This window comes from Nakamurella multipartita DSM 44233, from assembly GCF_000024365.1.
Taxonomy (GTDB): domain Bacteria; phylum Actinomycetota; class Actinomycetes; order Mycobacteriales; family Nakamurellaceae; genus Nakamurella; species Nakamurella multipartita.
In genome coordinates, this window is the sequence record NC_013235.1 from 4,699,398 (window position 1) to 4,757,068 (window position 57,671).

At 73.6% G+C, this 57,671-nt stretch carries 39 protein-coding genes (2 of these 39 cut by a window edge); 16 read left to right on the forward strand and 23 right to left on the reverse strand.

The window, feature by feature from the left end; translation table 11 throughout:
- From NAMU_RS21025 to NAMU_RS21035, 3 genes are all read right to left on the reverse strand, one after another.
- Positions 1-7,375, reverse strand: the 5' portion of a protein-coding gene (locus tag NAMU_RS21025) for a type I polyketide synthase (protein ID WP_015749351.1). The gene continues 1,274 nt to the left of window position 1, outside the view; the window shows 7,375 of its 8,649 coding nt (coding positions 1-7,375); its start codon is at positions 7,373-7,375; its stop codon lies beyond the left edge, outside the window.
- Positions 7,372-12,909 (reverse strand): type I polyketide synthase, encoded by a 5,538-nt coding sequence (locus NAMU_RS30110; RefSeq protein ID WP_015749352.1) that lies wholly within the window; start codon positions 12,907-12,909, stop codon positions 7,372-7,374. Before NAMU_RS30110 ends, NAMU_RS21025 begins: the two co-directional genes overlap by 4 nt.
- A 67-nt stretch (positions 12,910-12,976) precedes the next feature.
- The gene (locus NAMU_RS21035; protein WP_015749353.1) at positions 12,977-14,596 is read right to left on the reverse strand and encodes a PfaD family polyunsaturated fatty acid/polyketide biosynthesis protein; all 1,620 of its coding nucleotides are present in this window, start codon (positions 14,594-14,596) and stop codon (positions 12,977-12,979) included.
- Positions 14,597-14,666: 70 nt separating this feature from the next.
- Here NAMU_RS21035 and NAMU_RS21040 point away from each other — a divergent pair, with 70 nt between their 5' ends.
- The 3 genes from NAMU_RS21040 to NAMU_RS21050 are packed head-to-tail and all read left to right on the forward strand — an operon-like array spanning position 14,667 to position 19,281.
- Positions 14,667-15,689: a 3-oxoacyl-ACP synthase III gene (locus NAMU_RS21040; RefSeq protein ID WP_015749354.1), complete on the forward strand. Its 1,023-nt coding sequence runs from the start codon at positions 14,667-14,669 to the stop codon at positions 15,687-15,689.
- Complete coding sequence (locus tag NAMU_RS21045) at positions 15,683-18,310, forward strand: alpha/beta fold hydrolase (protein WP_015749355.1); 2,628 nt, start codon at positions 15,683-15,685, stop codon at positions 18,308-18,310. Before NAMU_RS21040 ends, NAMU_RS21045 begins: the two co-directional genes overlap by 7 nt.
- Complete coding sequence (locus tag NAMU_RS21050; protein WP_015749356.1) at positions 18,307-19,281, forward strand: NAD-dependent epimerase/dehydratase family protein; 975 nt, start codon at positions 18,307-18,309, stop codon at positions 19,279-19,281. Before NAMU_RS21045 ends, NAMU_RS21050 begins: the two co-directional genes overlap by 4 nt.
- Positions 19,282-19,346: 65 nt before the next feature.
- On the opposite strand, the gene NAMU_RS21055 is transcribed toward NAMU_RS21050, so the two are convergent.
- Positions 19,347-19,715 carry a winged helix-turn-helix transcriptional regulator gene (locus tag NAMU_RS21055; RefSeq protein ID WP_015749357.1) on the reverse strand — a complete coding sequence of 123 codons (369 nt, stop codon included), beginning with the start codon at positions 19,713-19,715 and terminating at the stop codon, positions 19,347-19,349.
- Positions 19,716-19,839: 124 nt separating this feature from the next.
- Between NAMU_RS21055 and NAMU_RS21060 the strand changes: the two genes are divergently transcribed.
- Both NAMU_RS21060 and NAMU_RS21065 read left to right on the forward strand, forming a co-directional pair.
- Entirely contained in the window at positions 19,840-20,703 is an 864-nt protein-coding gene (locus tag NAMU_RS21060; RefSeq protein ID WP_015749358.1) for an NAD-dependent epimerase/dehydratase family protein, read from the forward strand.
- Between the two features lie 47 nt (positions 20,704-20,750).
- A complete protein-coding gene (locus tag NAMU_RS21065) occupies positions 20,751-21,203 on the forward strand; it encodes a DUF1707 SHOCT-like domain-containing protein (protein WP_083786058.1) in 453 nt (150 codons plus the stop codon).
- A gap of 18 nt (positions 21,204-21,221) precedes the next feature.
- On the opposite strand, the gene NAMU_RS21070 is transcribed toward NAMU_RS21065, so the two are convergent.
- From NAMU_RS21070 to mtrA, 4 genes are all read right to left on the reverse strand, one after another.
- Complete coding sequence (locus NAMU_RS21070) at positions 21,222-21,632, reverse strand: hypothetical protein (RefSeq protein ID WP_015749360.1); 411 nt, start codon at positions 21,630-21,632, stop codon at positions 21,222-21,224.
- A 58-nt stretch (positions 21,633-21,690) separates the two neighbouring features.
- Complete coding sequence (locus NAMU_RS21075) at positions 21,691-23,535, reverse strand: LpqB family beta-propeller domain-containing protein (protein ID WP_015749361.1); 1,845 nt, start codon at positions 23,533-23,535, stop codon at positions 21,691-21,693.
- Positions 23,532-25,376 carry an MtrAB system histidine kinase MtrB gene (gene mtrB, locus NAMU_RS21080; protein ID WP_407669258.1) on the reverse strand — a complete coding sequence of 615 codons (1,845 nt, stop codon included), beginning with the start codon at positions 25,374-25,376 and terminating at the stop codon, positions 23,532-23,534. Before mtrB ends, NAMU_RS21075 begins: the two co-directional genes overlap by 4 nt.
- A 118-nt stretch (positions 25,377-25,494) precedes the next feature.
- Positions 25,495-26,172, reverse strand: a complete 678-nt coding sequence (gene mtrA / locus NAMU_RS21085) for an MtrAB system response regulator MtrA (RefSeq protein ID WP_015749363.1) — start codon at positions 26,170-26,172, stop codon at positions 25,495-25,497.
- Between the two features lie 133 nt (positions 26,173-26,305).
- Between mtrA and NAMU_RS21090 the strand changes: the two genes are divergently transcribed.
- On the forward strand, positions 26,306-27,286 hold the full coding sequence (locus NAMU_RS21090; RefSeq protein WP_138180382.1) for a hypothetical protein: 981 nt from the start codon (positions 26,306-26,308) through the stop codon (positions 27,284-27,286).
- Here the strand turns inward: NAMU_RS21090 and NAMU_RS21095 are convergent.
- Positions 27,258-27,899 carry a dTMP kinase gene (locus NAMU_RS21095; protein ID WP_015749365.1) on the reverse strand — a complete coding sequence of 214 codons (642 nt, stop codon included), beginning with the start codon at positions 27,897-27,899 and terminating at the stop codon, positions 27,258-27,260. The two genes, NAMU_RS21090 and NAMU_RS21095, sit on opposite strands and share 29 nt — an antisense overlap.
- Positions 27,900-27,973: 74 nt before the next feature.
- On the opposite strand from NAMU_RS21095, the gene NAMU_RS21100 reads away from it, so the two are divergent.
- The 5 genes from NAMU_RS21100 (at position 27,974) to NAMU_RS21120 (ending at position 31,896) form a co-directional block, all read left to right on the forward strand.
- Positions 27,974-29,434 carry a peptide MFS transporter gene (locus NAMU_RS21100; protein WP_015749366.1) on the forward strand — a complete coding sequence of 487 codons (1,461 nt, stop codon included), beginning with the start codon at positions 27,974-27,976 and terminating at the stop codon, positions 29,432-29,434.
- A gap of 92 nt (positions 29,435-29,526) precedes the next feature.
- Entirely contained in the window at positions 29,527-30,678 is a 1,152-nt protein-coding gene (locus NAMU_RS21105; protein ID WP_015749367.1) for a nitric oxide synthase oxygenase, read from the forward strand.
- A gap of 20 nt (positions 30,679-30,698) precedes the next feature.
- Complete coding sequence (locus NAMU_RS21110; protein WP_015749368.1) at positions 30,699-31,073, forward strand: FKBP-type peptidyl-prolyl cis-trans isomerase; 375 nt, start codon at positions 30,699-30,701, stop codon at positions 31,071-31,073.
- On the forward strand, positions 31,070-31,525 hold the full coding sequence (locus NAMU_RS21115; RefSeq protein ID WP_217180550.1) for a DUF6325 family protein: 456 nt from the start codon (positions 31,070-31,072) through the stop codon (positions 31,523-31,525). The genes NAMU_RS21110 and NAMU_RS21115 overlap by 4 nt, the downstream gene beginning before the upstream one ends.
- Positions 31,525-31,896, forward strand: a complete 372-nt coding sequence (locus NAMU_RS21120; protein WP_015749370.1) for an SHOCT domain-containing protein — start codon at positions 31,525-31,527, stop codon at positions 31,894-31,896. Before NAMU_RS21115 ends, NAMU_RS21120 begins: the two co-directional genes overlap by 1 nt.
- Before the next feature lie 97 nt (positions 31,897-31,993).
- On the opposite strand, the gene ahcY is transcribed toward NAMU_RS21120, so the two are convergent.
- Positions 31,994-33,469, reverse strand: coding sequence for an adenosylhomocysteinase (gene ahcY / locus NAMU_RS21125; protein ID WP_041371214.1), 1,476 nt, complete (start codon positions 33,467-33,469; stop codon positions 31,994-31,996).
- A 218-nt stretch (positions 33,470-33,687) separates the two neighbouring features.
- Here ahcY and NAMU_RS21130 point away from each other — a divergent pair, with 218 nt between their 5' ends.
- Complete coding sequence (locus NAMU_RS21130; RefSeq protein ID WP_041369248.1) at positions 33,688-34,287, forward strand: hypothetical protein; 600 nt, start codon at positions 33,688-33,690, stop codon at positions 34,285-34,287.
- An 18-nt stretch (positions 34,288-34,305) separates the two neighbouring features.
- Here NAMU_RS21130 and NAMU_RS21135 read toward each other — a convergent pair whose 3' ends face one another.
- The 4 genes from NAMU_RS21135 to NAMU_RS21150 all read right to left on the reverse strand — a co-directional run bounded on the left by NAMU_RS21135 (position 34,306) and on the right by NAMU_RS21150 (position 38,837).
- Positions 34,306-34,563, reverse strand: coding sequence for a hypothetical protein (locus NAMU_RS21135; protein WP_015749373.1), 258 nt, complete (start codon positions 34,561-34,563; stop codon positions 34,306-34,308).
- Between the two features lie 76 nt (positions 34,564-34,639).
- Entirely contained in the window at positions 34,640-34,831 is a 192-nt protein-coding gene (locus NAMU_RS21140; protein ID WP_015749374.1) for a hypothetical protein, read from the reverse strand.
- 73 nt (positions 34,832-34,904) lie between these two features.
- Positions 34,905-36,188 (reverse strand): MFS transporter, encoded by a 1,284-nt coding sequence (locus NAMU_RS21145; protein ID WP_015749375.1) that lies wholly within the window; start codon positions 36,186-36,188, stop codon positions 34,905-34,907.
- A 168-nt stretch (positions 36,189-36,356) separates the two neighbouring features.
- A complete protein-coding gene (locus NAMU_RS21150; RefSeq protein ID WP_015749376.1) occupies positions 36,357-38,837 on the reverse strand; it encodes a bifunctional FO biosynthesis protein CofGH in 2,481 nt (826 codons plus the stop codon).
- 236 nt (positions 38,838-39,073) lie between these two features.
- Between NAMU_RS21150 and NAMU_RS21155 the strand changes: the two genes are divergently transcribed.
- The gene (locus NAMU_RS21155) at positions 39,074-41,449 is read left to right on the forward strand and encodes a heavy metal translocating P-type ATPase (RefSeq protein WP_015749377.1); all 2,376 of its coding nucleotides are present in this window, start codon (positions 39,074-39,076) and stop codon (positions 41,447-41,449) included.
- On the opposite strand, the gene NAMU_RS21160 is transcribed toward NAMU_RS21155, so the two are convergent.
- From NAMU_RS21160 to ilvD, 5 genes are all read right to left on the reverse strand, one after another.
- Positions 41,373-44,873, reverse strand: a complete 3,501-nt coding sequence (locus NAMU_RS21160; protein ID WP_041369252.1) for a P-loop NTPase fold protein — start codon at positions 44,871-44,873, stop codon at positions 41,373-41,375. The two genes, NAMU_RS21155 and NAMU_RS21160, sit on opposite strands and share 77 nt — an antisense overlap.
- A gap of 46 nt (positions 44,874-44,919) precedes the next feature.
- Positions 44,920-45,567 (reverse strand): class I SAM-dependent DNA methyltransferase, encoded by a 648-nt coding sequence (locus NAMU_RS21165; RefSeq protein WP_015749378.1) that lies wholly within the window; start codon positions 45,565-45,567, stop codon positions 44,920-44,922.
- A 38-nt stretch (positions 45,568-45,605) separates the two neighbouring features.
- Positions 45,606-46,559, reverse strand: coding sequence for a hydroxymethylglutaryl-CoA lyase (locus NAMU_RS21170; protein ID WP_015749379.1), 954 nt, complete (start codon positions 46,557-46,559; stop codon positions 45,606-45,608).
- Between the two features lie 10 nt (positions 46,560-46,569).
- Entirely contained in the window at positions 46,570-47,553 is a 984-nt protein-coding gene (locus NAMU_RS21175; RefSeq protein WP_015749380.1) for an EamA family transporter, read from the reverse strand.
- A gap of 97 nt (positions 47,554-47,650) precedes the next feature.
- The gene (ilvD, locus tag NAMU_RS21180) at positions 47,651-49,501 is read right to left on the reverse strand and encodes a dihydroxy-acid dehydratase (RefSeq protein ID WP_015749381.1); all 1,851 of its coding nucleotides are present in this window, start codon (positions 49,499-49,501) and stop codon (positions 47,651-47,653) included.
- A gap of 77 nt (positions 49,502-49,578) precedes the next feature.
- Between ilvD and NAMU_RS21185 the strand changes: the two genes are divergently transcribed.
- Genes NAMU_RS21185 through NAMU_RS21195 form a run of 3 tightly spaced genes read left to right on the forward strand, consistent with a single transcriptional unit; the run spans position 49,579 to position 52,524 of the window.
- Complete coding sequence (locus NAMU_RS21185; protein WP_015749382.1) at positions 49,579-50,418, forward strand: helix-turn-helix transcriptional regulator; 840 nt, start codon at positions 49,579-49,581, stop codon at positions 50,416-50,418.
- Between the two features lie 40 nt (positions 50,419-50,458).
- Positions 50,459-51,424, forward strand: coding sequence for a LysR family transcriptional regulator (locus NAMU_RS21190; RefSeq protein ID WP_015749383.1), 966 nt, complete (start codon positions 50,459-50,461; stop codon positions 51,422-51,424).
- A gap of 50 nt (positions 51,425-51,474) precedes the next feature.
- On the forward strand, positions 51,475-52,524 hold the full coding sequence (locus NAMU_RS21195) for a LacI family DNA-binding transcriptional regulator (RefSeq protein ID WP_015749384.1): 1,050 nt from the start codon (positions 51,475-51,477) through the stop codon (positions 52,522-52,524).
- Positions 52,525-52,677: 153 nt separating this feature from the next.
- Here NAMU_RS21195 and pyrF read toward each other — a convergent pair whose 3' ends face one another.
- The 4 genes in view from pyrF to carB are tightly spaced (at most 40 nt apart) and all read right to left on the reverse strand, a layout consistent with a single transcriptional unit that may run on beyond the window.
- Positions 52,678-53,517 carry an orotidine-5'-phosphate decarboxylase gene (pyrF, locus tag NAMU_RS21200; RefSeq protein WP_015749385.1) on the reverse strand — a complete coding sequence of 280 codons (840 nt, stop codon included), beginning with the start codon at positions 53,515-53,517 and terminating at the stop codon, positions 52,678-52,680.
- Between the two features lie 24 nt (positions 53,518-53,541).
- Entirely contained in the window at positions 53,542-54,471 is a 930-nt protein-coding gene (locus NAMU_RS21205; protein WP_015749386.1) for an LLM class F420-dependent oxidoreductase, read from the reverse strand.
- Between the two features lie 39 nt (positions 54,472-54,510).
- A complete protein-coding gene (locus tag NAMU_RS21210) occupies positions 54,511-55,563 on the reverse strand; it encodes a quinone-dependent dihydroorotate dehydrogenase (protein ID WP_041371221.1) in 1,053 nt (350 codons plus the stop codon).
- Positions 55,564-55,603: 40 nt separating this feature from the next.
- Positions 55,604-57,671 carry the 3' portion of a carbamoyl-phosphate synthase large subunit gene (gene carB / locus NAMU_RS21215; protein ID WP_015749388.1) on the reverse strand. Its footprint extends 1,307 nt past the window's final position, so the window shows 2,068 of its 3,375 coding nt (coding positions 1,308-3,375); its start codon lies off the right edge, out of view; the stop codon is at positions 55,604-55,606.

Consider the following 57,671-nt stretch of genomic DNA (forward strand, 5'->3'; position numbering starts at 1 on the left):
TGAACCGCACCGGGACCACCGCCACGTCCAGGTCCAGGGCCAGGTCCAGCAGCACCGAGCTGCACCGGGTCACCGGTTCGCCCGCCTGCCGCGCCCGGGTGCCCTCGACGTGCAGGAACAACGCGTGCGGGCCGGCCGACATCCGCGCTCGGGCGTCGTCGACGATCTCCAGCAGGGCGGCCGGCCGGGTCTGGTCGTAGTAGGCGATGCCGCTGTCCGCACTGGCCCCCGGGTAGCCCTGGATCAGGTCGACCAGTTGGCCGACCCAGCCGTGCTCGTGCTTGGCGTTGGCCACCGTCGTCATCGCCACCCCGGTCAGGGCCGGCAGCAGGACGCCGATGATGATCGACTCGATCTGCACCTGATGGTTGGCCACGAAGATCACCGAGCGCCCGCGCAGCCGCTCCCGCGTCGCGTCGCTGAGCACCACCCGGTTGACGTACGTCTCGATCAACCCGATCACCAGATCGCGGCCGGGGACCAGCCGGGTGCGTTCCCAGTGGTCGCGGGCGGCAGAGATCAGATCGGTCGCGGACAGCTCGGCAACCGTTGCCGGAGCGGACTTCTCGTCCGGCGGACCGGGAACCAGACGCATCCCCATCTGCGTCACCTGGTAGATCCGCAGCCCGTCGCACCACAGTGAACCGGCCCCGACCACGTACGGGCCGCGTTCGTCGGTGCCGACCTCGGTGATCTCCATGACCGTGGTGATCCGGCGCTGGGCGGGGGTGACCTGCCCGCGGTACTTCCAGGTCATCGGCCGGTCCAGCATCATCGGCTCGAACCGGGGATGGGGCAGGTCGGCGCCGGCACCGGTGTCCAGCAGGAAGAACTGGAGCAGTTGCAGCAGCGCCTCGATGCCCAGCGATCCCGGCTGGACCGGGTCCTGGAAGAAGTGGGCCTTGAAGAACCACTCCGCCGGGTCGACATCCTTTTCCCCGCGGACGATGCCGAGACCGGCGGCGCCGGTCCCGGGCAGGTGCACGGCCCGGTCCAGCATCAGCAGCATCGGATCGGCCAGCCGGGCCGAGCCGGCGCAGTACCGCTCCGGGCGGGCGGTCAGATCGACCATCGGGACGCCGGTGTCGGCGAGCTGCCGGCGATGCTCGTCGGAGATCGGCAGGCCGACCTGGTTCTCGAACGCGGCCGGCGGGAAGAAGCCGAACACGGTCTCCATCCGATAGACCGGCCGCTCCCCGAGCAGGCACTGCACCTCGAAGCTCTCGATGGTGGTGCCGCCCGACCGGGAGACCGAGGTCAACCGCACCCGGGTGCGCAGGGTGTCGGCGGTGCGGGTGAGTTCAGCGCTCAGCGTGCCGGTGCCGTCCAGGTTGCGGAACAGCTGATCGTCCGCCTCGCCCAGGGTCGAACCCACCGCGGTGGCCACCCACCCGCAGGGTTGCAGCGCAGCCTCCAGCAGCACCGCGAACGGCATGACCTGCGCCCCGTTGGCGTCGAAATACCACGCATCGTCGGGGATGTCGTAGTCGGCGACGATCTCCAGACCCGGCTCGCAGTGGCCCAGCCGGCCCTGGATCTCGGCGATCCGGCTGATGAAGTGATACGGCGGCCCAGGCAACCGCGGTGGGCGCCGGGTGGTGTCGAAGTCGGCGAACAGCGATCCGAAGGCCTCGGTGGGCCGGCCCCACGCGCAGGCCAGCATGGCCGGGTAGTCGAAGGCGAACCCGTCGGCGTCGGTGGCCACGACCGGCCCGGTCCCCTCACGCTCGCCTTCCCGGGCGCCCCGGTGCGCGTCGGGCAGCGTGTCCAGCGGCCAGCCCGGGGTCAGCTCGACGCCGATCCGGTGGGCGTGGAACGCCATCTTCCCGTCGACGAAGCCGATGACGTCGCCGATGACGGTCGGTCGCGGCCCCGACCAGACCTGGCTGACGTGCAGTTCGTAGGCGACGGACCGGGTCTCCCGGTTGACCTCGCCCCGGCACTGGAGCGCGAACGGTTGCTCGGGCAGCGGTTGGAACCGCCAGCCGTCCCGCCGGGTGGTGAAGCCCAGGGCGGCCAGGTAGAACGAGAGCGCCTGGATGCACGCCTCGACCATGAAGTTGCCGGGCATGCACGGGTCGTTCTTGAAATGCCCGTCGAAGAACCACTCGTCACCGGTGATCGTGGTCTCGCAGCGCAGGAACCCCCGCCCCCAGGGTCCGCCGGACGGGTCGAACCGGGTGACCCGGTCCAGGAACAGCTGGTCGCCGGACTGGATCGTCGGGGTGCGGGTGTGGGTGTGCGCCCACTCGAAGCCGGGGCCGAAGCAGTCCACCACCCGACCCTGGCTGAATGCCTGCACCTCGTCGCGGTCGAAGGCGTTCTTGGTGCCGACGACGGCCGGCGGGTCGACCCGGTCGTCGGGTGCGAGTCCGGCCGCGCCGTCCTCGGGGGTCCAGAGCACCCCGGCCGCGTCCCGCAGCTCGGCCGGACTGAAGAAGCCGGCCTGCCCGCCGCGCACGGTGAGCCGGCGCTGCCCGGCGCTGCGGCAGTCGTACTCGAAGAAGAACAGCCGCACCGCCCCGTACTGGGCGTGCCCGGTGATCCGGATCTCGTACTCCAGCCGCTCCCCCGGCACCGGCAGGTCGGCGTGGTAGGTCAGGGTGCAGCCCAGCAGCCGGTAGGCCCGTTCGCCGCGGTTGAGCAGGTCGATGCCCATGTAGCTGATCAGCATCAGGTCGGCCTGGCCGGACTCGATCATGAACCCGGCCGGCATCACGCCGCCGTTGAGATACCAGGAATCGGCGCGCACATCGGTGTACGTCCAGATCACGCCCTCACCGAGAACCCCGATGGTCGCGTCAATCCCGTCGACCGCGTCGGCCAGCAGCAGCGGCGGTTCGGGCATCCGGCACTGGATCCGGTACCCGTCCTGGGCTTCGAACAGTGGCCCGAACAGCTCCGAGATCCGGCCCGAGGAATGGGTGGTCAGCTGGGCCCGGTCGAAGACCGGCCCGGACGGCCGGAATTCGCTTGAGGTCGGCGCGGGCGGGGTCACCGGCGGTGGGGCGGCGGGCGGCGCGACGGGCGGCGGGGTGATCGGCGGCGGGGCAACGGGCGGCGCGACGGGCGGCGCGACGGGCGGCGGAGTGACGGCCGGGGCGGCGAGGGCGGGTGGGGCCGGCACCGGCGGCATCGCCACCGTCGCCCGAGCGAGCGGGGCGCGGGGCCCGCCGGGACCCGGGACCCGGGTGGCCAGGAACTGGGTGTGCAGCGTGGCCTGCTGGCGCAGGAAGTCGTCGTGCACGGCGGTGAGCTGGGCCATCAGGCCGCGAATGGTGGCGGCGGCAGCGTTCTCGCCGGCTGAGTTCTCGCCGGCAGCGTTCTCGCCGGCGGCGGGGACCGCGACGGCGGCCGGCGCCGCAGTGGCCCGCGCCGGGGCCGGTTCAGGCGCGGCCGCCGGCGGGATCGGTTCCGGCGCGGCCGGCATCGGCCCGGTGGTCGCGTGGACCGGGGGCAGCGCGGGAGCGGGCGCCATCCACTGGGCCGCCCCTTCGTTTGCGGGGCCACCACTGGTGAGGTCAGCGCTGGCGGGGTGAGCGCTGATGGGGTGAGCGCTGATGGCCTCGGCCGCGCGGACCGCGGGTGGGGCCGGCAGCCGGACCGGCGGTCGATGGGTCGGCACGCTCAGCATCGGCCCGGCCGGGGCCGTCCTCGACGCGGGAGCCGCCGGCGGGGTCAGCCGCGCGGCCAGCGCCTCGTGATCGACCGGGACACCGGCCGCGACCAGGGCCGCGGCGGCCTCGAACAGCTGCCCGACGCCACGGTCCCGCCGGTCCAGCGCGACGGCGAGAATGTCCTGCCCGGAGAGGATCTCGCGGATGAACTGGGTGCAGGCGCCGCCCGGCCCGTGTTCGAGGAAGATGCGGACCCCGTCGGCGTAGGCGGCCCGGACCGTGGCCGGGAAGTCCAGCGTCGTCTCGGCCTGCCGGGTGATCATCTCCGCGCACGCCTCGGTGGACACCGGGTAGGCCCCACCGGCGCCGTTGGAGTAGTAGCGCACTCCGGGCATCGGGGTCACGGCCCGGGTGTGGATGTCGCGCCACGGCTGGTGGAACGCGGTCGCGACCTCGGGCACGTGGCAGGCCAGGTTGTAGTCCACCGGGCGGCAGCGGGCGCGGCCGATCGTCGCGACCACCTGCTCGCAGGCGGCGGCGTCACCGCCGATCACCACGTCGTCGGCGCCGTTGACGATGGCCAGATGGACCCGGTCCACACCGGCGATGGCCGCCCGCACCGCCGCGATCGGGGCGAGCACGTTCCACATCGCCCACCGCGCCGACCCGGTTCCCCAGGCCCGGGCGACGGCGCGGAACTCGACGCCGAGTTCGGGGTCCATCAGCCCGCTCTCGGCGATCTCGCGGCGCATGGCGTCCATGTCGGTCCACACGTCGAACGCGAACAGGCTGTTGCTCTCCCCCGACGAGTAGCCGATGGCCGCGGCCGGGGCCAGCCCCCACACCTGCCTGGTGAGTCGGGCGTGCGCCTGGCTGAGCATCGCGGTGCCCCACAGGTACTCGGTCGGGCTGGGGTCCGGCGCGGCCGGCTCGAAGACCCACCCGGCGGTGTCCCGCAGCGGGAACCGGGCGCCGATCGGGTCGAGCAGTTCGGGCACCGCCCGGAGCAGGTCGGCGCCCATCCCGGGGTAGGCGGCGCCGGCCGCGGTGAACACGAAGGCCAGCTCACCGGCGAGCGGGGCGGCGCGAAAGTGCACGCCCTCGCCGGGCGGATAGCCCTCGGCCAGGTGCCGCCGAGCCCGCGCCGCCCGGTCGGCCAGCTGCTCATCGTCGGCGGCGACCAGGACCAGCCGGGCCGGGCCGTCGGTCGAGGGGCGGCCCGCGGCCAACTGGGCCAGCACCTCCGCGCGGTCGGCCCCGGAGAACACGTGCAGCCGCGGCGGGACGGTGCGCGGCGGCGCCGGATGGCTGGCCGCGTCGGTGAGAATGACGGTGCGGCGGGCGATCCCGTCCATCGCATCGACGGCGACGGACGCCGTCCGCGGCCCGCGCCCGTCGTCGGCCACCGGGTTCCGATCGCTGCCGTTGGGCAGCAACGGCCGTCCGCCGGGGGCCACCCGCAGATGCAGGGCGAGCGCGGCGGCGGCCACGTGCAGCAGTCCGGCGGCGACATGCGCGTGCCCGAACAGCGGGGCCAGATTGGTCCCGGACCCGCCCACCTGACCACTGACCGGCCCGTTGACCGGCCCACTGACCGCCCCGCCGACCGTGAACTGCAGGTCGGCGTCCGGCGCGAGGCCGGGCGGCGTCCCGGGCAGCAGCGCGAGCACCTGGTCGCCGTCCCGTTCGGCGTCGGCGAGCCGTTTGAGCACCAGCGCGACGGCGGCGTCAACGGGCACCGGCCGGTCCCCGACCCCGGTGACCGCGCCGGCGATCGCAGCCTGGTGCACGGGGTCGCAGGACATGTCGACCGCGGCCACCACGGCGGTGTCGATCTCGTGCGCCCGCAGCGCGCGGGCGGCCAGGTCGAGCGCGTCCAGCCCGCTGCGTTCCTCGGAGCTGACCGTCAGGCTCGCCCCGCCCAGGTCGAACTGGCTGTTGAGCCGGTTGGCCACGATGTTGGGCATGGTGCCCAGCACGGCGGCCGCGTCCAGCGGCGGCCCGATGTCCGCGCGGGCGGCCGCCACCCACTCGGCCGGGTACCCCCGTTCCCGAGCCAGCGTGGCGATGCGCCAGCGCACGCCGAAGCGGGCGGCCTCGGGATCCACGCCCATCCCGACGTAGACGCCGGTGCCCGGACCGGGCCGGACCGTGCACGAGTCGATCGCCTCGGTGGCCACCTGGACCACGGCCAGCTGCTGCGGCAGGGCCGCCTTCAGATCGTTGGGGGGGAACCGCTGGCGGCCCAGCTCCAGCTCGATGGGCGGCATCCGGCCGGCCCCGGTCTCGTCCAGGCCCGGGTGCTGGCCGAGCAGGGCGGCGGTGAAGGCCTCCCGGCCGACCGCCGAGGCCGCGCTGACGCCGAGGCCGACCACCGCCAGCGTGGTCGGGACCGGGGGCGTGGCCAGGGCCGCCGGAGCCGCCATGGCGGCTCCCGGTTCCTCGACGATGAGGTGGGCGTTGTTGCCGCCGAATCCGAAGGCCGACACCGCGGCCCGCCGGACCCCGTCGGAGGTGCCCGCGCGGTCCCAGGTTTCGGCCTGGGTCAGCAACCGCAGCGGGGAACCGGCCAGGGCGTCGAGCGGTTGGTCGGCGTGCAGGGTCGGCGGTCGCACCTCGTGCCGCATCGCCTCCAGCACCTTGATCAGCCCGGCGATGCCAGCCGCGGCGATCAGGTGCCCGGTATTGGATTTGAGCGAACCAATGGGCAGATCGGCGGCGGCGCCGTAGATCTCGGCGGTGGACCGGATCTCGGTGGCGTCGCCGGCCTGGGTGCCGGTGGCGTGGCATTCCAGCAGCGAGACATCGCCCGGTTGCAGTCCGGCCAGGTCGAGCGCCGCGCGCATGGCCCGGGCCTGGCCGGTGGCGGCCGGCACCAGCATCCCGCGGCCCCGGCCGTCGTTGGACAGGCCGACCCCGCGGATGACGCCGTGGATGACGTCACCGTCGCGCTGGGCGTCGGCCAGCCGGCGCAGCGCGACGAAGCCGCAGCCCTCGGCCGGCACCAGGCCGTCCGCGTCGCGGTGGAAGGGACGGGACCGTCCGGTCCGGCTCAGCGCCTGCAGCGCGGTGAAACCCAGGTGGATGCACAGGTCGTCGGCGCAGTTGACCGCCCCGGCCAGCATCAGGTCGGCGGTGCCGTCGTGCAGCCGGTCGCAGGCCAGCTTGACCGCGTACAGGCTGCTGGCGCAGGCCGCGTCGAGCGCGAACGCCCCCGCCCCCAGCCCGAGTGCGCGTTCGAGGACCAACGCCGGCAGCCCGGAGGAGAACCGGTTGCGCGGATCGGGCGGCGCCTGGTCGGTCTCGAAGCCGGGCACCGCGGCCAACGCGGTGGCCTGGGTGTAGGCGGCCATGCCGGCCGACGGGAACGACAAGTTGCCGAACACGGCGCCGAACCGGGCCGGGTCGTCGCCGGTCCGCCCGGCGTCGCGCAGGGCCTGCCGGGCGGTGTGCAGGGTCCATCGGAAAACCGGGTCCAGCGCGGCCACCTCGGCGGCCGGGACGGCGAACCCGTGGGGATCGAACAGCTCGTCGAAGCCGCGCACGTACCCACCACGGTCGGACCAGGTGCGGTCCACGCTGTCCGCGGGTCCCGCACACAGCACGTCCGCCGGGGCGATCCCCCACCGGCCGGCCGGCACCGAGCTGATCAGGTCCCGCCCGGCGACCACCGCCTGCCACAGCTCCTCGGGGCCGGACGCGCCCGGCAGCAGGCAGGCCCGGCCGACGATGGCGATCGGCGAGAACGCCGCCGTCATGCGCCTCGGCTCGCTGCCGCCGGCGCGCCTAGGGTCGCGCTACCGATCATCACCTCGACCTGGTCGACCTGCGGGCTGGCGATCTCGGCGACGAACATCGCGGCGCCCACGTCCAGCGGCAGCAACGCAACCCCCATCGACCGGAACCGCTGGGCCAGCGCGTCGTCGACCATGCCGCCGGACCACGGCCCCCAGGCGAAGGACTTGACGATGCAACCCGGTCCGCGGCGGGTCCGTTCGGCCACCGCGACCTTGTTGAGCACCTCGTTGGCCATCGCGTAGTCGGCCTGGCCCTCGTTCCCGGTCCGGGCGGCCACCGAGGAGAAGACACAGAGCAGTCGCAACTCGTCGGCGGCGGTCGCGGCCAGCAGCGAGCGCAGGCCCTGCACCTTGGTCCGGAACACGGCGTCGAACTGCGCGTCGGTCTTGTCCACGATGCGCCGGTCGGCCAGCACACCGGCGCCGTGCACCACGCCGGTGATCGGTCCGACCTCCTGCCGGACCCGTTGCAGCGCCTGGGCGACGGCGTCCGCGTCGGTGACGTCGACGGCCAGGTAACGGGCCTGGCCGCCGGCGGCCTCGATCTGCTCGAGGGTCTGCCGGATCTCGCGGTTGGCCAGGATGGCCCGGACCTGCCGGCCTAGCTCGGCGGGGGTGACGGTGCGGCCGTGGGCGGTCGCGTCGTCCAGCAGCGCCCGCTTGAGCGCGACGTCGTCGGCGGCGCCGGCGCAGACCGCCGGTTCCGGGTCCAGCGGCGAGCGGCCGAGCAGGACGAAACGGGCCCGGGTGGCCCGGGCCAGCTCGACCATGGTGGCTGCGGTGACGCCGCGCCCGCCGCCGGAGGCGACGATGACGTCGTCGGGGCCCAGCGGCATCGCTCCGCCGTCGACCCGCGCGGGCACGCTGCTCAGGGTCAGCCGGGTGCCGTCGGCCCGGATGCCGACCTCGATCTCCTGACCGCCGCGCAGCAGCTCGTCGCCGATGGCCCGGGCCACGTCCTGCGGGCCGCGGGCGGCCCGTTGGATGTCGATCGCCTGCACCCGAGTGGCCGGCCATTCCAGCGCGGCGGTGCGCACCAGACCGGTCAGACCGGACGTCCAGGCCCGGGTCGGGTCCAGATCGTCCCGGCCGAAGGAACCGCCGAGATCGCTGACGGTGACGAAGGACTCGCTGGTCGAGCCGGCCGCGCGGGCGGCCCGGAAGGCCTCGGTGTTGACCGCGGCGGCGTCGGTGACGTCGGTCAGCGCGCGCAGCCCGCCGAGGAAGACCACCCCCGCGTAGCCGTTGCCGGTCAGCTCGCCGACGAGTTCGGCGTCCAGCCCGTGGCCGGTGAGCACGTCGACCAGGGCGGCGCCGACGCCGCCGCCGTCGTCGGTCACGGCGACGCGGCCGCCGAGCCCGGCCAGGGCACCGGCGCCGGACCCGGACGATTCGACCGCTTCGGTGACCAGCCGGCCGAGTTCGGGACCGGGGCCCTGGTCGATCCGGGCCGGCTCGGCGGAAACAGCCTGTGCAACGGGTTCGCCGAGCTCCTCGGCCAGGTGATCCACGATCTGCCGCAACGTCAACAACCGCGCCATCGCCGACGCATCCACCACCGGCAACTGCGGCATCCGATCCTGCATCGCACTCAGAATCTGCACCCGCTTGATCGAATCAATCCCCAGATCCGACTCCAGCTCCATCTCCAACGACAACATCTCCGCCGGATACCCCGTCTTCTCCGCCACCACCGCGACCAACGCCGACGTCACCTCCGCCAACGACGGACCCGCCCCCGCAACCACCTCGACCGGGCCCGGCGCCACCGGCACCGCCGGCTCGCCCAGCTCCTCGGCCAAGCGGTCCACGATCTGCCGCAACGTCAACAACCGCGCCATCGCCGACGCATCCACCACCGGCAACTGCGGCATCCGATCCTGCATCGCACTCAGAATCTGCACCCGCTTGATCGAATCAATCCCCAGATCCGACTCCAGCTCCATCTCCAACGACAACATCTCCGCCGGATACCCCGTCTTGTCCGCCACCACCGCGACCAACGCCGACGTCACCTCCGCCAACGACGGACCCGCCCCCGCAACCACCTCGATCGAGGCCGGCGCCGGCGCCGCGCTGGGCACAGACGGGGCCGGCGGGGTCGGCGGCGGCACCGCGACGACCGGCGCCGGGGGCGGCACGGGAGCGGACGGCGCCGCACTGGGAGCCGGCGGCGCCGGAACGGCCGGGGCGGCGATCACCGGCGCCGGGGCGTCAGCGGCCACACCGGCGGCCACGGGGGCGGCCGGAAGCAGTCCGGTCTCGGCACCGGCCAGCCAGCCGACCGCGGCCAGACTCTGCTGCGCGGTCTGCAGGAACGCGCCGTGGGCCTGGGCGACGGTGTTCAGGTACGCGGTGTGCGCCTGCGCGGTCTGCAGCTGCACGGCCTGGTAGACGGCCAACACCTCGTCCGACGGCCCGCCGGCCGGGCTCGGCGGCGCCGACGGCAACGGGGACGGCACAGCGGGCGGGGTCGCGGACACGACAGGCTCCGATCGGGGTGGGGCGGCGGGCATCGCGGCAGCGGGGACGGCCGGCGGTGGAGCCGGGACCGGGGCAACCGGGACGGGCGCCACCGGCACCGATGGCGGCGCGGGCGGCGTGACCGGGACGGACCCCGAGTCCGGGTTCGGGCCGACCAGCTCGGCCAGGTCGCCGGGGTACGGCTTGCCGTAATTGGCCCCGTTGATCGGGATCGTGAAACCGGGCTTGACCGCGGCCGGTTCGTCGGCCGGTGAGCCGTACTCGGCCCACAGCGGGGCGAAGTCGATGGCCACCCCGGCGGCGGCGAGTTGGCCCAGGCCGCCGAGGAAGGCGCCGAGCCCGCCCTTGGTCCGGTTGTCCAGAGCGATGGCCCGGTGGTCGCGCTCGCCCAGGATGGCGTCGACCAGCCCGGTGAGCACCGAGGACGGGCCGACCTCCAGGAAGGTCCGCACGCCGCGGGCGTACATGCCCTCGATCAGCTCCACGAACCGCACCGGCCGGGTGAGCTGACGCCCCAGCTGGGCGCGCACGGCGTCGGCCTCGGTCGGGTAGGGCGCGGCCGTCTCGTTGGCGTGCACCACGGCGACCGGCGGGCGCACGTCGACCGTGGCCAGGTACTCGGTGAAGGCGGCGCCGGCCCCGTCGACGACCGACGAGTGGAAGGCGGTCGCGACCGGCAGCCGGCGGAAGGTCAGGCCCAGCCGGCCCAGCTCGCCCTCGACCCGTTCGATCGCGCTGGTCGGGCCGGACAGCACCACCTGGGTCGGGCTGTTGTGGTTGGCGATCACCACGTCGGCCGACGCGTCGACCAGCTCCCGCAGCTGGTCGAGGCCGGCGACGACCGCGGTCATCGCGCCCGGGATCTGCGCGGCCTGGGCCATCAGTTCGCCCCGGCGGCGGGCCACCCGCACCGCGTCGGCCGCGGACAGCGCCCCGGCCGCGTGCAGCGCGGTGATCTCGCCGAAGCTGTGCCCGGCGACGTGGTCGGCCCGGACCCCGATCGCGTCCAGCACCCGCAGCATCGACAGGCTGGTCGCGGCGATCGCCGGTTGCGCCCACTGCGTCGCGGTCAGCCGTTCCCGCTGCGCAACCGGCTCGTCGTCGGCGAAGGTGCGGACGGGAAAGACCAGGCCGGGCAACGGCTCCGGTCCGTCACAGGCGTCGGCGGCGGCGTCCCAGGCGGCGATGGCCGCCCCGAACTGCATGGCCAGGTCGGCCCCCATGAACGGGTACTGGCTGCCCTGCCCGGGGAACAGGAAGGCCAGCTCGCCGGCGGGGGCGCCGGTGCCGTAGGCGATGCCGGTCGGGGTCTGGAACGCGGCGGCCGGACTGCGGCGCAGCAGCCCGATCGCCTGGTCCAGTTTGGCCCGCAGGTCCGCGGCCCCGGCGGTCACGGTGACCAGCACGGACAGCCGGCTGGCCGCCCCGGAATCGAAGCGGCGCTGGCTGTCCCACGCGAGGCGGGCCAGATCAGCGGGACCGTCGGCATTCTCCAGTCCCTGCCGGACCTGTTCGAGCTCGGCCGCGATCGCCGCCGCATCGGCACGGCTGAACACCAGCAGTTCGACGTCGCTGGTGCGCCGGCGGGGCGCCCGGTTGCCCGAGCCGGTGTACTCGGACAGGGCGATGTGGAAGTTGGAGCCGCCGAACCCGAAGGAGCTGACCGATCCTCGGCGCGGATGCGCCGAATCCCGCACCCAGGGCAGCGCTCTGGTGGTCAGGTGGAACGGGGAGGCGCCCAGGTCCAACTTTGGGTTGGGCCGCTGCACCTTGGCCGTCGGCGGCAGCACGCGGTGCTGCAAGGCCATGATCGTCTTGATCAGCCCGGCCGCACCGGCCGCCGCCTTGGTGTGGCCGATCTGGCTCTTGACCGTACCCAGCGCGCACCACTGCCGGTCGGCGCGCCCGGTGGCGTTGAAAACTGTTTCCAGGCCGGCGAACTCGGCCGCGTCGCCGGCGACGGTGCCGGTGCCGTGGGCCTCGACCAGCTCGACCGTGTCGGCACCGTAGCCGGCCTTGGCGTAGGCCGCCTCGATCGCCCGGGCCTGCCCGGCCGGGACCGGTGCGTACACGCTCTTGGCCCGGCCGTCCGAGCTGGCGCCGACCCCGTTGATCACGCAGTAGATCCGGTTGCCGTCGCGTTCGGCGTCGGCCAGCCGCTTGAGCGCGACCATGCCGATGCCCTCGCCGAGCATGGTTCCGTCGGCCTGATCGGAGAACGGCCGGATGTCCTCGGTCCGCGACAGCGCCGGCGTCTTGGAAAAGCACATGTACATCAGGATGTCGTTCATGGTGTCGACGCCACCGGAGATGACCAGGTCGCTGTCACCCAGGTACAGCTCGTTGATGCCCATGGAGATCGCCGAGAACGAGGACGCGCAGGCGGCGTCGGTGACGCAGTTGGTGCCGCCCAGGTTGAGCCGGTTGGCCACCCGGCCGGCGACCACGTTGCCCAGCAGACCCGGGAAGGTGCTCTCGGCCCAGGCCGGGTGCAGGTCGGCGATCTGCTCGCAGGCCCGCTGGGCGACATCCTCGGGGACCCCGGCCCGGCGCATCCCCTGCAGCCACATCGGCCGGTTCATCCGGCTGGCCATCGCCCCCAGCAGCTCCTGCCCGGAGGTGACGCCCAGGATGACCGAGACCCGGGAGCGGTCCAGCTCGGTGAACTGGCCGCGAACGGCGTCGTCGAGCACCTGCTGGGCCACGATCAGGGCCAGCAGCTGCGCGGTGTCGGTGGCCGGGACCACGCTGGGCGGCACCCCGAAGGCGATCGGATCCAGATCGACCGGGTCCAGGAAGCCGCCCCGGCGGCCATAGGTCTTGTCGATCGCCGCCGGGTCGGCGTCGAAGTAGTCGTCGACCAGCCAGTGGGTCGGCGGGACCGGCGTCATCCGATCGGTCCCGGCCAGGATGTCCCGCCAGAAACCGGTGACGTCGGACGAGCCCGGGAACAGCGCCGACACCCCGACCACGGCGATCGGCGGTCTGGTGGTGGTGCCCGGTTGACTCATCGTCGACGTCCTTGTGAAGTAGCTGCGGATGGCCCTGGCTGCCGGCCCGGTCCGGGCCGCCGGGCGGTCACCGCAAGAGCCGGGGACGGTAGGTGAAGGCCTCGGGCGGCACTGCCACCCCGAAGGTGCGCAGCTGCTGGGCCCGGGTCAGCACCGCCGCCCCTTCCATCAGGTTATGCGCGACCTGGCTAACGGTCCGGTTCCCCGGTTCGGCCAGGAACGATCCGGCCGTCCACGCGTTGAACGCACCCATCGCCGGGCCGCACCAGATCTGGTAGTCCAGCCGGCGCTCGGCGCGGCCCTCGATCGACCAGCGGCTGGACAGGCCCAGGTAGCTGCGGAACACCAGCGCCATCCGGTGCCGCGGGTCGGCCTCGGCCCGGCTGACCTGCTCGGGGTCCCGCTCCAGCCAGAACGCGCGGGTCTGCGTCCAGCAGTCGGCGACGGACTGGCCCAGGATCTGCTTCTCCAGGGCGGCCAGCTCCGCCGGGGCGATCGCCTCCAGGCTGGGATGCGCGCGATAGAGCGCGGAGAGCTTGCGGGCGCGGCTCGCGAACATGGTCCCCCGCCGCAGCACCTGCAGGGACACCCCGAGCTCGAACATGTCGGCGGCCGGTGCCATCGTGACGTCGGCGATGTCCGCGGCGGCCAGCATGGCTTTGGCGTCGGCCGCGATCCCGGCCTCGACGCAGGCCTGGTTGACCGACCCGGTCAGCACGTAGGACGCGCCCAGGGCGAAGGCCGCGGCCACCGCCTGCGGGGTGCCGATCCCGCCGGCGGCGCCCAACCGAACCGGACGCCGGTACCCGCGGGCCGCCACCACCTCGTCGCGGACGGCGGCGATGGCGGCGAACAGCGGCGCCAGCGGCCGGTTGTCGGTGTGGCCGCCACTGTCGCTCTCCACGGTGATGTCCTCGGCGACCGGCAGCCCGGCGGCCAGCCGCGCCTCGTCCGGGGTGAGCCGGCCGGCGTCGACCAGCCCGGCCAGCATCGCCGCCGGTGCCGGTTCCAGGAATTGCCGGGCCACCTCGGGCCGGGACACCTTGGCGAAGACCATGTTCGGCCGGTGGATGGTGCCGGAAGCGTCGACCCGGACGCCGGTGTAGGCGTACCGCACGATCGCCGGGGTGAGCGACATGTACGCGCTGGCCGATACTTTGCGCACCCCACGGGTCAGATACAGCTCGGCCACGGCCTCTTCGAGGGCCGGTTCGTTCGGCGAGTGGATCAGGTTGCTCCCCCACGCCGTGGACTCGCGGCCCAGGGCGGCGTGCAACTCGTCGATCGCGGCGCCGACCCGGCCGGCGTCCAACCCGGCCGCCCCGAAGAAGCCCAGGTAGCCGTGGCGGGCCATCTCGATGACCATCGTCGTGGTGGCGATGCCGTTGGCCATCTCCCCGGCGACGTAGGGGAAACGGACCCCGTGGGTCTGGGTGAAGTTCCGGTCACCGAGCCACTCCGGGTACAGCGGCGGCAGCACCCCGACCAGTCGCAGCGCACCCGGCGTCTCCGCCGGCACCGCAGCACCCTGCGTGACGACGCCGTGCGCGCCGGTCGCCGGGTTGACGACGACGAACGCGGTGTCCCGGATACGGTGCGTGAGCGCGGCGACCTCGTTCGGCCCAAAAGCCGGCGTTATCGGCCCGGTCCAGCCGCCCAGTGGCACGGCCGGAGCCTTGTCGAGCACTCAGTTACCCTAAACCAATGGTTGCGCGGACCCACGATGGCGCGGTTGCCCTCACCGAGCGCAGCCGGGGATGACGGGGAATTCCGACTTCCGCTTTCATGACGTCGCGATCCTGTCCCTCGACGCCGGTCCGGCCCCGCTGGTGGTCACCTCGGCCGATGTCGACCGGCGGCTGGCCCCGTTCTACGCCCGCACCCGCAGCATGTCCGGCCTGGTCACCTCGCTGGCCGGCGACTTCGAGCGGCGGCAGTGGCCGGCCGAGGTGTCCTTCATCCAGGCGGCCGCCCGGGCCGGCGAGGCCGCGATCGCGGCGGCCGGCATCGACCGCGCCCGGATCGGCGTCGTCATCGACACCAGCGTCTCCCGGGCCCGGCTGGAGCCCTCCAGCGCGGTGAGCGTGCACCACCTGCTCGATCTGCCCCCGAACTGCCTGAACTTCGACGTGTCCAACGCCTGCCTGGGCTTCGTCACCGGGCTGCACCTGGCCGGCGCGCTGATCGACTCCGGGCAGATCGACTACGCGCTGATCGTCGACGGCGAGGGCACCCGCGAGATCTACGACCGCACCATCGACCGGCTCAACGAACGCGGCGAGGGCCTGCCCGATCTGCTGGCCAACTTCGCCACCTTCACCCTCGGCTCGGGTGCGGCCGCGATGGTGCTCGGTCGCCACTCGGCCCATCCGGAGGGACACCAGCTGCTCGACGGCTTCTTCCGCGCCGAGACCCGCCACCACGAGCTGTGCATCGGCACCATCGACGGGGGCGTCACCGACTCCCGGGCGCTGCTGGAGGCCGGCATCGAGCTGGCCGGCGCGGCCTGGGCGCAGGCCGGGGCGACCGCCGCGTGGGGCAGCCGGGACCGGTACATCTTTCATCAGGTCTCCGAGGTGCACACCAAGGCGATGATCCGCACCCTGGGCGTCGATCCGGCCAAGGTGCCGACGACGTTCGCCCGGTACGGCAACATCGGTCCGGCGGCCATCCCGATCACGCTGGCCACCGTGGCCGACGAGCTGAGCCCGGGCGATATCGTCCTGTGCATGGGGATCGGCTCGGGCCTGAACGTCGGGGTCATCGAACTCCGGTGGTAGCCCCCACCGTCCCCCCGGCCCCCGCCCGTCGGCCGCCGGCCGATCTCGACGGCCTCGATCCGGCCTGGTCCCGGCTGGTCCGGGTGCCGGGCACCGACGGCGTCGGCCGCACCTGGCACCTGCTGGACAACCGGACGGCGGATCCGGCGCTGACCCTGCTGTGCGTGCACGGCAACCCGTCCTGGTCCTACCTGTTCCGCTCGCTGCTGCGGCAGGCCCCGCCGCGGGTCCGGGTGATCGCGGTCGACCAGCTGGACATGGGCTTTTCCGAGCGCACCGGCCGGTTGCGGCGGGCCGGCGATCGGATCGACGAGCTGACCGAACTGACCGACGAGCTGCGCCTGACCGGCCCGGTGGTCACCGTCGGGCACGACTGGGGCGGCGCGATCTCGCTCGGCTGGGCGTTGCGGCACCGGGACCGGCTGGCCGGCGTGGTGCTGACCAACACCGCGGTCAGCGGCACCCGGGGGCCCGCGGTCATCCGGCTGGTCCGGTCCCGCTGGCTGCTGCCGACCCTGACCGTGCGCTCGACCGCGTTCATCGACGGCGCGCTGGCCATGTCGCACCCGCGGCTGCGCGGCCCGGTCCGGCGGGCGTTCCGCGCCCCCTACCGGTCGGCCGACCGGCGGGCCGCGATCGAGGACTTCGTCGCCGACATCCCGATCGAGACCGACCATCCCAGCGCGGCCGTGCTCGACGGCATCGCCGGCGGCCTGGACGCCCTGAGCCGGGTGCCGGTGCTGATGATGTGGGGCGCGGCCGACCCGGTGTTCTCCGACACCTACCTGCACGACCTGGAGCGGCGGCTGCCGCACGCCGACGTGCACCGGTACGCCCGGGCCGGGCACCTGCTGCCCGAGGACGCCGACGTGGCCGGCGTGGTCGTGGACTGGATCTCCACCCTGGGCCGGCGGCGGCCGGACCGGGCCGCCGCCGAACCGGTCCACGCGGCGGTCACCCACGAACCGGCTACCGACGAACTGATCACCGACGAACCGTCCACCCTGCCCGACCCGCACGGCGAGCTGGGCGACCGGCCGGCGATCCTCGAGCTGGGGGCGCCGGGCCGGCCGGCCGGCGCCCGCTCCGTGACCTTCGGCGAATTCGCCGACCTGGTCGGGCGGACCGCGGCCGGCCTGGGGCACACCGGGGTGCGCCCCGGCGATCGGGTCGCGCTGATGATCCCGCCGGGCATCGATCTGGCCGTGACCCTGTACGCGTGCTGGCGGATCGGTGCGGTCGCCGTGCTGATCGATTCCGGTCTCGGCCCGGCCGGCATGAGCGCGGCGATCCGGGCCGCCGCCCCGGCGTATCTGGTCGGCATCCCGAAGGCGCTGGTCGCGGCGCGCGCGCTGCGCTGGCCCGGCCGCCGGATCAGCACCCGCACCCTGCGGGCCCCCGGGCTGCTCGACGTCGTCGGCGACCTGCCGACCCTGCGGACCGCGACCGCCCCGCTGCCCCCGCCCCCGACCACCGCGGACGAGGCCGCCGTCGTCTTCACCTCCGGGGCCACCGGACCGTCCAAGGGCGTGCGGTACACCCACGGCCGGCTGACCGCGCAGCGCGACGTGCTCGCCGGCCTGTACGACGTGACCCCCGACGACCGGCTGGTCGCCGCGTTCGCGCCGTTCGCGCTCTACGGCCCGGCGGCCGGCATCCCGTCGGTGGTACCCGACATGGACGTCGCCCGGCCGGGCACGCTGACCGCCACCGCCCTGGGCGACGCCGCAGTCGCGGTCGACGCGACGCTGGTGTTCGCCTCCCCCGCCGCGCTGGCGAACGTGGTGGCCACCCGCGACGCGCTGACCGAGGCGCACCGGGCCGCCTTCGCCCGGGTGCGGCTGCTGCTGTCGGCCGGGGCCCCGGTCCGCCCGTCCCTGCTGGCCGCCGCGGCCGAGCTGTTTCCCAACGCGGCCGCGCACACGCCGTACGGGATGACCGAGTGCCTGCCGGTGGCCACCATCAGCCTGGCCGAGATCCGGGCGGCGACCGGCGGCGACGGGGTGTGCGTCGGCTCGCCCGCGCCCGGGGTCGCCGTGCGGATCCGTCGGCTGGACGAGCGAGGCCGGCCCACCGGGGACCTGCTCGAGCAGCCCGACGTGCTCGGCGAGGTGGTGGTGCGGGCCGCGCACGCCCGCGCCGGGTACGACCGGCTCTGGCACACCGAGTTCCTCGCCTCGCAGCCGGCCGGCTGGCACGCCACCGGCGACGTCGGCCGGCTCGACCGGGCCGGGCGGCTGTGGATCGGCGGCCGGCTGGGGCACGTCATCACCACCCCGGACGGCCCGGTCGCGCCGGTCGGGCTGGAGCAGGCCGTCGAGGACCTGCCCGGCGTCCGGGCCGCGGCCGTGGTCGGGGTCGGGCCGGTCGGCGCCCAGCAGCTCGTGGTGCTGCTCACCGTGGACCCCGATGGCCGGTTCGATCCGCCGAGCCGGCCCCGGTTGGCCGGGCTGGACCGGCTCGACCAGGTCCGCGCGGTGGCCGGCGACCGGGACGTCGTTGCCGTGTTCGAGCTGCCCCGGCTGCCGGTCGATCGGCGGCACAACTCCAAGATCGACCGCACCCGGCTGGCCGGCTGGGCCGCGCGCGCCCTGCAGGGCCGCCGGCCCCGCACGCCGTGAAGGTCCTGGTCACCGGGGCCACCAGCCTGGTCGGGCGGGTGACCGTCCGGCGCCTGGTGGACCGGGGCGACGAGGTCACCACCCTGCAGCGCGGGACCACCGACCTGCCCGGACGCGCGCTCCGCGGCTCGCTCACCGACCCGGATGCCGTGGAACGGGCCTGCGCCGGGCAGGACGCCGTCATTCACCTGGCCGCCCGGGTCGGCGCGGCCGGCCCGTGGTCCGAGTTCGAACGGGTCAACGTCACCGGCACCGCCAATCTGCTGGCCGCCGCCCGCCGGGCCGGGGCCGGGGCGTTCGTGCACGTCTCGTCGCCGTCGGTGGCCCATGCCGGGCGCTCCCTGGTCGGCGCCGAGGCCGATCCGGCGAACCCGGCGACCGCCCGCGGCGCCTACGCCCGGAGCAAGGCGCTGGGCGAGCGGGCCGCCCTGGCGGCCTCGTCGCCGGCGATGCCGGTGGTGGTGCTGCGTCCGCACCTGATCTGGGGACCGGGCGACACCCAGCTGGTCGGCCGGGTGGTGGACCGGGCCCGGCGCGGCCGCCTGGCCCTCGTCGGCCCCGGCACCGCCCTGGTCGACACCCTGTACGTGGACAACGCCGCGGACGCGCTGGTGGCCGCGCTGGATCAGGCCCCCCGGCTGGGTGGGCGGGTGTTCGTCCTGTCCAACGGGCAGCCGCGCACGGCGGCCGAACTGACCGCCCGGGTGCTGGCCGCGGCCGGCCTGACCGTGACCCCCCGGCACGTCCCGAGGTGGCTGGCCGTCGCGGGCGGGTCGCTGGTCGAGCAGGTCTGGGCGCGCACCGGCCGCACCGACGATCCGCCGATGACCCGGTTCCTGGCCGAGCAGCTGGCCACCGCGCACTGGTTCCGCCAGGCCCCCGCCCAGGCCGCCCTGCACTGGCGGCCGGCGGTCGGCCTGGACGAGGGCTTCGCCCGGTTGGCCGACTGGTTCCGGTCCGGACGGGTCTGAGCCCACCCGAGCCCACCCGAGCCGGCCCGACCCGCCTGAACCCGACCCGATCCCGGCCGGCGCCCTCAGCCGCCGGCCCGGGCCCGGGCGGCCAGCACCTGCGCAACGTTGCGCTCGGCCCAGGCCCGGACGGCGTTGATCGGTTCGAGCAACGACAGGCCGAGCGGGGTGAGCCGGTACTCCACCCGGGGCGGCATCTCGGCGAAGGCCCGGCGCGCGACCAGTCCGTCGGTCTCCAATGCCCGCAGGGTCTCGGTGAGCACCTTCGGGGTGATACCGCCGATGTGGTTCTTGAGTTGGGTGAACCGCAGCGGACGCGCGCTCAGGGCGGCGATCACGAACATCGACCAGCGGTCGCCGATCCGCTGCAGGATGACCCGGCTCGGGCAGTCGACGGCGAACACGTCGAAGCTCGCATCGGTGGTCGGGTCCATGGTTGATTCGGACGTGGTCGGTCCGGGCGTGGTCGATTCGGGCGTGATGACCTCGCGCATGGTTACCTCGGGGTGATCGGGTTCCGTTGAAGTAATTGGTATCCAATTCATACCATCAGGTTCCATGAAGATCATCATCACCGGCGGGACCGGTTTCATCGGCAGTGCTGTGCTGGATCGTCTCCTCGCCCGCGACCACGACGTCATCGCCCTCGTCCGCAGCGATCAGGCGGCCGCCGCCGTGGCCGGCCGCGGGGCCACTGCGGTCATCGGCGACCTCACCGACCCGGATTGGCTGACCGGGCACCTCGCGCACGGCGACGGGGCCATCCATGCCGCCGCGGCCGGCGACGGCACCGACGCCGACCTCGACGCCGGCGTCGTCAAGGCGGTCGGCCATGCGTTCGGCGGCACCGGCCGCCCCTACCTGCACACCGGCGGCATCTGGCTCTACGGCGCCAACCGGCACATCACCGAGCAGTCCCCGGTCGACCCGCCGGCCATCGTGGCCTGGCGGGTGCCGGTCGAGCAGTCCCTGCTCGGCGCGGACGTGGCTGCCACGGTGGTCGTCCCCGGGATCGTCTACGGCCACGGCCGCGGCATCCCGGCCCTGGTCGCCGGCGGTCCGCGCACTGAGGACGGCGCCCTGACCCTGATCGGCGACGGCCGGCAGCACTGGGTGACCGTGCACGTCGACGACCTGGCCGAGCTGTATGTGCAGCTGCTTGAGCAGGGCTCGGGCTTCGGTCACGTCGTCGCCGCCGCGCCGGGCAATCCGACCGTGCGTGAGCTGGCCGCGGCGGTGGCCGGCCCGGCCGGGGTGGCGGCCCAGGACGTCGCCGGCACCCGGGCCCGGTTGGGCGCTTCGTTCGCCGACGCGTTGCTGATCGACCAGGGCGCGGACGCGGCCCGGGCCCGGGCGCTGGGCTGGGCGCCGCGACGACCCAGCCTGCTGGACGAGTTCACCCGGGGGTCCTACGCCGGGTGATCGGGTTCGGCGGCGGCCCGGTCGCCGGTGCGCCTAGAGTCGACGACGTGAGCGCGCCATCATCGGGACCCGATCCGTCGCAGATCCGGATCGGCGACGCCGAACGCAACTCGGCCCTGGACGCGCTCAGCGAGCACCTGGGCAAGGGCCGGATCGACCTGGACGAGTTCGGCACCCGCAGCGCGCAGGTCACCCAGGCCCGCACGGTGGCCGACCTGCGGGCGCTGTTCACCGACCTGCCGCTGCCGCACCCCACCCTGCCGGGTCCGGCCACGGTGAGCGCGCCGCCGCCGGCGATGCGTCCGGCCGCGTCCCCGGCCCGGCCGGACGATGCGCGGACGCCGGCGCAACGCGGCGCGGCGGTGCTGCTGGCCGCCTCCGGCATCCTGAGCCTGGTGCTGTTCTTCGTCACCAAGACCTGGCTGGTGTTCCTGATCCCGGCGCTGATCGCCGTCGTGACCAGCGCCATGTGGGGCGGCGACTGGCGCAACCGGAGCTGAGCGGCCCGTCCGGCCCGCTCAGTCGGTGGCCCGGCGGATCAGCTCGAGCAGCGCGGCCCCGTAGGCCTGCGCCGGGTCGGCCGCGCCGTGCTCGGTGGCGGGCGCGCCCGGCAATGCGGTGCGCACCACGTACCGCTCGTCCTGCCGGATCAGCGTCCGGAACGCCCCGCCCAGCAGCTCACGGAGCTGGTCCTCCCGCGGCAGCCACAGCGCGTCGTCGGCCGAGGTTGAGTCCAACGCCCACTCGGTCGTCCCGTTGAAGGCCAGCACCGCGCCGCTGGCCGCCTCGTGCGCCTGCACCACCATGTCCGACAGGGTGAACACCTCCCCGTCGAAGGTGCCACGGGTCAGCACGAACCGGTCACCGGACTGCGGGTGCCAGACCAGGCCCGCGGCGCGCAGGGCGGTGGCGAGTTCGACCGAGATCACCGCTGCATTGTGCCCGCCCGGCCCGCATCACCACCGCTCACTCCGGGACCGGCCCGGCTCAGCTCGGGTAGAACGGCGAGGACCCGTTGAGGAAGGGTTGGCCGGACACCGGTGACTGCCACTTGCCGTCGGCCTGGCTTCCCTCCAGCTGCCACACCCGGCCACCGAAGGTGATCAGCATCGGCTCGCTGGCCGCGGCGGCCAGCCCGTCGATGTTGCCGAAGATGCCGTTGTCGCTGATCTTGCGCGCGTCGTAGCCGTCGATGCTGACGTTCCACAGGCTGCGGAAGCCGTCCGCGGTGGTCGCGGCGGCCACCACCAGCTCCAGCGAGTTGACGAAGGTGACCGGCCCGACGTCCTGCAGCGAGGTCCGCAGCGGGGTCAGGCCGGAGATCTCCAGGGGCGTCTGCCCGCTCGACTCGTTGCGGCCGGCCGCCGGGGTCGTGGTCGGCGCCGTGGCCCCCTCGGCCGGGGCCGGGGTCAGCACCCCGACGTAGAGCTGTCCGCCGGCCACGATCGCGATCCGCACCCCGTCCGGGGACAGAGCCAACGCGGTCACCGATCCCTTGCCGGTGAGCTCGTCGGCCCGCACCCGTTCCCGGCTCGGCGTGCCGGAGGTCGACACCCGGTACACCTCGGGCTTGCTCGCCCCGTTCTGGACCACCCACGCCTCATCCCCGGCCCGGGTCAGGCTGGGCTGGGTGAGCGTGTCCGCCTTGAGCGCCGGATCGGCCCGCCCGACCTGGTCGGGCGAGCTGAGCAGCAGTTGCTCCCCGCCGGCCGGGTCGATGGCCACCGCGGCGGTCACCCCGGTGGTCGCCGAGGCCGCCGCCGAGATCACCGTCGGGCTGCCGGTGCCCAGCGGACCGGCCACCGCCTTGCCGTCCAGCAGCCCGGTGATCGCCCCGGCGGGGCTGACGTAGAACGGATCGGAGGCCACCTGTCCGGTGCCGGGCAGCCGGTCCGGGTCGAACGAGGACACCGAGTTGATCGTGTACACCGGCTGCGCCGGGTCCAGCGGTATCCCGTCCACGCTGATCGAGATCCGCGGCGTGGTCGGCGACAGGGTCCACACCACCTGCGCGGCCAGGGCCCGCCGGGCCTCGGTGGTCGAGGTGTCCACGCCGGTGAAGTCGACCTGCAGCACCCCGTCCGGGTCGACCGACGGGTTCGAGCGCAGGCCGGAGCGGGCGGTGAAGCTGCTGGTCACCGCATTGTTGATGGCATCGGCCGGGCCGTCCAGCAGCATCGCCAGCAGCCGGCTGGCCCGGTTGGCGGTGGTCTGACCGATCACGATGTGCCGGATGTCGGGGACGACCACCGACCCCGACTGGTCCAGGAAGTACAGCACCCGCTGGCGGTAGGCGGTCGGGAAGTCCGCGCTGGTCAGCAGCAGGTCCGGTGGCGGATCGCTGATCCGCCACTGGTCGTCGACCTTGACCAGGTGCAGGGCCCGCGCGTAAGCACTCGAGGCCGAGTGGAACGAGCGCTGGGCATCCAGGCCGCCGGGCGAGTTGCCGGCCACGGTGACCACCCCGGACGCGGCCTGGTCCACCTCGGTGCGGTAGTTGTCGTCCAGGATCACCACCGGCTGGGTGCTGGGCTGCCAGGCCGCCTGCGCCTCCGGGGTGAGGTACTGGCGGGCGGCGGCGAAACTCGACCCGGTGCCGCCGTCGGCGTCCGGCCGGGCGCTGGCCGCGATGAAGCCACGGACCACCTGATCGGGTTGGGCCCCCGGGGTGGGCGCGTCCGGCACCACCGGATCCACCTGGTCGGCGATCCGGGTGACGTCGACGGCCGCGCTCGATCCGGGGATCGCCGTGCAGCCGGCGACCAGGACACCGCAGAGCAGCAGGAGCAGAACGGCGAGCCGGCGACGACGGTCCGGCGACGGGCCGATCACCGGGCCACCGGGCTGGCCGCGTCGGTGCTGGCCGCGCCCGCTCCCCCAGCGGGGCCGGGGGCGCCGGGTGCGGCCGGCTGGTCCTCGGCCGCGGCGACCTCGGGGCTGATCAACGCGGCGGTGGCCCCGCCGACCGGGACCGAGGCCGGGTGCAGTTCGTCCTCGCGCGGGGCCGGCTTGAGCGCTCCGTCGTCGACCATCATCCGCACCGGAGCGGCCTCGTCCGGGGTGGCGCCGGAGCCGGCCGCCGACCCGTCCGCGCGCAGGGCCAACGGCGAGTGGGTGATCAGGCCGCCGTGCTGGCGGGGCAGCGTGAGCCGGAAGCGGGCCCCCTCCCCGGGCGTGCCGGAGGCCTGCAGCCAGCCGCCGTGCAGCCGGGCGTCCTCCAGCGAGATGGCCAGCCCCAGGCCGGTGCCGCCGGTGTGTCGTTGCCGGGACGGGTCGGCCCGCCAGAACCGGTTGAACACCAGCCCGGCCTCGCCCGGCCGCAGCCCGACGCCGTGGTCGGTCACGGTGATGGCCAGCACGTCCGGGTCGGCGGCCAGCTCGACCTCGACCGGCTTGCCGTCGGCGTGGTCGATGGCGTTGTTGAGCAGGTTGCGCAGGATCCGGTCGACCCGTCGGGTGTCGAGCTCGGCGACCACCGCGTGCTCGGGCAACACGGTGACGATCTGGACGTCGAACTGGTCGGCCAGCGGCGCGGCCGCGGCGATGCTCGCGTGGATGCAGGACCGGATGTCGATCGTCTCCGCGCTCAGCTCGGCCATCCCGGCGTCGTACCGGCTGATCTCCAGCAGGTCGGTGAGCAGCGACTCGAACCGGTCCAGCTCGTCGACCAGCAGCTCGGTGGACCGGCCCAGGTACTCGGGGAAGTCCGACCGCCCGTCGTAGAGCATGTCGGCGGCCATCCGGACGGTGGTCAGCGGCGTGCGCAGCTCGTGCGAGACGTCGGAGGTGAACCGCCGCTGCAGCTTGCCGAACTCCTCCAGTTGCCGGATCTGCACCCGGATCGCCTCGGCCATGCCGTTGAACGAGCTGGCCAGGGTCTCCAGCTCGATCGGTCCCTTGACCGGCATCCGCTCGGCCAGGTCGCCGGCCGCCAGCTTGCGCGCGCTCGCCGCGGCCCGGCGCACCGGTCGCACCACCTGCATGGCGACCAGGGCGGAGATGCCGGTCAGCGCGATGGCCAGGGCGACGCCGCCGACCAGCAGCGTCCGCTGCACCACCTGCACGGTGCCCTGTTCGCCGGCCAGCGGGAAGATCAGGTAGACCTCGAACGAATCGGTGCTGGTCCGGGCGGGACTGCCGACCACCAGGGCAGGGATGGCCTGACCGTCCCGGCGGATCGTCGTGTACTGGTAGGAGACGTTGCCCTGGGAGACCCGGGCCCGCAGTTCGGCCGGCACGTCGGCGAGCGGCTGGGCCACCGCCAGGTCCGCGTCCGAGCCGATCCGGCTAGGCACGATGACGGGCTCGAACACCCCGGCGGTCGAGTTCTGCGCCCCGGAGGAGCCGTCGACCCGGCCGATCTCGGTCAGCGCCAGCTGCAGTTGCTCGCGCAGTGAATTCGGGTCCGAATCCGCGCCGGAGAGGCTGTTCTGCACGGTCTGCCGGGCGTTGTCGATCTCCACGGTGGCCGCGTCGATCTTGGACTGCAGCAGCCCGGCGGTGATCTGCTGCTGCAGGATCAGGCCCAGGGTGATCATCACGACCGCCGACAGGCTCAGGGTCAGCACCACCACCCGGACCAGCAGCGACCGGCTCCAGAAGGCGATCCGGGAGCGGGCGGCGGTCAGGCCGCGGCGCGCCTGCCCGCGCAGCCGGGTCAGCCGGGAGTCCACCGACCGGTGCGTCTGCGGCGCCGTGGGGTCGGCCGGCGCCTGCGCCGACCCGGCGGCCGCCGCATCGGGCGACGGGGTCGCCGCAGCCGGCTCAGTGCTCACCGCTGCCTGCTCTCCGCTACGCCGCACCCGCCCGGTAACCGACGCCGCGGACGGTGACGACCACCTCCGGGTGCTCGGGATCCTTTTCGATCTTGGACCGCAGCCGCTGCACGTGCACGTTGACCAGCCGGGTGTCCGCGGCGTGCCGGTACCCCCAGACCTTCTCCAGCAGCACCTCACGGGTGAACACCTGGCGCGGCTTGCGGGCCAGCGCGACCAGCAGGTCGAACTCCAGCGGGGTCAGCGAGATCGGTTCGCCGTCCCGGGTGACCTGATGGCCGGGCACATCGATGTCCACGTCGGCCACCCGCAGCCGTTCGGCCGAGCCGACGTCGGCGCGCCGGAGCCGGGCCCGGATCCGGGCGGTCAGCTCCTTGGGCTTGAACGGCTTCATCACGTAGTCGTCGGCGCCCGACTCCAGCCCGAGCACGACGTCGACCGTGTCGGTCTTGGCCGTCAACATGATGATCGGGATGCCGGACTCGGCCCGGATCTCCTTGCAGACGTCGAGCCCGGACACCCCGGGCAGCATCAGGTCCAGCAGCACCAGGTCGGGGTGCACGTCCCGGAAGGCGTCCACCGCCTTCGACCCGTCCCGCACGACGGCCGTGTCGAAGCCCTCCCCCCGCAGCACGATGGTCAACATCTCGGCCAGGGCGGGGTCATCGTCGACCACCAGCACGCGCGCTTTCATGCCCCCATGGTGACACCCTTCACAGATCGACCGGGGTGGGCGCGCTCGACGGAACCGCCCCGGACGCCCGGACGGCGCCCCGGACGCCCCGAGACCGCCCGGGACCGTGCGGCGCCCATGGGACGATGGGCCGGTGAGCTTTCCTGGATACCCCCGACCCGAGTCCGGCCGCCCCGGCGGCTGGCCCGCGGACCAGCCGGGACCGATCCCGCTCCGCCCGTTGGGCGTCGGGGATCTGCTGGGGGTGGCCGTCACCGTGGTCCGCCGCTGCGCGGTCCCGCTGTGCCTGGCCGCGTTCCTGGCCGCGCTGCTGTCCAACGGCACCACCCTGGCCGTGCTGGCCCTGGCCGGCAGCCTGCGCACCTACGCCGAGGCCACCTGGCTGCAGGACATCATCGACGGCGGCTCCAGCATCCCGCCGGCCATCATCGTCTCCGCCCTGTCCGGGCTGGTCGTCTCCACCGTGGGCGGGGTGCTCGTGGCCGGGATGGCCGCGGCCGGGGCCGGTTCGCTCGCCCAGGGCCGCGACGGCCGGGGCGCGGTGGCCCAGCGGATGGCCGGCCGGTGGGGCGCCCTGCTGGGGGTCGCCGTCGTCGTCGGCGTGCTCTGCTCGCTCGGGCTGATGCTGCTGGTGGTGCCGGGGGTGATCGCCTACCTGATCCTGGTGCTGGCCGCGCCGGCCGCAGTGATGGAGCGGGCCGGCATCGGCGAGTCGATGCGTCGCAGCGCCCAGCTCAGCCGGGGCCACCGCGGCCGGATCCTGGGCGTGACCCTGCTCGCCGGCATCATCTCCGGCTTCACCAGCACGGTCATCACCACCGTGCTCAGTTCCGTGGTCAGCCAGTCCGATCCGGTCAGCGCGCTGCTGATCACCCAGTTGATCGGCACCGTGGTCGCCGCGTTCACCGGCGCCTGGACCGGCGCGGTCATCGCGCTGATCTACATCGACATCCGGATCCGCACCGAGCACCTGGACTACGCCCTGCGCATCGCGGCCGAGTCCGACCGCCGGGCCCGCTTGCAGGACCGCGCGCCGGGTCCCGACCAGCGCCCCGGCCAGCGGCCCGATCAGCCCCCGGACGGGCTCATCCCACCACCGCCGCCGGCAGGCTGAACGACCCGTCGGAGTCCGGGGTGAGCACCGTCCACGGCGACAGATAGTCCTGCTCGGCCAGCCGCCGGTACATCGCGGCGGTCCGCCGCTGCAGGCCGTCGTCGGCCTCGAACCGGTCCAGGGCGCGGTCCTGATCCTGATCGGCCCGGTTCCGGGCGCGTTGCCCGGCCAGCTCGACCGAGGTGGCCAGCAGGATCTGATGGTCGGGCGCCGGCACGCCGAACCGATCGATCTCCAGGGCCCGCACCCAGGCCGGGAAGTCGGTCGGCCGGTCCGGACCGCCCAGCCGGGCGCTGCCGTAGGCGGCGTTGGAGGTGACGTAGCGGTCCAGCAGCAGCACGTCGTGCGCCTGCCGCAGGTCCCGGATCTGCCCGGCCGCGGCCCGCCGGTCCAGGGCGAACAACACGGCCGGTCCGTAGATGCTGTCGGACAGATCGCCCAGGCGCCCGTACAACGCGTCCTGGACCAGGTCGGCGTGCACGTCGAGCCCGTACCGGGGAAACGCCAGGGTCGCCACCGTCCGGCCGTCGGCCTGCCACCGGGCGGCCAGCGCCTGGGTGAGCGTGCGCTTGCCCGAACCGTCCAGTCCCTCGATGACGATCAGTCGTCCCACGAGCGAGCACCCTACGGGCCGAGCCGCCCGCGAGTCTCGATGCGCTCCGTTGCCGCAGGTGGGACGCTGTCGCCATGACCACCGCCACACCGAAGCCGGCGGATAGCCGGACGTTCCTGGGCCAGCCTCGTCAGCTGGCCACCCTGTTCTCGGTCGAGATGTGGGAACGCTTCTCGTTCTACGGGATGCAGATCATCCTGGTCTATTACTTGTACTACTCGACGGCCGACGGCGGACTGGGCATCGACCAGGGCGTCGCGACCGGCATCGTCGGCGCCTACGGCGGCATGGTCTACCTGTCCACCATCCTGGGTGCCTGGCTGGCCGACCGGGTCATGGGCGCCGAACGCACCCTGTTCTACGCGGCGATTCTGGTGATGTCGGGCCACATCGCGCTGTCCGCGCTGCCCGGCCTGCTGGGGGTCGGCGTCGGGCTGGTGTTGATCGCCTTCGGTTCGGGCGGGGTCAAGGCCAACTGCACCTCGCTGGTCGGCACCCTGTACGAGCCGAGCGACCCGCGGCGGGACGCGGGCTTCTCCATCTACTACTTCGGCATCAACCTGGGGGCCTTCGCCGGCCCGCTGCTGACCGGCCTGGTGCAGGTCGACTTCGGCTTCCACTGGGCGTTCCTGGTCGCGGCCATCGGCATGGCCATCGGGCTGGCCATCTACGCCGTCGGCCGCCGGAAACTGCCGGCCAGCGCCAACAACGTGCCCAATCCGTTGCCGCCGGAGCGCCGGATCCGCTACATCGTGGCCGCGGTGGCTGCGGTGGCCCTGGTCGTGCTCGCCGTGCTCACCGGGGTGCTGACCGCGGACCGCCTCTCCAGCGCGGTGGTGGCGATCACCATCGTCGCCGCCGTCGCGTACTTCGTGGTCATCCTGGGCAGCAAGCAGGTGAGCACCGTCGAGCGCCGGCGGGTGATCGCCTTCATCCCGCTGTTCCTGGTCAGTGCCGTGTTCTGGTCGCTCTACCAGCAGCAGTTCACCGTGCTCGCGGTCTACAGCGACCAGCAGCTGAACCGGGACCTGTTCGGGTGGGAGATGCCGGCGAGCTGGGTGCAGTCGATCAACCCGGTGTTCATCATGATCCTGTCGCTGGTCTACGCGGGGGTCTGGACCAAGCTGGGCAACCGGCAACCGTCCAGCCCGGTCAAGTTCGCGCTGGGCACCATCATCATGGGCATCGCGTTCCTGCTGTTCATCCCGATGGCCAGCACCGTTCCGAACAGTGCCCCCCTGCTCGGGCTGGTCGGCGTCATCTTCGTCTTCACCAACGCCGAGCTGCTGATCTCCCCGATCAGCCTGTCGCTGTCCACCAAGCTGGCGCCGAAGGTCTTCGAGACGCAGATGGTGGCCCTGCTGTTCCTGTCGATCGCGCTGGGCACGGCCATGTCCGGCGTGCTGTCGCAGTACTACACGATCGAGGACCAGGTCCCCTACTTCGGCATCCTGGGCTGCATCGCGATCGTCGTCGGCGCGGTGCTGTGGGTGTTCACCAAGCCGATCCTGCGGCTGATGGGCGGGGTGCGCTGACCCCGAACCGCCCGAACCGGCGAACCGTTGTCCGGATCCGGCCGTAGGAACGCTCTGGACAGCAGGATCAGCGTCCAGACCAGGGGGTTCCGATGCAGGCAGCACGCTGGATCGAGGCGGCCGAGTTCCAGGGGCTGCTGCTGCGGGAGGGGCTGATCGACCAGGTCGCGCACGGCCGCCGGCTGCGGCAGATCAACACCGAGCTGGCCGCGACCGGCCGCTACGAGCACACCGCGAGCGAGCTGGAGCAGGCCGGCCGGATCGGCTGGCGGGCCACCCCGCGCTGCATCGGCCGGCTGCCCTGGCAGACCCTGCAGGTGCTGGACCGCCGGCACCTGCAGACGCCGGAAGAGGTCTTCCAGGCCTGCGTGGAGCATCTGCGGTGGGCGACCAACGGCGGCCGGATCCGTCCGGTGATGACGGTCTTCGCGGCGGCCGAGACCGGACGGGCGGCGCGGATCTGGAATCCGCAGCTGATCCGCTACGCCGGCTGGCGCCGTCCGGACGGGACGGTGCTCGGCGATCCGGCCCAGCTGGAGCTGACCGACCGGCTGCACGAGCTGGGCTGGCGGCCGGCGCAGCGCACCGCGTTCACCGTCCTGCCGGTGGTCATCCAGGTCGGGCACCACCGATCCCAGCTGTTCGAGCTGCCGGCCGACGCCGTCCTGGAAGTGCCGATCACCCACCCGGAGTTCTCCTGGTTCGCCGAGCTGGGCCTGCGCTGGCACGCCCTGCCGATGGTGTGCAACCTGGGCCTGCGGGCCGGTGGCCTGTTCTACCCGGCCGCCCCGTTCAACGGCTGGTACATGAGCACGGAGATCGCCGCCCGCAACCTGGCCGACGTCGACCGGTACGACCAGTTGCCGGCGATCGCCCGCCGGATGGGCCTGAACACCCGCAGCAGCATCAGCCTGTGGCGCGACCGGGCCCTGGTCGAGCTGAACGTGGCGGTGCTGCACTCGTTCAAGGCGGCCGGTGTGCGGATGGTCGATCACCACAGCGCGTCCGCCCAGTTCATGACGCACCTGGACCGCGAACGCGACCAGGGCCGGTCGACCCCCGGGGACTGGAGCTGGCTGGTACCACCGGTCTCGGGGTCGACCAGCCCGGTGTTCCACCGGTACTACGCCGCCGACGCCGACCCCGGCACGCCGCGGTTCCAGGCCCAACCCGAAGCCTGGCGAGCGGTGGCGGCCGGCCCGCACCCGGCCACGCCCGGCTGCCCGGTGCACCGGGTGGCCTAGCTTCGTGTTGGATGGTTGTCATGTCTGGAACTGATGCCACCAAGCCCGAGGTCGAGTTTCCCGAAGGACCGCCTCCCACCGAACTTGTCATCGCCGATCTGACCGTCGGCGACGGCGCGCAGGCCAACCCCGGCGACACCGTCCGGGTGCACTACCTCGGAGTCGACTACGAGTCCGGTAGCGAGTTCGACTCGTCCTGGAACCGGGGCGAGTCCATCGAGTTCCCGCTGCGCGGCCTGATCAAGGGCTGGCAGGACGGCATCCCGGGGATGAAGGTCGGCGGCCGCCGGCAGCTGACCATCCCGCCGGAGCTGGCCTACGGTCCCGCTGGTGGCGGGCACCGGCTGTCCGGGCGCACGCTGATCTTCGTCATCGACCTGCTCGGCGTGCGTTGAGCGCGACCGAGGTGGATGTGCTCGGCCCGGTCGAGTTCGCAGTCGTCGAGTTCCCCGCCGGGGTGGTCAGCGGGAGCGGATTTGCCCAGTTGCTCGAGCTGGCCGACTCCGGCGTCATTCGCATCCTCGATCTGGAGTTCGTCCGGCGGACCGCGGACGGCGCCGTCGTGCCGGTCGAGGTCGCTGACCTCACGGTCGGTCCCGGGGTCGACCTGTCACCGTTCGTCGGCGCCTCCAGCGGCCTGGTCGACACCACCGATCTGGCCACTCTGGGCGACTCGATCGGCGTGGGCAGCGTCGCCGCGGTGCTGGTCTACGAGGAGCAGGTGCTGATCCCGGTGGTGGCCGCGTGGCACGCCGCCGGCGGCCGGTTGGCGCTGGTCGGGCATCTGGAACCGACCGATCTGGACGAGGCCCTGGACGCCACCGAACCCGCGAAGGCCGGTGTGTGATGGGCCTGTTCAAGACCGCCGCCAAGGTGGCCGTGGCCAGCTCGGTGCACGGTCGGGTGCAACGCCGCCAGCAGCAGAAGTGGGCCGCGCAGAATGCGGTGCCCCAGGCGCCGCCACCCCCGCCGCCCCCGGTTGCCGCTGCGCCGGCGCCGGCACCGCCCGCGGAGTACGGCCGGCCGCAGTTCGCCACCGAGCACACCGCCAGCGGGTATCCGGCCCCCGGGCAGGCCCCGGCCGCGCGACCGCCGGCCGCCCGGGTGGACATGGCCACCAAGCTCGCCCAGCTCCAGCAGCTGGGCGATCTGCGGGCCGCCGGGGTGCTCACCGACGCCGAGTTCGACGGCCAGAAGGCCGCCATCCTGGCCCAGTAGGCCGCACGTCACCGCCCGAACCAGCCCGACTTGCCCCACGCACCGCCACGATTCTGTCGGCGGTGCGTGGGGGCAAGTGGACGGGCGGGCGCGACGATCAGTACCGGTAGTGCTCCGGCTTGAACGGCCCCTCGACATCCACGCCGAGGTACTCGGCCTGGTCCTTGGACAGCTTGGTCAGCTCGCCGCCGAGCGCCTCGACGTGGATCTTGGCGACCTTCTCGTCCAGGTGCTTGGGCAGGCGGTAGACCTCCTTGTCCCACTCGTTCGGCTTGGTGAACAGCTCCAGCTGGGCGATGACCTGGTTGGAGAACGAGGTGCTCATCACGAACGAGGGGTGCCCGGTGGCGTTGCCCAGGTTCAGCAGCCGGCCGGCCGACAGCACGATGATCGTGTGACCGTCGGCGAAGCGCCACTCGTCGACCTGCGGCTTGATCTCGATCTTCGAGGCCCCGGACCGGGCCAGCCCGGCCATGTCGATCTCGTTGTCGAAGTGCCCGATGTTGCCCAGGATCGCCTGGTGCTTCATCCGGCTCATGTGCGCGACGGTGATGATGTCCTTGTTGCCGGTGGTGGTGATGATCAGGTCGGCCCGCTCGACGGCCTTGTCGACGGTGGAGACCTCGAAACCGTCCATCAGCGCCTGCAGCGCGCAGATCGGGTCGATCTCGGCGACGACGACCCGCGCGCCCTGGCCGCGCAGGGACTCGGCCGCCCCCTTGCCGACGTCGCCGTAGCCTGCGACCAGCGCGACCTTGCCGCCGATCAGCACGTCGGTGCCGCGGTTGATGCCGTCGATCAGCGAGTGCCGGATGCCGTACTTGTTGTCGAACTTGCTCTTGGTGACCGAGTCGTTGACGTTGATCGCCGGGAACAGCAGCTCGCCGGCCGCGGCCAGCTGGTAGAGCCGGTTGACCCCGGTGGTGGTCTCCTCGGTGACGCCGATGATCGACGGCGCGGTCCGCGTCCAGTACTGCGGGTCGGCGGCCAGCGAGGCGCGCAGGAAGTCCAGGATGACCGCGTACTCCTCGGAGTACTCCGGGTCGTCCTCGTTGATCGACGGGATCACCCCGGTCTTCTCGTAGGCGACCCCCTTGTGCACCAGCAGGGTGGCGTCGCCGCCGTCGTCCAGGATCATGTTCGGGCCCTGACCGTCCGGCCAGCGCAGCATCTGCTCCGTGCACCACCAGTACTCCGGCAGGGTCTCGCCCTTCCAGGCGAAGACCGGGGTGCCCTTGGGCTCCTCGACGGTGCCGTACTTGCCGACGACGACGGCGGCCGCGGCGTGGTCCTGGGTGGAGAAGATGTTGCAGGACGCCCAGCGGACGTCGGCGCCGAGCTCGACCAGGGTCTCGATGAGCACGGCGGTCTGCACGGTCATGTGCAGCGAGCCGGAGATCCGGGCCCCGGCCAGCGGCTGGACCTCGGCGTATTCGCGACGCAGGGCCATCAGACCGGGCATCTCGTGCTCGGCCAGGGTGATTTCCTTGCGGCCGAAATCGGCCAGGGCCATCGAGGCGACCTTGTAGTCCAGGTCACCGGATCGGTCGGCGACCAGGTTCAGGTCGGACAGTGTGCTGGTGGTGGTGGACACAGCATTGCTCCTTCGCGGGGCTCGGGGTGGCACCGTGCTGATCACGGCGCGACGGGCCGGACTCGGGTCTGCCCCTGCACCGGACGCCCGAACAGGGCGTGCATGTCACCGGTCAGGATAGCCGCGCGCTCCCCCCGGCCGGGTGGTCCGCCGCGACCTGGCGCGGCGCTCACGCGTGGGGACGCGACAATGGAGCGGTGACGCCTTCGACCCCGGACGGTCCCGCGGACCGGCGAACCACCCCTCAGACCACCGACCCGGCGGCGGCCCCGCCCGAAGCGCTGATCATGTCGGCGGTGCAACCGGGGGCGGCCCGGCGCCCCGCGGGCCCGGGCCGGCGGCGGCAGGCCGACTTCACCTCCGCCGTCTACGGCTCGGTGGTGGCCGGCACGGTGATCGTCAGCGCCGGCCCGATGCCGGCGATCGGGCTGTCGGTGCTGCTGGTGGTCAGCGGTGTCGTGTTCTGGCTGGCCCACGTGTACGCGATCACCGTGGCCAACGTGCACGGCGGCTGGGAGCTGGGCGCGATCCGCAAGGGCCTGCGCAAGGAATGGCCGGTGGCCTTCGCGGCGATCCCGCCGGCGCTGGCCGCGCTCACCGCGGCCTTTTTCCCGGACATCACCACCACCGACGGCGCCTGGATCGCGCTGGTGGTGGCCATCGTCGAGCAGCAGATCTGGGGCTACGCGGCAGTCCGCCGGTCCAGCCTGTCCGGGATGGCCGTGGTCCGCACCATCACCCTGAACGTGGTCATCGGGATCGTGGTCGTCGGCCTGAAGTTCGCAGTCGGTCACTGACCGGGAGAACCCGGCAGATCAGTGGCCGCCGGTCGGCCCGCCCAAGCCCTCGAAGAGGTAGCTGTCGAACACTTCCTGCATCCGCCCGTACGGCCGGCGAGCGGCCGTCGGGTCGAGCGCCGACCGGTCGTCGGGCTCGTTCGCCCGGATCAGCCGCTCCCGGATCAGGTTGCGCAGGGCCTGCTCGACGACCGACGGCACCGACGTCCCGTCGGCGGCCGCGGCGCGGCGCACCGCGTCCAGCAACGGGCCGGGGATCTCGATCGTCGTGGTCACGGCCGCGATGGTACGGGAACACCTTGCCGCCCAAGGACATTTCGGTGAACGGACGGGGTGTCCGGGGCGGGCCGGCTCACTCGTCGGGCAGGTGCATCTTCCGGGTGGTGAACAGGCCGAAGAGCAGGCCAAGACCGGTGCCCACGACGACCGGCAGCAGGAACGAGCCGAACAGGATGCCGCCGGCCACGCCGACCAGGACTCCGAACAGGGTCCAGACGGCCACCGCCGGGGCCCGCGGTTCCCGCCGGGTGGGGTCGTTGCGCATCGGACCACGGTAGCCCGGACCGGCGCCACCCACGGGACGACCCGGCGGGCGGCCGGGCGCCCGGTCCGGCCCGTCAGGTCGCGGGGCGGTCGGCGCCCTTCTCGGACCGGGCGAGCACCGCGGCCGGTCGCCGCGGCTCCCGGGCGGCCGGCGAGACGATGCCGGCGACCGCGATCAGGGCGAGCACGATCAGCAGGGCGTTGAGCAGTCCGACCTGCTGGCCGACGAAACCGACCAGCGGGGGCCCGACCAGGAAGGCCAGGTAACCGATGGTGGCCACGGCGCTGACCCGGGCGGCGGCCGTCTTCGGGTCGTCGGCGGCCGCGGACATGCCGACCGGGAAGCCGAGCGCGGAACCCAGGCCCCAGGAGACGACGCCCGCGGCGGCCAACCAGGGATTGGGCGCGAAGATCATGGTGGCCAGGCCGACGCCGGCCAGCACGGCCGAGACCCGCAGCACCGGCACCCGACCGAACCGGTCGAGCACCAGCACGCCGCCGACCCGGCCGATGGTCATCGCGGTGACGAAGATGCCGAACACCAGGGCGCCGGTGGCGTTGTCCACGCCGTGGCCGTCGACCATGGCCAGGGCCAGCCAGTCGTTGGCCGACCCCTCGGCGAAGGCCATGCCCAGCACGATCAGCCCGATCAGCAGGGTGCGGCGGTCGCGCCACACGGTCAGCCGGGACCGCCAGTCCCCCTTCTCCTGGGCCTGGTCGGTCTCCTGCGCGGCGGACAGGGCCGGGTCGGGCTGCAGGAAGCGCACGGCCACCAGCACCGCGCCGATCATCAGCCCGGCGACCACCGACAGGTGCGCGACGACGGGCACGCCGAGGTGCTCGGCCAGCGCGCCGCCGGCCGCGCCGACGATGGTGCCGGCGCTGAACATGGCGTGGTAGATGGGCATGACGGTGCGGCCCAGCGCCCGCTCGTTGGCCGCGCCGTCGACGTTCATCGACACGTCGCAGGTGCTGGTGCCGAGCCCGAAGACGACCAGGCCGGCGGTGACCACCGGAATGGAGGCCAGGCTGCCGCCGATGCCGGCGATGACGATGCCGACCGCGGACACGATCATGGTGGCCCGGATGGTGGCGATCGGCCCGAACCGGGCCAGGATGTGGCTGGACAGGACCAGGCCGACCATGGACCCGCCGGCCAGCCCGAAGACGATCAGGCCCATCTGCCAGGTCGAGGCGCCGACGGCATCCCGGATCGCCGGGGTACGGGCGACCCAGCTGGCCAGCGCGACCCCGCACAGCGCGAAGATCACGAACAGCGCGTTGCGCCAGGCGACCACCTGCTGGCGGGTCAGTGCGGGGGCGGCCCCGGCGACGGCCGGAGCACTCGGATCGGACATGGTTCCCTGCGTCTCACGGGTGGTGTCGGGCCGGGCGGCGACGCGCGCGGACCCATCGGTCGAAACGATTCGATCGAATCGTTTCGACCAGGCTACGGGCCGCCCCGACACACGGTCAAGACCCGCGCCACCGGGTGATCGAGACCACCCGGCGGCTCCCCGGTCCGCTCAGGCCGAGACCGGCGCCGAGTCCTGCGGCGCGGCGGTCACCGATCCGGCGGCAGTGGCCAGGCCGGCGGGGACGCGCCCGTACAAGGTGGTCCGTTGCACGGCCGGCCGGCCCTCGGCCGCGGCCAGCGCGCGCAGCCCGGCGGCGTCCAGGCCCTGGCCGTGGCTGGCCCCGGCGGCCCGGGAGATGTTCTCCTCCATCAGCGTGCCGCCCAGGTCGTTCACGCCGGCCCGCAGCAACTGGCGGGCGCCGATCGGACCCTGCTTGACCCAGGACGCCTGGATGTTGTCGATGGTGCCGGCGTAGACGATGCGGCCGACCGCGTGCATCAGGACCGCCTCGCGCCAGGTCGGCCCGCGCCGGGCCCCCCGCTTGAGGTAGATCGGGGCGGCCATGTGCACGAACGGCAGCGGCACGAACTCGGTGAACCCGCCGGTCTCCCGCTGCAGCGCCCGGGTCCGCAGCAGGTGCCGGGCCCAGTGCTGCGGCTGCTCGACCGAGCCGAACATGATGGTGACGTTGCTGCGCAGGCCGACCGAGTGCGCGGCCCGGTGCACCTCGAGCCACTCGTCGGTGGTGATCTTGTCCGGGCAGATGACCCGCCGGATCTCGTCGTCCAGGATCTCCGCGGCGGTGCCCGGCAGGGTTTTCAGGCCGGCGGCCTGCAGCCGGCGCAGGTAGTCGGTCAGCGGCTCGCCCAGCCGCTTGGCCCCCTCGTGCACCTCCAGCGCGGTGAAGCCGTGGATGTGCAGGTCGGGCACCGCGTCGTGCACTGCCTGGGCGACGTCGACGTAGAAGTTGCCGTCGAAGTGCGGGTGGATGCCGCCCTGCAGGCAGACCTCGGTGGCCCCGAGGTCGACCGCCTCCCGGGAGCGCTGCGCGATGTCCTCCAGCGAGAGCAGGTACGGCTTGCCCCGCAGGTTGAGCGAGAGCGGCCCCTTGGAGAACCCGCAGAACGTGCACCGGAACGTGCACACGTTGGTGTAGTTGATGTTCCGGTTGATCACGTAGGTGACCTCGTCGCCGACCAGCTCGCGGCGCAGCTCGTCGGCCAGCTCGGCGACCGCGGCGACCTCCGGGCCCCGGGCCCCGAACAGGGCGACGATCTCGGCCTCGCCCAGCTCCTGCCCGGCCCGGGCCCCGTCGAGCACCTCGGCGACCCGGCCGCGGGCGAACGCCGGCCCCGGGATCAGCACCGGCGGCGCCACGTCCGCCCCCGAGTACCAGGCGGTGGACCGGCGGCCGATCTGAATCACCTCGGCACCGGTGCCGACGTTGGCCGCGGCGCCGTGCTTCTCCGGCCACACCGCGCCCGGGTCGTCCCGGCCCAGGCCCTGCGCGTCGGACCGGTCGAGCACCGGGAACCGGGTCGCCGGGTCCAGCCACCGTTGCGGATCGAGCGCGAACTCCGGGTAGATCGTCATCCGCGGGGCCAGCGTGTGGCCGGCGTCCTCGGTCGCCGACCGCAGGGTGTGCAGGGCCGGCCACGGGCGTTCGGGATTGACGTGGTCGGCGGTCACCGGGGACACCCCGCCCCAGTCGTCGAGGCCGGCGGCCAGCAGCTCGCCCAGCTGCTCGGTGTCGGTCAGGTTCGGCGGGGCCTGCAGATGCACATCCGGCGGCAGGATCAGCCGGGCCAGCGCGATCGCCCGCAGGTGCTCCAGCGGCGGGCACGGCGGCTCGTCCCGCATCGCCGTGCCCGGTTTGGGCAGGAAGTTCTGCACGATCACTTCCTGGATGTGCCCGAACTCGCGATGCACGTCGGCGATGGCCAGCAGGGCCTCGATCCGGTCGGCCTCGGTCTCCCCGATGCCGACCAGGATGCCGGTGGTGAACGGGATGGCCAGCTCGCCGGCGGCCCGCAGGGTGGCCAGCCGACGTTCCGGGGTCTTGTCCGGAGCGCCGCGGTGGGCGGCCAGGTCGGGCCGCAGCGATTCGATCATCATCCCCTGGCTGGGGGCGACCGTCCGCAGCCGAGCCAGCTCCGGCGCCGAGATGGCGCCGGCGTTGGCGTGCGGCAACAGGCCGGTCTCGCCCAGCACCCGGCCGGCCATCGCCACCAGGTAGTCCACCGTCGAGGTGTAGCCGTGCTCGTCGAGCCACTCCCGGGCCTGCGGGTACCGGCGCTCGGGCCCCTCCCCCAGGGTGAACAGGGCCTCGGCGCAGCCGTGGGTGGCACCCTGCCCGGCGACGGCCAGCACCTCGTCCGGGGTGAGGTAGGCGTGCGGCAGGTGGCGCGGCGCGGTGGCGAACGTGCAGTACCCGCAGCGATCCGCGCACAGCCTGGTCAGCGGCAGGAACACCTTGGGCGAGAACGTGATCCGGGTGCCGAACGACGCGTCCCGGATCTCGCGCGCGCGGGCGGTCAGCTGATCCGTGGGCAGGGTGGCCAGCGCCCGCGCGGCCACCCCGGTGAGCCCGACCGAGTCGAGGGCAGCTGAGCCGAGTGCAGCGGACGAGTGGGTCGACCAGACAGTCACTGACGGTGCTCGCTTTCGACGTGTCCCCGCCCGTCGGCCGGTGGGCCGACCCGGCGGCAGACAGACCGGGTGGGACAACGGACACGGTACGGATCCGCGGACCCGCCCGGGACCGCAGGGCCGGCCAACATCGGCGGCGGGGACTTTCGCCCCTGCCACCTGATCCCGGCACCGCCTTGACTGGGGGTCGGGCGGAGGGCGGCCCCACGCCCGGCGCCGGGAAGGGACGGCCGACGGTGAACTGGTGGCGGCGCAACCATGAACAGGCCCTGTTCGTCGCGGCCACTGCGCTGCTGGCGGCGGGCGGCGCCGCCGCTCTGGCCGGGGCCGATGCGGCGGCCAGGGCCCTGTGGGTGGCCGGCACCCTGCTCGGCCTGGTCGCCGCGGTGGCCCAGCTGGTGGTGGCCATCCGCGGCGGCCGGTTGAGCGTCGACGTGATCGCCGTGCTGGCCCTGGCCGGCGCGCTGGCCGTCGGCGAACCGTTCGCCGGCGCCATGATCAGCGTGATGCTGGCCAGCGGTCAGTTGTTGGAGGCCCGGGCCGCCGCGCGGGCCCGCCGCGAGCTGAGCCTGCTCATCGAGCGGGCGCCGCGAACCGCGCGGCGCGACGTCGGCGGGCAGATCGACCAGATCCCGGTGGACGAGGTGGCCGTGGGCGATCGGCTGCTGGTCGGCACCGGGGAGATCGTCGCGGTCGATGGCCGGCTGCTGTCCGCCGGGGTGTTCGACGAGTCGGCCCTGACCGGGGAGCCGCTGCCGGTGCACCGGGCCGCCGGCGAGGACATCCGCAGCGGTGTGGTCAACGTGGGTGCGCCGGCGGACGTGCTGACCACCGAGACGGCCGCGCACTCGACCTACGCGGGCGTCGTCCGGCTGGTCGAGCAGGCCAAGGCGTCCTCGGCGCCGTTCGTCCGGGTAGCCGACCGGTTCGCCATCCTGTTCGTGCCGCTGACCCTGCTCCTGGCCGGCGCGGCCTGGCTGGTCAGTGGCGATCCGGTGCTGGCCGTCGCCGTGCTCGTGGTCGCCACCCCGTGCCCGCTGCTGCTGGCCGCGCCGATCGCGTTCATGTCCGGCCTGTCCCGGGCGGCCCGGCTGGGCGTGATCATCAAGGGCGGCGGGGCACTCGAACGGCTGGCCAAGGGCACCGTGCTGCTGTTCGACAAGACCGGCACCCTGACCCGTGGCCGGCCGCAGGTCACCGATCTCGTGCTGGCCGGGCCGGAGTGGGACGCCGACGAGGTGCTCCGGCTGGCCGCCTCGCTGGACCAGGTCTCGCCGCACGTCCTGGCCAGCGCCATCGTCACGGCCGGCACCGGCCGCGGGCTGGCCCTGGAGCTGCCGACGCAGGTTCGGGAGGAGCACGGCTACGGCCTGCAGGGCCGGGTGGACGGCCGCCTGGTCGCGCTGGGCAAGGCGTCCTGGGTGGTCGGCGACGCGGACCCGGCCTGGGTTCGTCAGCTGCGCCGCCGCGCCGACCTGGACGGTTCGCTGACCGTCTTCGTCGCGATCGACGGCCGGCCGGCCGGGGCCTTCCTGCTGCAGGACGAGGTGCGGCCGGACGCACCGCGGATGATCCGCGGGCTGCGCCGGGCCGGGATCACCCGGGTGATGCTGGTGACCGGCGACCGGGCCGACGTCGCCGAGATGATCGGGCGCATCGTCGGGGTCGACGAGGTGCTGGCCGACCGCGACCCGGCCGCCAAACTCGGCATCGTCGAACAGGAGTCGGCCGGCGGGGCGACGATCATGGTCGGTGACGGGATCAACGACGCGCCGGCGCTGGCCGCGGCCGGAGTCGGCGTCGCCCTGGCCGCCCGCGGCGCCTCGGCCTCGTCGGAGACGGCCGATGTGGTGCTGACCGTGGACCGGGTCGGCGTGCTCGCCGACGCCATCCTGATCGCCCGGCGGAGCCGGCGCATCGCCCTGCTGGCCGTGCTGGTCGGGATGGGGCTCTCGCTGGTGGCCATGGTGATCGCGGCGATCGGCCTGCTGCCGCCGGCCGCGGGCGCCATCACCCAGGAGGTGATCGACCTGCTGGCCATCGGCATCGCCCTGCTCGCGGTGCTGCCCGGTCGCCGGCACACGGTGCCGATGCCGGACGCCGACGTGGCCACCGCGGCCCGGCTGCGCACCGAGCACGACGCGGTCAAGCCGGTCGTCGAGCAGATCCGCACGGTGGCCGACGCCCTGTCCACCCAGCACCCGGACCTGGACCCGGTGCGGACCCTGGCCGGGCAGCTGGAGGACGAGGTGCTCCCGCACGAGCGGGCCGACGAGGACCTGCTGGTCCCGCTGGTCGGTCGGGCCCTGGGTCCGGATGCGACGGCGTCGCTGAGCCGCACGCACGCCGAGATCGAGCACCAGGTGTCGCGCCTGCGCCGCCTGCTGGACGGCCTGCCCGGCGGCCCGTCCGGTGACCCGACTCTGGAGGACGCCACCGCGGTACCGCCGGAGGACGTCATCGAGCTCCGGCGCCTGCTGTACGGGCTCTACGCCGTCCTGCGGTTGCACAACACCCAGGAGGAGGAGGGCGCGTTCAGCCTGGTGCCCGAGGGCGAATCGTCCTCCTCCGCGGACCGGTTCCGGCCGTTCGCCGGCACCGGGAAGGGCTGATACCGGCCCCGGGATCCGGGCTCGGGTCAGTGGCCCAGCGCGCTGACCGCGGAGCCGGTCGGGAAGGACAGCCGGCCGACCGGCACGATCCACGGCTGCCAGACCGCCAGCCGCTCGGGCAGCGGGAGGCCGGCCTCCCGGGCCCGGGCCCGGGCCTGCTGCAGCGCCTGGACCAGCCGGCGCCACTGGTCGGCGCGATCGGCGTCGAGGCCGGACTCGACCGCATTGCGCCACCTGCCGTCGCGCTCGACCGGGACGAGCCCGGCCAGGACCTCGCTCCAGCGGTCGAGCGGGTTCTTCGCGGCCATGGAATGCAGGTGCACGCTCCAGCCGGGCCGAGCATCGGAAACGCGATCACCGTGGCCAGCAGCGTCATGGCTGCGCGGTAGCCGTAGGAGCGGCCATCCGGGGAGTCCGCGTCGGACACCGGTTGCAGGCTGGTCCGCGCGTTGCCCTGGGCGGCCGCCGTCTCCAGCGCGACCAGCAGCCCGTAGCTGTTGGCGAACCGTTTGACCGCCCGCGGCGAGCCGATCAGCGGCGGGCCGAACAGGCCGATCAGCCGGAACTCGTCCGCGGTCAGGGCGAGCGGGTCGATGCGCTGGACCACGCTGAGCTGGGGCCGGCGGAACGTCTCGGCCGCCGGGTGCCACCAGGTGGGCGGCGGCGCGGGCAGGTTCGGATTGATGCCCTCGGCCGGCCCGGTCGCCCGCACCTCGAGCGAATCGGTGATACCGAGGGTGTCGGTCACGGTGGCGGTGACCGGCGCGCCCCGCACGCCGACCAGGTCGTCCATCAGCTGGCGGTAGCCGGTGGTGGTCATCGACGGCAGGGTCAGCACGATCTGGAAGATCTTCTCCAGGTACTGGGCCGGGGTGCTGGACCAGGGGTCGCGGTCCAGGTCACCGGGCTCGCCGTCGTCGGTCAGCAGGTCCCGGTAGTGCGATTCCAGCGAGCGCAGCAGCCAGCGCGGGTCCACCGCCACGACCACCACGAACAGCGGCACCGCCAGCAGCAGGTGGATCGCCTCCAGCACGCTGACCACCCGGTCGGGCGGGCACCGGTCGAGGTCGTCGATGTAGACCACGATGCGGTCGATGGCCGGCAGCTCGTCGCCGACCGCGTCGGTGTCCGGCCCGGCCGCCCCGTCGAGCTGGGCCCGCTGCAGCAGCTCGGCCATGTGCTCGAAGTCCCGGCGGATCTCGGTCATCACGCCCAGCCGTTCCCGGTAGCTGCCGTGGCCGGCCCGGTCGGTGGCGAATCCGGACAGTTGGCCGGCCGCGGTCAGGCTCTGCAACTGCCCGGTCAGCTGCTCGACCTCGGCCTGGGCGACCGCCTCGGAGGTGGCCAGCCCGGCCCCCTGCCGGTCGAGCCAGTCCTTGGCCTGGTCCCAGGTCGTCACCAGCTTCGTGCGGATCGGCTCCGAGCGGCGCCAGGCGGCCCCCAGTCCGGCGAGCAGGGTGCCGACGGCCACGACCAGGGGCACCGTGCTCGCCCATTCGACCAGGTCGGGCAGCCACAGCAGCGCGGCGACGAAGGCGACCACCCCGACGGCCGCGACCAGCCAGGCCCAGGCGGGCACCTGGCCGATCCAGGCCCGGGCCAGCAACCACTGCCGCCGAGCCCCGCCGGCCACGCCGGCGAAATCGGCGGACAGGTCGGCCGGGCCCTTGCCGAACTGAGCCTGCGCCTTGGCCCGGGTCCCGTCGGGCAGCCGGTCCCAGACCGCCGCCACGGTGGCCTGCCGGATCCGCCGGATCTCCGCCAGCCGGGCCTGCGCCGCCGCGAGCTGCACCTGCAGACCTCGGGCATCGATCAGTTCGCTGGTCAGCCGGGATCGCTGACGCTGCTCCTGCTCCGAGGTCGGATCCGCCAGCTGGCCGAACAGCTCCGCGACCAGGCTGGCCCACAGGTCGGTCTCCGCGTAGTGCCAGGCGTTGAAGCTGACCTGGCGGACCGCCCCGTGCGAGATGGGGTCGGTGCGGCCGGCCAACCGGGCCCGCTGGGCGACCTCGTCCCGGATCATGGCCAGGAACTTGCTCTTGCCCTCGCCCCATCGTCCGAAGATGCCGATCGCCAGCGGCGGCGCGGCCGAGCGGGCGGTGATGATGTCGGCCAGGGCGAGGGCCTCCCGCTGCCGATCGAGCTGGTCGCCGGCCCCGTGCGCGTCCGAGCGGTACCCGGGCACCCGCGGGACGGGCTCGCGCCGGGTGAGTTCCCACAGGCGCACGCTGCCGTCGGCCGACCACGTGGCCACGGTGGGCCGGCCGTCCACCGTGCCCCAACGGCCCCCGTGCACGCTCCCCCGATGACCGGTCACCACGGCCAGCGCGGATCCGTCCCCGGCCGGATCCCAGAGCCGAACGCTGTGGTCGTCGCCGCCGGTGGCCAGCACCGGGTGGCCGTCGACGACGCCGAACGCGCCCCACCGCACGGGGCCGGTGTGCCCGGTCAGCCGGGTCAGGCGATCGTCCTGGGGGTCCCACACCCAGACCGCGCCGTCCCCGCCGACCCCCGTGGCCAGGACGGATCGATCGCCGGCCACGGACCAGCCCGCCCAGCTGACCGCGCCGAGATGGCCGGCCAGCACGCTCATCCGGCCGCCGGAGCCGGGGTCCCACAGCCGCACGCCCTGCTCCGCGCCGCCGCCGACGGCCAGCACCGCCGTCCCGGCCAGCACGCCCCAGCATCCCCAGCCGGCCGGTCGCGACGCCCCCGGGTCCGCCGGTTCCCGGTCGGCCCGGGCCGCCGAGGTCGCCCCGGTCGCCACGGTCGCAGCCGACGCGGGGGTCGCGGGTCCCGGAGCGGCGGGATCCGCGACCGGGCCGGCGGGCGGCCCGGTGAGTTCACCCCGGCCCTGCCCGGTCATCGGGTCCCAGAGCTGCACCCCGCCGTCGGGGCGGCCGATGGCCAGCACGCTCACCCCGTCCAGCACCGACCAGGCCACCCACGCCGTTCGGGCGGCCGGCAGCTCGGCCACCTGGACGCCGGTTTCCGGCGCCCACACCCGGACGGTGGTATGCGAGCGGCCGCCGGTAGCCAGGACCGCGGCGCCGTTGAGGAAACCCGGTGCGCCCCACTCGGGCGGCTGGCGGTGACCGTGCAGCTCGGTGATGCGCTCGCCCGAGCGCGCGTCCCACAGCGCCACGGCCCCGCCGGGGCCGGCGGTGGCCAGCACGGTGGCGTCGCGGGTCACGGTCCACGGACCGGCGCCCAGGTAGGCCCCGGCCAACCGGACCGGCGGGTCCGGGGACAGGGGGTCCCACAGCCGGGTGATGTCGTCGGAGCCGTCGACGACCAGCCGGGGCCGGCCGGCGACGTCGATCCACTCGGCCTGGCGCGGCCGAACGTCACCGCCCAGGTCCAACCGCCGGCCGGACGCCCGCAGGCCCAGGTCGGCGACGACCGGTTCGACCTGCTCGACCATCCGGGCATCCTCGCACCGATCGCCCGGTTCGGACGGATGGCCGGGATCATCGGCCCGCGAGCAGGTAGGCCTGCGGCGTTGTCTCCGGCTCGATCGGGCCACGCACCTGCCGGGTCAGCACGGTGAAGCCGGCGGCCCGAAGCAGCTGCTCGATGTGGTCCGGGTCGAGCCGGTAGGCCGTCGCCGACACCCGGTGGCCGTAGGCCTGTTCGATCTCGACCGGGCCGTCGCCGACCTGGAAGGCAAACTGCAGCCGGCCACCGGGCCGCAGGACCCGGCCGAATTCGGCGAAGGCAGCCGGCCGCTCGCCCGGCGGCAGGTGGATGATCGAGTACCAGGCGACCAGCCCGGCCACCGAGGCGTCGGGCAGGTCCAGTTCGGTCAGGCAGCCGACCTGGAAGTCCAGGTGCGGGTACCGCCGGCGGGCCTCGGCGACCATGGCCGGCGACAGGTCGATGCCCCGCACCGGCAGCCCGAGCTCGTGCAGGTGGATGGTGATCCGCCCGGGTCCGCAGCCGACGTCCACCACCTGACCACTGACCTGAGCCTGCCCGTCGGAGCGGACCGCCGCGGCGAAGTCGGCGAGCACGGCCTGGTCGGCCGGGCTGTCGGCCATCAATCCCTCGAGCGTCCGCGCGTAGTCGACGGCGACGGTGTCGTAGGCGGTCCGGGTGCGTTCCAGGTGGGCGAGCATGGCGGTGACGCTAGCCACCCCGTCCGACAGTGCCCGCCTCAGCGATCGTCGGCCGGCGCCGGCCGCGGCCGGTTGCGCCCGCCGGCCCGGAACAGGTTGCTCTCCAACGGATGTCCGACCAGCTCCCGGGCCACCGCGGCGGCGGCCAGCACCGCGTCCAGGTCCACCCCGGTGCTGATGCCCGCGTCGTCGAGCAGGTACACCAGCTCTTCGGTGGCGATGTTGCCGCTGGCCCCGGGCGCGAACGGGCAGCCGCCCAGCCCGCCGACCGAGGCGTCGAGCTGCCTGATCCCGGCCTGCACCGCGGCGAACGCGCTGGCGATGCCGGTGCCCCGGGTGTTGTGGAAATGGGCGCCCAGCGCCACCGGGTCGGCGCCCCCGTCACCCGGGCCACCGATGGCCGCCCGGACGGCGTCGAGCAACCGCCGCACCCGCGCCGGAGTGGCGGTGCCGATGGTGTCGCCGAAGCACAGCTGGTCGGCGCCCAGCTCCAGGGCCCGCGCGGCGATGCCCGCGGTGCGCTGCGGGTCGGTCGGCCCGTCGAACGGGCAGTCCCAGGCGGTCGCGATGATCACCTCCAGCCGGCCCCCGGCGTCGTGCACGATCCGGGCCACCTCGGCGACCGCGTCCACCGCGTCCTGTGTGGAGCGCCGGGCGTTGGCCCAACTGTGCCCGTCGGCCGCGGACACCACGTACTCGATCGTGCGCAGCCCGCTGCCGATCGCCCGCGTCGCCCCGTTCGGGGAGGCGACCAGGCCGGACCAGTCGACGCCGGGGACGGTGCCGACGTACTCGGCGATCCGCTCGGCGTCGGCCATGGCCGGGACGGCCCGCGGTGAGACGAAGGCGGTCGCCTCGATCCGCCGTACCCCGGTGGCGACCAGCGCCTGCAGCAGCCGGATCTTGCCCGCGGTGCTGATCGGGGCCTCGATCTGCAGGCCGTCGCGCGGTCCGACCTCGCGGATGTCGACGTGGCTGGGCAGCTGGGTCACGATCTCCTCCTCAGGGGGCCAGTGTGCCTGCACTGTCCGCCGGACCGCCCGGCCCGCCCAGGGCCGGTGGGGATAACGCGGGGGCCGGCGCCTCCTCCGGCCAGGACTCCGGCTGGGAATCCGGTGGGGAATCCGGCTGGTTGACGGGAGCCGGGCGCGCGCCGCTGCGTTCGGCGCCGATGCCCGCGATCACCACGCAGAGAAGCCCGAGGACCGGCCACGCGCCGGGCACCTGGTGCAGCACGACGAGCCCGATGATCAGCGCGATCGCCGGCTCCAGGCTCATCAGCGTGCCGAAAGCGGCCGCCGACAACCGGCGCAGGGCCAGCATCTCCAGCGCGAACGGAACGACCGGAACCAGCAGGGCCAGCCCGAGCCCGACCAGGACCAGCTCCCAGGTCAACGCGCCGATGGCGGCCGGCCCGGCGATCGCGGTCGCGGTCAACGCGGCCACCGGCATCGACACGGCCAGGCCCCGGATGCCGGACAGCTCATCACCGACCTGCTGGGTGAGCAGGATGTAGGCAGCCCAGCACCCGGCCGCCCCCAGCGCGTAGGCCACCCCCACCGGATCGACCGTGCCGTGCCAGGGTTCGGTCAGCAGCAGCACCCCGACGGCCGCCGGCAGCACCCACAGCCGGGCCAGCCCGCGCCCCCGCCAGGCGGCCACCGACAGCGGTCCGAGGAACTCCAGCGCACTGGCGGTGCCGAGCGGGAGCCGGGCCGCGGCGGCCATGAACAGCATGGTCAGCCCGGCGGTGACGATCCCCAACGCGATGCCGGCGACCAGGCTCGACCGGGTGAACCAGCTCCGGCGCGGCCGCACGATGACCAGCAGCAGCACCCCGGCCCAGGCCAGCCGGAGCCAGGCGGCGCCTTCCGGACCCAACCGGTCGAACAGCCCGATCGAGGCGGCCAGTCCGAGTTGGACGAACAGCATCGCCGCGACGGCCATGCCGGCCCCGGTGCGGGTGGAGGTGCGCATGTCGACCATCAGAGCAGCCGACTACCGTTCGCGTCCACGTCACGATCGTGAAGGAACCGTTCATGGATCACGAAAGGTGGGCCGCCGCCGGCACCGGTGCCGACCGTCAGCGGCGTTCGTCCGGGACCGCCCGGACGGCGCCCCGGTCGGCCGACTGGGCGAACGCGGCATAGGCCCGCAGGGCGGTCGAGACGGCCCGCTGCCGCGCGGCCGGCCGGTATCCCCCGGTCGCTTCCCGCAGCGCACGCCGGCGGCCCAACTCGGCCTCGTCGACGACCAGGGTGACGCTACGCGCGGGGATGTCGATGCTGATCAGGTCGCCGTCGCGGACCAGTGCGATCGTCCCGCCGGCGGCGGCCTCCGGCGAGACGTGCCCGATCGACAGGCCGGATGTGCCGCCGGAGAACCGGCCGTCGGTGATCAACGCACAGGCGGCGCCCAACCCACGACCCTTGAGGAACGACGTCGGATACAGCATCTCCTGCATCCCCGGGCCGCCGCGCGGGCCCTCGTAACGGATGACGACGACGTCCCCGGCCTGCACCCGCCGGCCCAGGATCGCTGCGACGGCGTCCTCCTGCGATTCGAGGACCACGGCCGGCCCGTTGAACCGCAGGATCGACTCGTCGACCCCGGCGGTCTTGACCACGCAGCCATCCGGGGCCAGGTTGCCGCGCAGCACCGCCAGCCCGCCATCGGTGCTGTAGGCGTGCGAAACCGCGCGGATGCACCCGTTCTCGCTGTCGAGGTCGAGCGCTTCCCAGCGCTCGGATTGGGAGAACGCGGTCGCCGAGCGACGGCCGCCGGGGGCGGCGTGGAACAACTCGACCGCGGCGGCCGTGGCTCGGCCGCCCCGAACATCCCAGTCGTCGAGCCAGCCGCGCAGGTCGGGGCTGTGGATCGACCGGACGTCGCGGTGTAGCAGCCCGGCCCGGTCCAGCTCGCCCAGGATGGCCGGGATGCCACCGGCCCGGTGCACGTCCTGCACCAGGTACGCCCCGTTCGGTGCGACCTTGGCCAGACACGGGGTGTTTCGGGAGATCCGGTCGATGTCGGCCAGGGTGAAGTCGAGCTCGGCCTCGTGCGCGGCGGCCAGCAGATGCAGGATCGTGTTGGTCGACCCGCCCATCGCGATGTCCATGGCCATGGCGTTGGTGAACGCCGCCCGGCCGGCGATCGCGCGCGGCCGCACCCCATCGTCGCCGAGCTCGTAGCAGGACCGAACCAGGTCCATCACCGTGGCACCGGCCGCCTCGTACAGGGCCCGCCGGGCGGTGTGGGTGGCCAGAGTGGTGCCGTTGCCGGGCAGGGCCAGCCCGAGCGCCTCGGTCAGGCAGTTCATCGAGTTGGCCGTGAACATCCCCGAGCAGGATCCGCAGGTGGGGCAGGCGTTTTCCTCGATGCGGTCGAGATCCTCGTCGGACACCGAGGCGCTGGCCGAGTCGGCGATGGCCGTGATCAGGTTCAACCCGGTGCGGACAGTGCCGTCGACCAGGACCGCTCGGCCGCCCTCCATCGGCCCGCCGGAGACGAAGACCGTGGGGATGTTCAGCCGGAGCGCCGCCATCAGCATCCCGGGGGTGATCTTGTCGCAGTTGGAGATGCAGACCAGCGCGTCGGCGCAGTGCGCGTTGACCATGTACTCCACGGAATCGGCGATCAGATCCCGGGACGGCAGCGAGTACAGCATGCCGCCGTGGCCCATCGCGATCCCGTCGTCGACGGCGATGGTGTTGAACTCCCGGGGCACGCCGCCGGCCGCGGTGATCGCCTCAGCCACGATCCGGCCGACCGGCTGCAGGTGGGTGTGGCCGGGGACGAACTCGGTGAAGCTGTTGGCCACGGCGACGATCGGCTTGCCGATGTCGGACCCGGCGACGCCGGCCGCCCGCAGCAGGGCCCGGGCGCCGGCCATGTTCCGTCCGTGGGTCACCGTTCGGGAGCGCAGGTTCCTCATGCCCCCCAGTCAGCCAGCCGGGCGGGCCGGCGGGAAGACGCTCCTACTACTAGTACTGCCACTACTAGGCTCGCGCGGTGACCGTGGACGCCCGTCGCCGGCAGCTCGGTGATTTTCTGCGCAGCCGCCGCGGGGCGCTGTCCCGGGCCGATTTCGGGCTGCCCACCCCGGCCCGGCAACGCAGCGCCGGCCTGCGCCGGGAGGAGGTCGCGGCGCTGGCCGGGGTGAGCGTCACCTGGTACACCTGGCTCGAACAGGGCCGGGACATCAATGCCTCCCGGCAGGTGCTGCAGGCCCTGGGCCGGGTGCCACGGCTGACCGCGACGGAGTCGGCGTACCTGCTCTCCCTCGGTGGCTACACGCCGAGCGAGCCGGACCGGCCCGGGTCGGGCGAGCCGGCCCCGCCCCACCTGGCCCGGCTGCTGGACAGCCTGTGGTTCCCCGCCTTCGCGCTGTCCATGGATTGGACGATCACCGGCTGGAACGCCGCCTACGCGGCGCTGTACTCGCGGATCGAGTCGCTGCCGGCCAGCGAGCGGAACCTGCTGTGGCTGGTCTTCACCGATCCGCACCTGCGCGACATGCTCCCGCACTGGGAGCAGGACAGCCGGCACTTCGTGGCCGAATTCCGCGGTGAATCCGGAGCCCAGCTCGCCTCCGGCGCCCACTCGGCCCTCATCGCGCGACTGTCGCAGGCCAGCGGTGAGTTTCGGGAGCAGTGGGCCGATCTCACGGTCGAACGATTCGCCTCCCGTCGCCGCCAGTTCCGCCATCCCGAGGCCGGACTGCTGGAGTTCGAGCACCATCGGCTGGTGCCCTCCGACCATCCCGACCTGCATCTGATCGCGTACCTGACCGACCCGGACAGCGCGACGGCGGCGTGGTTCCGGCGCGCGGATCGCCCGGAACCGCCCTGATCGCCGGCCCCCTGATCCCGGCGACAGCGACAATCACCGGATGGATCCCCGCCGATTGCTGTTCCTGTCCGAGCTGGCCCGGCTCGGATCCATGCAGCGGGTGGCCGACGAGCTGGACGTGACGACCTCCACCGTCTCCCAGCAGATCGCGGCGCTCGGCCGGGAGCTGCGGGTACGCCTGATCGAACCGGACGGCCGCCGGGTGCGCCTGACCCCGGCCGGGCGCCGGCTGGCCGAACACGCCGCCACCATCCTGGCCGGGATCGACGCCGCCCGGCGCGATCTCGGCTCGGACGAGCCCGGGGGCACGGTCACCGTGGCCGGCTTCGCCACCGGCATCCGGCAGGCATTGATCCCGGTGATCCGCCGGCTGGCCGCCGACCGGCCGCGAATCACCCTGCACGTCCACGAACACGAGCCACCGGAGGCGATGGCCGCGCTGGCCGCCGGCGCGATCGATCTGGCCCTGGTCTACGACTACTCGCTGGCCCCGCTGCGGGTCGAACCGAGCGTCGAGGTGACCCGGCTCTGGACGGCCGCCTGGGCACTGGGCGTCCCGGCGGCGGCCGGGCCGCAAGCGATCGAGCCGGTGCCCGAACCGGCTGCGGCGGCGGACTCCCCCGCCACGCTCCGGCAATTCCGGGACCATCAGTGGATCGTCAACTCCCGCAACACCGCCGACGAGGACGCGCTGCGCATCATCGCCTCGATGGCCGACTTCGAACCCGAGATCGCCCACCGGGCCGACAGTCTGGACCTGGTCCAGGACCTGATCACGGCCGGCCACGGGGTCGGGCTGCTGCCGGCGGACGGCGCCGTCGCGCCCGGCATCCGACTGCTGCCGCTGACCAACCCGCCGGCGCTGCTGCGCGCGTTCGCGGTCACCCGGCGCGGGCACACGCAATGGGCGCCGTTGGCCCTGGTGCGCCGGATGCTCGTCGAGCACGCCTCGCGCATGACGGAGGGCAAGACAGCGGTCAGGACAGCGGGCCCGACAGCGGGCTGATCCGCCGGCCGCCGGCCACCCGCTCGAATCGTTTCGACTACGGTGTCGGTATGTCTGGCTCCCGGGCGACCCTGGCCCAGGTCGCGGCCCGCGCCGGCGTCTCGGTCTCGACCGCCTCGCTGGCCTTCAGCGGGTCCGGCCCGGTGTCGGCGGCGACCCGCGAGCGGGTGCTCGCCGCGGCCGAGCAACTGCGCTACGCCGGTCCCGACCCGCGGGGCCGCTCCCTGCGGCAGGGCCGCTCCGGGATCATCGCGGTGGTCATGGAGGACCGGGTGCTGGCCGCCTTCCGCGATCCGGTGCGCATCGCCGTGCTCGACGGGATCGCCCAGGAGACCTCGGCCCAGGGCCAGGGGCTGCTGCTGCTCTCCGACGTCGGGGAGAGCGCGGACGCCATCGGCACCGCCACCATGGACGCGGCCATCCTGCTGGCCTTCAGCTACCGCAGCGACCCCACGGTCGAACTGCTGCGCCGCCGGGTGGTCCCGCTGGTCGCCCTGGGCGGCCCCGACCACGGCCTGCTGACCATCTCCATCGACGACGAAGCGGCCAGCGCGGCGGCGGCCGCCCACCTGGCCGGCCTGGGCCACACCGACGTCGCGATCGTGACGCTGCCGCTGGTCAACGTGGATTCGCCGGCGGCCCGCGGGCCACTCACCGCCGACGCGATGCGCGCCGCCTCAGTGACGGTCTCGCTCACCCGGCTGCGCGGCGCCCGGTCGGTCTTCCCGGCCGCCGCGGGCTGGGTCAGCGCGGCCAGTTCGGTCGACGAGGGCATGATCGCCGGGCAGGCGCTGCTGGCCGATCCCGCGCGCCGGCCCACGGCGGTGATCGCGCAGAGCGACCTGCTGGCCGCCGGCGTCATCCGGGCCGCACACGAGCTCGGCCTGTCCGTGCCGGGCGAGCTGTCGGTGATCGGGTTCGACGGGATCCCGCTGGACCGGATCATCCCGCAGGACCTGACCACGATGGTGCAACCGGCCGCCGCCGAGGGCCGGGCCGCCGGTCGCGCCGTGCTGGACCTGCTGGCTGGGGAACACCCCCGGTCCACCAGCTTCCAGTGCACGTTCCACCCGGGCGCCACCACCGCCCGCCCCGCCTGACCCCACCCCCGCCGTCCAGCAGGCGCGGCCCAAGCCTTGGGTGTTGATCATGGGAAGGGTGCGGTTTTCGCGGCGCGAAAACCGCACCCTTCCCATGATCAACTTCAGCGGTTGGGGGCGCGCCGGCACACCCCCGCGGGGTCGCGGACGCGGTCAGGCCAGGGCGGTACGCAGCTCGTCCACGGTCCGGGCGGCGGCGTCGCGCAGCTTGCGCACCGAGGGCCCGGCGCCGAGCACCTGGCGGGAGGTGCTGGGCAGCAGCGCCCCGTGCGCATCGGCGAAAATGCGGCGCAGATCCTGCGCGGTCGCGCCCTGCGCACCCAGGCCCGGGGCCAGCATCGGGCCGTTCACCCCGGACAGGTCGACGCCGGTCCGGCCGATCGTCGCGCCCACCACCAGGCCGATGGAGCCGATCGGGTCGTCGCCGGCGTTGAGCGCGCCGACCTGGTCGATGATCGACTGGGCGACGGTCTTCTCGTCCTGGCCCAGCGCGTGCTGCACCTGCTGGCCCTCCGGATTGGAGGTCAGGGCCAGCACGAACAGGCCGCGGCCCTCGGCCAGCGCGACGTCCACGGTGGGCAGCAGCGAACCGAACCCCAGGTACGGCGAGACGGTCAACGCGTCGGCGGCCAGCGGCGCTTCGTGGGTGAGGTACGCGGCGGCGTAGGCGGCCATGGTGGAACCGATGTCGCCGCGCTTGCCGTCCAAGATGCTCAGCGCGCCGGCCTCGCGGCAGGAGGTGAGCACCTCCTCCAGCACGGCGATGCCGGCCGCACCGTGCGCCTCGAAGAACGCCGACTGCGGCTTGAGCACGGCCACCGTCGGGCCGAGGGCCTCCACGACTGTCATCGCGAACCGCTCCAGACCGCCGGCGTCGTCCGGCAGGTCCCAGGCCTGCAGCAGGCCGGGGTGCGGGTCGATGCCCACGCACAGGGGGCCGCGGGCGTCGATCGCGGCAACCAGGCGGTGGCCGAACGGCTCGGTGATCGTCATGCTGGCGATCTTCTCATCGCGACCTCACGCCCGCGCCCCGCCGGTGGCCGACCGGGCCGCGAGGAAGTCGATGGTCGGCGCGAGCTGGTCCCGCGCCCCGAACGGGACGGCCAGGAACTCGGTGACGCCGGCGGCCGCGAGCCGGTCGAGGCCGGCCGCCAGCACGTCCTCGTCGCCGACGATCGCCAGGTCGGCCGGACCGTCGGCCCCCTCCCGGTCGAGCATGGCGCGGTAGTTGGGCAGCTGCCCGTAGACGGCGAACTGGCGGGCGGCCCGCTCCCGGGCCGCCGCGGGGTCGTCGGTCAGGCAGATCGGCAGGCCGGCCACCACCCGGGGCGCCGGCCGGCCGGCCTCCGCGGCGGCCTCGGTCAGCACCGGAACCGTATGCCGGGCCAGGGTTTCCGGGCCGGTCATCCAGGTGACGGTGCCGTCGGTCAGCCGCCCGGCCAAGCGCAGCATCACCGGTCCGAGGGCCGCCACCAGCACGGACGGCGGCTCCGACCCGGGGATGGTCAGCCGGGCGTTCACCCGCATCGTCTCGCCGGTGAAGTCGACCCGCTCACCCCGCAGCAGCCCGCCGAGCACGGTCAGGTACTCGCGCATGTGCCGGGCCGGCTTGGTGTAGTCCAGGCCGAACATGTCCTCGATCACCGAGCGGTGGCTGGGCCCGACCCCCAGGGTCAACCGGCCGCCAGTCAGCGCCTGCACGGTCAACGCCTGCGCCGCCAGCGCGGTGGGATGGCGCGGGTAGGTGGGCACGACGGCGGTCCCGAACTCGATGCCCGGCAGCTGGGCGCCGGCGACCGCCAGCATGGTCAGCGCGTCGGCACCGAAGATCTGGGCCAGCCAGACACTGCCCGCGCCGCGCTCGGCCAGCGACCGGATCTGCTCGATCTGGTCGCCCGGGGCACTGCCTCGGCCGGCGATGTCCCCGACCCCGATGCCGATTCTCATGGTGGACGACGGTAGTCCGATCCGATCGCGCCGGGCGGCTCAGCGGGCGGCGATGGCCTTGTTCAACGAGGTCACCAGCGGCGGCCCGCCGAAGATGAACCCGGTGTAGAGCTGCAGCAGGCTGGCCCCGGCGTCGAGCATGCGCAGCCCGTCGTCGACCGTGCCGATGCCGCCGACGCCGATCACCGGCAGGTCGCAGTGGGCGGTGACGAAGCGGACCACTTCCAGCGATCGGGGGGCCAGCGGCCGCCCGGACAGCCCACCGGCTTCCGCGGCGGTGGCCGCGTCGCCGGCAGCCAGGCCCGGCCGGGTCAAGGTGGTGTTGGTGGCGATCAGCCCGGCGATGCCGCGGTCCACGCAGACCTCCAGCAGGTCGGCGATGGCCTGATCGGTCAGGTCGGGGGCGATCTTGACCAGCACCGGGACCGGCGTGCGCCGCTGCCCCAGCGACCAGGCCAGGCTGCCCGCCTCGGTGGTCAGCGCGGCCAGCAGCTCGTCCAGCGGGGCCCGATCCTGCAGGGTGCGCAGGCCCGGGGTGTTCGGGCTGGAGACGTTGACCGCGATGTAGTCCGCGAACGGGTAGACGGCGCGCAGCGAGGTCAGGTAGTCGCCGACGGCTTCGTCCACCGGAGTGATCTTGGACTTGCCCAGCGAGATGCCCAGCGGCACGCCGATCCGGCCGGTGGTGGCCAGCCGGGCGGCCAGCGCCTGCGCCCCGGAGTTGTTGAACCCCATCCGGTTGATGATCGCGCCGGAGGCGGGCAGCCGGAACAGCCGCGGCCGCGGGTTGCCCGGCTGCGGGTGCGCGGTGACGGTGCCGACCTCGACGTGACCGAAACCCAGGGCCGGCCAGGCCTTCAGGGCCACGCCGTCCTTGTCCATGCCCGCCGCCAACCCGACGGCGGACGGGAAGTCCACCCCGAAGACGGTGCGCGGGCTGGGGTGTCGACGGCGCAGGCCGCCCAGCAGGCGCAGCGCCGGGGCCGACCGGGACACCCGGGCCAGCGCGGACAGGGTCCGGTGGTGGACCACCTCCGGGTCACCCTTGCCCATCCGGAACAGCACCGGCCGGGCCACCCGCCGGTAGGCCACGCCGCCGACGCTCATCGCACTCCCCCGACCGGCATCACGCTCAGCCGGCCCATTCCCGGATCGCCCGCATCCGGCTGTGCAGCACCTGCAGCGGGGCCACCCCGACGTCCGAGCGGGTCAGCGCCTCGATGCCCTGGATGGCGGCGGCCGCCCCGGCGACCGTGGTGATGCAGGGGATGTCCGCGGCCACCGCGGCGGTGCGGATCTCGTACCCGTCGATGCGCGGCCCGGACTGGCCGTACGGGGTGTTGATCACCAGGTCGATCTTGCCGGCCCGGATCAGGTCGACCACCGTGCCCTCGCCGGTGCCCCGGTCCTGGAAGTACTTGGCCACCACCTCGACGTCCATGCCGTTGCGCTGCAACATCTCCGCGGTGCCCTCGGTGGCCACGATCTTGAAGCCGAGGTCGGCCAGACGCTTCACCGGGAAGACCATCGAGCGCTTGTCGGCGTTGGCCACCGAGACGAACACGGTGCCCTTGGTCGGCAGCGACCCGTAGGCGGCGGTCTGCGATTTCGCGAACGCCGGCCCGAAACTGGTGTCCACGCCCATCACCTCACCGGTGGAGCGCATCTCCGGCCCGAGCAGCGAGTCGACCCCGCTGCCGTCGGCCCGGCGGAACCGGTGGAACGGCAGCACCGCTTCCTTCACCGCGACCGGCGCGCCGACCGGCAGGGTGCCGCCGTCGCCGGAGGCCGGCAGCATGCCTTCCTCCCGCAGCTGCGCGATGGTGGCGCCGAGCATGATCCGGGAGGCGGCCATGGCCAGCGGCACCGCGGTGGCCTTGGACGAGAACGGCACGGTGCGCGACGCTCTCGGGTTGGCCTCGAGCACGTAGAGCACCTCGTCCTTGAGCGCGTACTGCACGTTCAGCAGCCCGCGCACCCCCACCCCCAGGGCGATGGCCTCGGTGTGCGCGCGGACCTTGGCGATGTCGCTGCGGCCCAGGGTGATCGGCGGCAGCACGCAGGCCGAGTCGCCGGAATGGATGCCGGCCTCCTCGATGTGCTCCATCACCCCGCCCAGGTACACCTCGGTGCCGTCGCACAGGGCGTCGACGTCGATCTCCAGGGCGTCGTCGAGGAACTTGTCGACCATGACCGGCCGGTCGGCCGAGACCTCGGTCGCCCGGGAGATGTAGTCGGCCAGCGACGGCTCGTCGTAGACGATCTCCATGCCGCGGCCGCCGAGCACGTAGGACGGGCGGACCAGCACCGGGTAGCCGATCGTCGAGGCCACCGCCTGCGCATCCGGGAAGGACACCGCCATCCCGTAGGCCGGCGCGGGCAGCCCGGCCTCGCGCAGCAGGGTGCCGAAGCGGTCCCGGTCCTCGGCCAGGTCGATCGCGTCCGGCGAGGTGCCCAGGATGGTCACGCCGGCCTGCTGCAGCTCGGCCGCCAGCTTCAGCGGCGTCTGCCCGCCCAGGGTCGGGATCACCCCGGCCACCGTGCCGGACTGCCGCTCGGCGTGGATGACCTCGAGCACGTCCTCGACCGTCAGCGGCTCGAAGTAGAGCCGGTCGGAGGTGTCGTAGTCGGTGGACACGGTCTCCGGATTGCAGTTGACCATCACGGTCTCGTACCCGGCCGCCCGCAGCGCCAGGGCCGCGTGCACGCAGGAGTAGTCGAACTCGATGCCCTGCCCGATCCGGTTCGGACCCGAGCCCAGGATGATCACCTTGGGCTTCTCGGTCTGCGGCGCGACCTCTGATTCGGCCGCCGCGTCGGTCTCGTACGCCGAGTAGTGGTACGGGGTGGTGGCCGCGAACTCGGCCGCGCAGGTGTCCACCGTCTTGTAGACCGGGCGGATCCCGTTGGCCCAGCGGTACTCCCGCACCTGCTGCTCGTCGGCGACATCGGCGCGCAGCGCGGCGATCTGCCGGTCGGACAGGCCGTAGCGCTTGGCCTTGCGGACCAGCTCGGGGGTCAGCGCCGGGGCGTCGCGCACCGTGTGGCCGACCTGCCGGACCAGGTCCATCTGGTCCAGGAACCACGGGTCGATCCGGGTCGCCGCGTGCAGCTGCTCGACCGTGGCCCCCGCTTCCAGCGCCTGCATGACGCCGTAGACCCGGCCGTCCAGCGGGGTTTTCAGGTGCTCCAGCAGCGCG

Coding starts and splice junctions, on each gene's coding strand:
- NAMU_RS30110 (WP_015749352.1), bottom strand. CDS start 12,909: ATGAGTCAACCGGGCACCACCACCAGACCGCCGATCGCCGTGGTCGGG.
- NAMU_RS21040 (WP_015749354.1), top strand. CDS start 14,667: ATGACGGGGAATTCCGACTTCCGCTTTCATGACGTCGCGATCCTGTCC.
- NAMU_RS21055 (WP_015749357.1), bottom strand. CDS start 19,715: ATGGACCCGACCACCGATGCGAGCTTCGACGTGTTCGCCGTCGACTGC.
- NAMU_RS21060 (WP_015749358.1), top strand. CDS start 19,840: ATGAAGATCATCATCACCGGCGGGACCGGTTTCATCGGCAGTGCTGTG.
- mtrA (WP_015749363.1), bottom strand. CDS start 26,172: ATGAAAGCGCGCGTGCTGGTGGTCGACGATGACCCCGCCCTGGCCGAG.
- NAMU_RS21100 (WP_015749366.1), top strand. CDS start 27,974: ATGACCACCGCCACACCGAAGCCGGCGGATAGCCGGACGTTCCTGGGC.
- NAMU_RS21105 (WP_015749367.1), top strand. CDS start 29,527: ATGCAGGCAGCACGCTGGATCGAGGCGGCCGAGTTCCAGGGGCTGCTG.
- NAMU_RS21110 (WP_015749368.1), top strand. CDS start 30,699: ATGTCTGGAACTGATGCCACCAAGCCCGAGGTCGAGTTTCCCGAAGGA.
- NAMU_RS21120 (WP_015749370.1), top strand. CDS start 31,525: ATGGGCCTGTTCAAGACCGCCGCCAAGGTGGCCGTGGCCAGCTCGGTG.
- NAMU_RS21140 (WP_015749374.1), bottom strand. CDS start 34,831: ATGCGCAACGACCCCACCCGGCGGGAACCGCGGGCCCCGGCGGTGGCC.
- NAMU_RS21145 (WP_015749375.1), bottom strand. CDS start 36,188: ATGTCCGATCCGAGTGCTCCGGCCGTCGCCGGGGCCGCCCCCGCACTG.
- NAMU_RS21160 (WP_041369252.1), bottom strand. CDS start 44,873: ATGGTCGAGCAGGTCGAACCGGTCGTCGCCGACCTGGGCCTGCGGGCG.
- NAMU_RS21165 (WP_015749378.1), bottom strand. CDS start 45,567: ATGCTCGCCCACCTGGAACGCACCCGGACCGCCTACGACACCGTCGCC.
- NAMU_RS21175 (WP_015749380.1), bottom strand. CDS start 47,553: ATGGTCGACATGCGCACCTCCACCCGCACCGGGGCCGGCATGGCCGTC.
- ilvD (WP_015749381.1), bottom strand. CDS start 49,501: ATGAGGAACCTGCGCTCCCGAACGGTGACCCACGGACGGAACATGGCC.
- NAMU_RS21190 (WP_015749383.1), top strand. CDS start 50,459: ATGGATCCCCGCCGATTGCTGTTCCTGTCCGAGCTGGCCCGGCTCGGA.
- NAMU_RS21195 (WP_015749384.1), top strand. CDS start 51,475: ATGTCTGGCTCCCGGGCGACCCTGGCCCAGGTCGCGGCCCGCGCCGGC.
- pyrF (WP_015749385.1), bottom strand. CDS start 53,517: ATGACGATCACCGAGCCGTTCGGCCACCGCCTGGTTGCCGCGATCGAC.
- NAMU_RS21205 (WP_015749386.1), bottom strand. CDS start 54,471: ATGAGAATCGGCATCGGGGTCGGGGACATCGCCGGCCGAGGCAGTGCC.